The organism is Shinella zoogloeoides, assembly GCF_033705735.1.
Classification (GTDB): domain Bacteria; phylum Pseudomonadota; class Alphaproteobacteria; order Rhizobiales; family Rhizobiaceae; genus Shinella; species Shinella zoogloeoides_A.
On record NZ_CP131130.1, the window covers coordinates 2740001 to 2796646 of the forward strand.

The 56646-nt window shown below is 65.3% G+C and carries 47 protein-coding genes, 1 tRNA gene and 1 pseudogene (2 of these 49 only partly in view); 21 read left to right on the forward strand and 28 right to left on the reverse strand.

Going from position 1 to position 56646, the window contains the following annotated elements; genetic code table 11:
- On the forward strand, window positions 1-223 hold the final stretch of the coding sequence (locus ShzoTeo12_RS13570; protein WP_318910073.1) for a M23 family metallopeptidase. 1730 nt of this gene lie to the left of the window's left edge; only the last 223 of its 1953 coding nucleotides appear in the window; the start codon falls outside the window, past its left edge; it ends in the stop codon at window positions 221-223.
- Between the two features lie 99 nt (window positions 224-322).
- On the opposite strand, the gene clpB is transcribed toward ShzoTeo12_RS13570, so the two are convergent.
- The 14 genes from clpB to ShzoTeo12_RS13640 form a co-directional block, all read right to left on the reverse strand.
- On the reverse strand, window positions 323-2929 hold the full coding sequence (clpB, locus tag ShzoTeo12_RS13575; protein ID WP_318912457.1) for an ATP-dependent chaperone ClpB: 2607 nt from the start codon (window positions 2927-2929) through the stop codon (window positions 323-325).
- Window positions 2930-3183: 254 nt separating this feature from the next.
- Entirely contained in the window at window positions 3184-3834 is a 651-nt protein-coding gene (locus tag ShzoTeo12_RS13580) for a DUF4167 domain-containing protein (protein ID WP_318910074.1), read from the reverse strand.
- A gap of 329 nt (window positions 3835-4163) precedes the next feature.
- Window positions 4164-5033, reverse strand: a complete 870-nt coding sequence (gene prmC, locus ShzoTeo12_RS13585) for a peptide chain release factor N(5)-glutamine methyltransferase (protein ID WP_318910075.1) — start codon at window positions 5031-5033, stop codon at window positions 4164-4166.
- Window positions 5030-6112, reverse strand: a complete 1083-nt coding sequence (gene prfA, locus ShzoTeo12_RS13590; RefSeq protein ID WP_318910076.1) for a peptide chain release factor 1 — start codon at window positions 6110-6112, stop codon at window positions 5030-5032. Before prfA ends, prmC begins: the two co-directional genes overlap by 4 nt.
- Window positions 6113-6133: 21 nt before the next feature.
- The gene (ptsP, locus tag ShzoTeo12_RS13595; protein ID WP_119259109.1) at window positions 6134-8401 is read right to left on the reverse strand and encodes a phosphoenolpyruvate--protein phosphotransferase; all 2268 of its coding nucleotides are present in this window, start codon (window positions 8399-8401) and stop codon (window positions 6134-6136) included.
- A gap of 83 nt (window positions 8402-8484) precedes the next feature.
- The gene (locus ShzoTeo12_RS13600; protein ID WP_119259108.1) at window positions 8485-9759 is read right to left on the reverse strand and encodes an aspartate kinase; all 1275 of its coding nucleotides are present in this window, start codon (window positions 9757-9759) and stop codon (window positions 8485-8487) included.
- A 212-nt stretch (window positions 9760-9971) separates the two neighbouring features.
- Window positions 9972-11693, reverse strand: a complete 1722-nt coding sequence (locus tag ShzoTeo12_RS13605; protein WP_318910077.1) for an ABC transporter substrate-binding protein — start codon at window positions 11691-11693, stop codon at window positions 9972-9974.
- 76 nt (window positions 11694-11769) lie between these two features.
- Entirely contained in the window at window positions 11770-12189 is a 420-nt protein-coding gene (locus tag ShzoTeo12_RS13610; protein ID WP_318910078.1) for a DUF2160 domain-containing protein, read from the reverse strand.
- Between the two features lie 13 nt (window positions 12190-12202).
- Window positions 12203-13084, reverse strand: coding sequence for a carbohydrate ABC transporter permease (locus ShzoTeo12_RS13615; RefSeq protein WP_318910079.1), 882 nt, complete (start codon window positions 13082-13084; stop codon window positions 12203-12205).
- 11 nt (window positions 13085-13095) lie between these two features.
- On the reverse strand, window positions 13096-13962 hold the full coding sequence (locus ShzoTeo12_RS13620) for a sugar ABC transporter permease (RefSeq protein WP_318910080.1): 867 nt from the start codon (window positions 13960-13962) through the stop codon (window positions 13096-13098).
- Window positions 13963-13964: 2 nt separating this feature from the next.
- Entirely contained in the window at window positions 13965-15035 is a 1071-nt protein-coding gene (locus tag ShzoTeo12_RS13625; protein WP_318910081.1) for an ABC transporter ATP-binding protein, read from the reverse strand.
- A gap of 10 nt (window positions 15036-15045) precedes the next feature.
- Window positions 15046-16128: an ABC transporter ATP-binding protein gene (locus ShzoTeo12_RS13630; protein WP_318910082.1), complete on the reverse strand. Its 1083-nt coding sequence runs from the start codon at window positions 16126-16128 to the stop codon at window positions 15046-15048.
- A gap of 41 nt (window positions 16129-16169) precedes the next feature.
- Window positions 16170-17687 (reverse strand): glycerol-3-phosphate dehydrogenase, encoded by a 1518-nt coding sequence (glpD, locus tag ShzoTeo12_RS13635; protein ID WP_318910083.1) that lies wholly within the window; start codon window positions 17685-17687, stop codon window positions 16170-16172.
- Between the two features lie 114 nt (window positions 17688-17801).
- Window positions 17802-18572: a DeoR/GlpR family DNA-binding transcription regulator gene (locus tag ShzoTeo12_RS13640; RefSeq protein WP_119259125.1), complete on the reverse strand. Its 771-nt coding sequence runs from the start codon at window positions 18570-18572 to the stop codon at window positions 17802-17804.
- A gap of 137 nt (window positions 18573-18709) precedes the next feature.
- Here ShzoTeo12_RS13640 and ShzoTeo12_RS13645 point away from each other — a divergent pair, with 137 nt between their 5' ends.
- A complete protein-coding gene (locus ShzoTeo12_RS13645; RefSeq protein ID WP_318910084.1) occupies window positions 18710-19480 on the forward strand; it encodes an SDR family oxidoreductase in 771 nt (256 codons plus the stop codon).
- Between the two features lie 12 nt (window positions 19481-19492).
- On the opposite strand, the gene ShzoTeo12_RS13650 is transcribed toward ShzoTeo12_RS13645, so the two are convergent.
- A complete protein-coding gene (locus ShzoTeo12_RS13650; RefSeq protein WP_318910085.1) occupies window positions 19493-20488 on the reverse strand; it encodes an MDR family oxidoreductase in 996 nt (331 codons plus the stop codon).
- A gap of 102 nt (window positions 20489-20590) precedes the next feature.
- Here ShzoTeo12_RS13650 and ShzoTeo12_RS13655 point away from each other — a divergent pair, with 102 nt between their 5' ends.
- From ShzoTeo12_RS13655 to ShzoTeo12_RS13685, 7 genes are all read left to right on the forward strand, one after another.
- On the forward strand, window positions 20591-21484 hold the full coding sequence (locus ShzoTeo12_RS13655) for a LysR family transcriptional regulator (RefSeq protein ID WP_318910086.1): 894 nt from the start codon (window positions 20591-20593) through the stop codon (window positions 21482-21484).
- Between the two features lie 182 nt (window positions 21485-21666).
- Window positions 21667-22146 (forward strand): formate dehydrogenase subunit gamma, encoded by a 480-nt coding sequence (locus ShzoTeo12_RS13660; RefSeq protein WP_318910087.1) that lies wholly within the window; start codon window positions 21667-21669, stop codon window positions 22144-22146.
- Entirely contained in the window at window positions 22143-23699 is a 1557-nt protein-coding gene (locus ShzoTeo12_RS13665) for an NADH-quinone oxidoreductase subunit NuoF (protein ID WP_318910088.1), read from the forward strand. The genes ShzoTeo12_RS13660 and ShzoTeo12_RS13665 overlap by 4 nt, the downstream gene beginning before the upstream one ends.
- Window positions 23696-23911, forward strand: a complete 216-nt coding sequence (locus ShzoTeo12_RS13670; RefSeq protein WP_119259097.1) for a DUF4287 domain-containing protein — start codon at window positions 23696-23698, stop codon at window positions 23909-23911. The genes ShzoTeo12_RS13665 and ShzoTeo12_RS13670 overlap by 4 nt, the downstream gene beginning before the upstream one ends.
- Before the next feature lie 53 nt (window positions 23912-23964).
- Window positions 23965-26844: a formate dehydrogenase subunit alpha gene (gene fdhF / locus ShzoTeo12_RS13675; RefSeq protein WP_119259096.1), complete on the forward strand. Its 2880-nt coding sequence runs from the start codon at window positions 23965-23967 to the stop codon at window positions 26842-26844.
- 8 nt (window positions 26845-26852) lie between these two features.
- Window positions 26853-27686, forward strand: a complete 834-nt coding sequence (gene fdhD / locus ShzoTeo12_RS13680) for a formate dehydrogenase accessory sulfurtransferase FdhD (protein ID WP_318910089.1) — start codon at window positions 26853-26855, stop codon at window positions 27684-27686.
- Window positions 27687-27758: 72 nt separating this feature from the next.
- The gene (locus ShzoTeo12_RS13685) at window positions 27759-28010 is read left to right on the forward strand and encodes a formate dehydrogenase subunit delta (protein WP_318910090.1); all 252 of its coding nucleotides are present in this window, start codon (window positions 27759-27761) and stop codon (window positions 28008-28010) included.
- 42 nt (window positions 28011-28052) lie between these two features.
- On the opposite strand, the gene ShzoTeo12_RS13690 is transcribed toward ShzoTeo12_RS13685, so the two are convergent.
- The 5 genes from ShzoTeo12_RS13690 to ShzoTeo12_RS13710 form a co-directional block, all read right to left on the reverse strand.
- Window positions 28053-29816, reverse strand: a complete 1764-nt coding sequence (locus ShzoTeo12_RS13690; RefSeq protein WP_318910091.1) for a PAS domain-containing methyl-accepting chemotaxis protein — start codon at window positions 29814-29816, stop codon at window positions 28053-28055.
- Between the two features lie 392 nt (window positions 29817-30208).
- Window positions 30209-30685 carry a chemotaxis protein CheW gene (locus tag ShzoTeo12_RS13695; RefSeq protein WP_119259092.1) on the reverse strand — a complete coding sequence of 159 codons (477 nt, stop codon included), beginning with the start codon at window positions 30683-30685 and terminating at the stop codon, window positions 30209-30211.
- 95 nt (window positions 30686-30780) lie between these two features.
- Window positions 30781-34953, reverse strand: a complete 4173-nt coding sequence (locus ShzoTeo12_RS13700) for a translocation/assembly module TamB domain-containing protein (protein WP_318910092.1) — start codon at window positions 34951-34953, stop codon at window positions 30781-30783.
- A gap of 102 nt (window positions 34954-35055) precedes the next feature.
- Window positions 35056-36978 (reverse strand): autotransporter assembly complex family protein, encoded by a 1923-nt coding sequence (locus tag ShzoTeo12_RS13705; protein WP_318910093.1) that lies wholly within the window; start codon window positions 36976-36978, stop codon window positions 35056-35058.
- Window positions 36979-37235: 257 nt separating this feature from the next.
- Window positions 37236-37502, reverse strand: coding sequence for a YMGG-like glycine zipper-containing protein (locus ShzoTeo12_RS13710; RefSeq protein WP_119259089.1), 267 nt, complete (start codon window positions 37500-37502; stop codon window positions 37236-37238).
- A 456-nt stretch (window positions 37503-37958) separates the two neighbouring features.
- Here ShzoTeo12_RS13710 and ShzoTeo12_RS13715 point away from each other — a divergent pair, with 456 nt between their 5' ends.
- The 4 genes from ShzoTeo12_RS13715 (at window position 37959) to hemA (ending at window position 43170) form a co-directional block, all read left to right on the forward strand.
- Window positions 37959-38450 (forward strand): (2Fe-2S)-binding protein, encoded by a 492-nt coding sequence (locus ShzoTeo12_RS13715; protein WP_119259088.1) that lies wholly within the window; start codon window positions 37959-37961, stop codon window positions 38448-38450.
- A 107-nt stretch (window positions 38451-38557) separates the two neighbouring features.
- Window positions 38558-40906, forward strand: coding sequence for a xanthine dehydrogenase family protein molybdopterin-binding subunit (locus ShzoTeo12_RS13720; RefSeq protein WP_318910094.1), 2349 nt, complete (start codon window positions 38558-38560; stop codon window positions 40904-40906).
- A gap of 12 nt (window positions 40907-40918) precedes the next feature.
- Complete coding sequence (locus ShzoTeo12_RS13725; RefSeq protein ID WP_318910095.1) at window positions 40919-41716, forward strand: xanthine dehydrogenase family protein subunit M; 798 nt, start codon at window positions 40919-40921, stop codon at window positions 41714-41716.
- A gap of 239 nt (window positions 41717-41955) precedes the next feature.
- Complete coding sequence (gene hemA / locus ShzoTeo12_RS13730; protein WP_318910096.1) at window positions 41956-43170, forward strand: 5-aminolevulinate synthase; 1215 nt, start codon at window positions 41956-41958, stop codon at window positions 43168-43170.
- A gap of 18 nt (window positions 43171-43188) precedes the next feature.
- On the opposite strand, the gene dxr is transcribed toward hemA, so the two are convergent.
- Window positions 43189-44364 carry a 1-deoxy-D-xylulose-5-phosphate reductoisomerase gene (gene dxr, locus ShzoTeo12_RS13735; RefSeq protein ID WP_318910097.1) on the reverse strand — a complete coding sequence of 392 codons (1176 nt, stop codon included), beginning with the start codon at window positions 44362-44364 and terminating at the stop codon, window positions 43189-43191.
- Between the two features lie 191 nt (window positions 44365-44555).
- Between dxr and ShzoTeo12_RS13740 the strand changes: the two genes are divergently transcribed.
- Together ShzoTeo12_RS13740 and ShzoTeo12_RS13745 are read left to right on the forward strand one after the other, a co-directional pair.
- The gene (locus ShzoTeo12_RS13740) at window positions 44556-45272 is read left to right on the forward strand and encodes an META domain-containing protein (RefSeq protein ID WP_318910098.1); all 717 of its coding nucleotides are present in this window, start codon (window positions 44556-44558) and stop codon (window positions 45270-45272) included.
- 24 nt (window positions 45273-45296) lie between these two features.
- Window positions 45297-45677 (forward strand): CAP-Gly domain protein, encoded by a 381-nt coding sequence (locus tag ShzoTeo12_RS13745; protein ID WP_318910099.1) that lies wholly within the window; start codon window positions 45297-45299, stop codon window positions 45675-45677.
- Window positions 45678-45696: 19 nt separating this feature from the next.
- Here ShzoTeo12_RS13745 and ShzoTeo12_RS13750 read toward each other — a convergent pair.
- Window positions 45697-45773 (reverse strand) — tRNA-Arg (locus ShzoTeo12_RS13750).
- Window positions 45774-45931: 158 nt separating this feature from the next.
- Here ShzoTeo12_RS13750 and ShzoTeo12_RS13755 point away from each other — a divergent pair.
- Window positions 45932-46198 carry a hypothetical protein gene (locus tag ShzoTeo12_RS13755; protein ID WP_119259082.1) on the forward strand — a complete coding sequence of 89 codons (267 nt, stop codon included), beginning with the start codon at window positions 45932-45934 and terminating at the stop codon, window positions 46196-46198.
- Between the two features lie 59 nt (window positions 46199-46257).
- Here ShzoTeo12_RS13755 and ShzoTeo12_RS13760 read toward each other — a convergent pair whose 3' ends face one another.
- Window positions 46258-47418 (reverse strand): M20 aminoacylase family protein, encoded by a 1161-nt coding sequence (locus ShzoTeo12_RS13760; protein ID WP_318910100.1) that lies wholly within the window; start codon window positions 47416-47418, stop codon window positions 46258-46260.
- Window positions 47419-47549: 131 nt separating this feature from the next.
- On the opposite strand from ShzoTeo12_RS13760, the gene ShzoTeo12_RS13765 reads away from it, so the two are divergent.
- The gene (locus tag ShzoTeo12_RS13765) at window positions 47550-48662 is read left to right on the forward strand and encodes a D-alanyl-D-alanine carboxypeptidase family protein (RefSeq protein WP_318910101.1); all 1113 of its coding nucleotides are present in this window, start codon (window positions 47550-47552) and stop codon (window positions 48660-48662) included.
- A gap of 14 nt (window positions 48663-48676) precedes the next feature.
- The gene (locus ShzoTeo12_RS13770) at window positions 48677-49849 is read left to right on the forward strand and encodes a GTP-binding protein (protein WP_318912458.1); all 1173 of its coding nucleotides are present in this window, start codon (window positions 48677-48679) and stop codon (window positions 49847-49849) included.
- A gap of 103 nt (window positions 49850-49952) precedes the next feature.
- Here the strand turns inward: ShzoTeo12_RS13770 and ShzoTeo12_RS13775 are convergent, their stop codons facing one another.
- The 5 genes from ShzoTeo12_RS13775 to ShzoTeo12_RS13795 form a co-directional block, all read right to left on the reverse strand.
- Window positions 49953-50195 (reverse strand): sulfurtransferase TusA family protein, encoded by a 243-nt coding sequence (locus tag ShzoTeo12_RS13775; protein ID WP_119259079.1) that lies wholly within the window; start codon window positions 50193-50195, stop codon window positions 49953-49955.
- Window positions 50192-51706, reverse strand: a complete 1515-nt coding sequence (locus ShzoTeo12_RS13780; protein ID WP_318910102.1) for a L,D-transpeptidase family protein — start codon at window positions 51704-51706, stop codon at window positions 50192-50194. The genes ShzoTeo12_RS13775 and ShzoTeo12_RS13780 overlap by 4 nt, the downstream gene beginning before the upstream one ends.
- A 192-nt stretch (window positions 51707-51898) precedes the next feature.
- Window positions 51899-52852: an acetyl-CoA carboxylase carboxyltransferase subunit alpha gene (locus ShzoTeo12_RS13785; RefSeq protein WP_318910103.1), complete on the reverse strand. Its 954-nt coding sequence runs from the start codon at window positions 52850-52852 to the stop codon at window positions 51899-51901.
- A gap of 77 nt (window positions 52853-52929) precedes the next feature.
- Window positions 52930-53877: a site-specific tyrosine recombinase XerD gene (gene xerD, locus ShzoTeo12_RS13790; protein ID WP_318910104.1), complete on the reverse strand. Its 948-nt coding sequence runs from the start codon at window positions 53875-53877 to the stop codon at window positions 52930-52932.
- On the reverse strand, window positions 53874-54023 hold the full coding sequence (locus ShzoTeo12_RS13795; RefSeq protein ID WP_119259121.1) for a hypothetical protein: 150 nt from the start codon (window positions 54021-54023) through the stop codon (window positions 53874-53876). Before ShzoTeo12_RS13795 ends, xerD begins: the two co-directional genes overlap by 4 nt.
- A 173-nt stretch (window positions 54024-54196) precedes the next feature.
- Between ShzoTeo12_RS13795 and ShzoTeo12_RS13800 the strand changes: the two genes are divergently transcribed.
- The 3 genes and pseudogenes from ShzoTeo12_RS13800 to ShzoTeo12_RS13810 form a co-directional block, all read left to right on the forward strand.
- Window positions 54197-54778, forward strand: coding sequence for a shikimate kinase (locus tag ShzoTeo12_RS13800; protein WP_119259075.1), 582 nt, complete (start codon window positions 54197-54199; stop codon window positions 54776-54778).
- A 10-nt stretch (window positions 54779-54788) separates the two neighbouring features.
- Complete coding sequence (gene aroB, locus ShzoTeo12_RS13805; protein WP_318910105.1) at window positions 54789-55916, forward strand: 3-dehydroquinate synthase; 1128 nt, start codon at window positions 54789-54791, stop codon at window positions 55914-55916.
- A pseudogene (locus ShzoTeo12_RS13810) lies at window positions 55874-56646 on the forward strand (transporter associated domain-containing protein); its annotated part runs 169 nt beyond the window's last position; the annotation flags it as partial. The gene aroB and the pseudogene ShzoTeo12_RS13810, both read left to right, overlap by 43 nt.

Sequence of the window (56646 nt, forward strand, 5' to 3'; positions counted from 1 at the left end):
GGGCCAGGTGATCGGCTTCGTCGGCACGACCGGCCTCTCCACCGGCCCGCACCTGCACTACGAATTGATCGTCAACGGCAACAAGGTCGACGCGCTGAAGATCCGCCTGCCCGGCGGCAAGTCGCTGGAGGGCAAGGCCCTCGCCCAGTTCAAGACCGAGCGCAAGCGCATCGACGATCTCCTTGGCCACGGAAACGCGACGGAAGTGGCCGAAACGCACTGATATCCGCACCTCCCTGGCGTTGGCCTGCAAAGAGCGCGGCGGAAATGCAAAAAGCGCGGGCCGGGACCCGCGCTTCTTTATTCTATCGATGCCCTTCCGTCAGGCGGCCTTGCTCGCCGCGGTGTGACGCGGCGAGAAGAGCAACCGGTCGGAGCCGGCCGTCACCTTGACGATCGAGCCGTCCGGAATCTCGCCGGCAAGGATCTTCTCCGCCAGCGGGTCCTGAAGGTGCTTCTGGATCGCCCGCTTCAGGGGACGCGCGCCGTAGACCGGATCGTAGCCCTTCTCGGCCAGCCAGTGCACGGCCTCCTCGTCGAGGTCGAGAACAATCTTGCGATCCACCAGCAGCTTGCGCAGGCGCTCCAGCTGGATGTCGACGATCGCGCCCATTTCCGACCGCCGCAGGCGATGGAACAGGATGATCTCGTCGACGCGGTTCAGGAATTCCGGCCGGAATGCCATCTTGACGACATCCATCACCTGGTCGCGGACCGTATCGCTGTCCTCGTTTTCGCCGAGCGCCGTCAGATATTCGGCGCCCAGGTTCGAGGTCATGATGATCATCGTGTTGCGGAAGTCCACGGTGCGGCCCTGGCCATCGGTCAGGCGGCCGTCGTCGAGGACCTGCAGCAGCACGTTGAAGACATCGGGATGCGCCTTCTCGATCTCGTCGAACAGCACGACCTGATAAGGCCGGCGGCGGACGGATTCGGTGAGCGCACCGCCTTCCTCATAGCCGACATAGCCGGGAGGCGCGCCGATCAGCCGGGCAACGGAGTGCTTCTCCATATATTCCGACATGTCCATGCGCTGGATCGCCGTCTCGTCGTCGAAGAGGAAGCGGGCAAGCGCCTTGGTCAGCTCCGTCTTGCCGACGCCGGTGGGCCCGAGGAAGATGAACGAGCCGATCGGCCGGTTCGGATCCTGCAGGCCGGCGCGGGCGCGGCGGACGGCGCGGGAGACCGCCTGGACGGCATCGCCTTGCCCGACGACCCACTTGCCGAGTTCGTCTTCCATGCGCAGCAGCTTGTCGCGCTCGCCTTCCAGCATCTTGTCCACGGGAATGCCCGTCCAGCGGGAGACCACATGGGCAATGTTGTCGGGGGTCACGACCTCCTGCACCATTGGATCGATATCGCTCGCATCACGGCCTTCGGCCTCCTCCAGCTCCTTTTCGAGCTTCGGGATGATGCCGTAGGCAAGCTCACCGGCGCGCTGGAACTCACCCTTGCGCTGGGCAATGGCCAGTTCGTTGCGCAGCTCGTCGAGCTGGCGCTTCAGGTCGGCGGCGCGGCCGAGCTTGGACTTTTCCGCCTGCCAGCGCGCGGTGAGCGCATCGGCTTCCTCTTCCAGCGCGGCAAGGTCGATCTCGAGCTTTTCGAGTCGGTCCTGCGACGAGCGGTCGGTCTCCTTCTTCAGGGCCTCGCGCTCGATCTTGAGCTGGATGATGCGGCGGTCGAGTTCATCGAGCTCTTCCGGCTTGGAATCGACCTGCATACGCAGCCGCGAGGCGGCTTCGTCCATCAGGTCGATCGCCTTGTCCGGCAGGAAGCGATCCGTGATGTAGCGGTTGGAAAGCGTCGCGGCGGCAACGAGGGCCGAATCGGAGATGCGGACCTTGTGGTGCTGCTCGTACTTTTCCTTCAGGCCGCGCAGGATCGAGATCGTGTCCTCGACAGTCGGCTCGTCCACCATGACGGGCTGGAACCGGCGAGCGAGCGCGGCGTCCTTCTCGACATGCTTGCGGTACTCGTCGAGCGTGGTCGCGCCGACGCAGTGCAGCTCGCCGCGGGCAAGCGCGGGCTTCAGCAGGTTGGAGGCGTCCATAGCCCCATCCGCCTTGCCGGCGCCGACCAGCGTGTGCATCTCGTCGATGAACAGGATGATCTCGCCGTCTTCCGCCTGCACTTCGGCAAGCACGGCCTTCAGGCGCTCCTCGAATTCGCCGCGATATTTCGCACCGGCGATCAGCGCGCCCATGTCGAGCGCCATCAGCTTCTTGTCCTTCAGGCTTTCCGGCACGTCACCATTGACGATGCGCAGCGCAAGGCCCTCGGCGATGGCGGTCTTGCCGACGCCGGGCTCGCCGATGAGGACAGGGTTGTTCTTCGTGCGGCGCGACAGGACCTGGATCGTGCGGCGGATTTCGTCGTCACGGCCGATCACGGGATCAAGCCGGCCTTCCCGCGCATCCGCTGTGAGGTCGCGGGCGAATTTCTTCAACGAATCGAAGCCCTGCTCGGCGCTCGCCGTATCAGCGGTGCGGCCCTTGCGAATGTCGTTGATCACCTGGTTGAGCGACGTCGGCGTCACGCCGGCCTTGGCAAGGATTTCCGAGGTCGCGGCGGACTTCTCGATAGCGAGCGCCAGCAGCAGGCGTTCGACGGTGACGAAGCTGTCACCGGCCTTCTTGGCGGCTTCCTCCGCGGTGGAGAAGACCTTCGCGAGCGGCTGGGCGAGGTAGACCTGCCCGTTGCCGCCGGAAACCTTCGGCAGCTTGGCAAGTGCGGCATCGTTGGCGATCCGCGCGTCGCGCGCATTGCCGCCGGCCCGCTCGATCAGCGAGGTCGCCATGCCCTGCTCGTCATCGAGCAGGACCTTCAGAACGTGTTCGGGCGTGAACTGCGGATTGCCGTCCGCAAGCGCCTTGGTCTGGGCAGATTGCAGGAACCCGCGAACGCGTTCGGAGTATTTTTCGATATTCATCATCTACCTCCATAACTCGGCCGGCCCATCAGGCACCGGTCGACGATTCAGGATAGGGCTCCCGTCAAGGCAAGCCCTTCATGGTGCGGTCGCCGGCTCGGGCCGGGCAACCGCCTGAAGCGAATATGGTGGAGGGATTTTCGGAATTAAAGGGAGCGGCCTGCCGGCGGAAACAGATTTTTCGGAACGCTGGTTGCGCAAACGCAAGAACCCGGCGCAAGGCCGGGTTCTTCATGGATCGATGGAACGGAAGCTTATTCCGAAGCCGCTTCCAGTGCCGGGGCATCGCCGTCGGATGGCTGATCACCTTCGGCCGCCTGGCCTTCGCCGCGGCGCGGGCGACGCGGGCGGGCCGCATTGCGGCGGCGCGGCGCGCGGCCGCCTGCCGGAGCGGCGGCATCCTCGTCGAGGGCGACCTCGGCGGGCGTGCCCTCGATCACCGGCTGCGGGCCGGAGCCGTCATCGACGACGACCGGCTGCTCCACCTGAGCGGCGGCAACGGGTGCCTGCTCCTCGACGGGCGTCGAATCGATTTCGTCGTGATCGCGGTCGAAGCCGTCACGATCGTTGAAATCGCCGCGGTCGGCATTGTCGGAGCGCTCGTCACGCGGGAAGCGTTCCTGCATCTGCGCCTGTGCGGCAGCAATGATGCGGTTGTAGTGCTCGGCGTGCTGGAGATAGTTCTCCGCCATGACACGGTCGCCGGCGCTCTGGGCGTCCCGGGCAAGCGCAGAGTATTTCTCGGCGATGTGCTGGGCTGTGCCCCTGATCTTCACGTCCGGACCCGAGCTGTCGTAGGTCCGCGTCAGGGGATTGCCGCCCTTGCGGTGGTTGTTGTTGTTATTATTGTTATTATTGTTGTTGTTACGCCCGCGGCCGCGCTTGTTTTGCTGTCCTGGCCTCATATGTCACTCACCTAACGTATCGTGTCTTGATGATTCATGTGTCTGCAGGCTTGATCGGGACACGCCAGATCAAGCATCCTTACCTGCGGGCAAACCACGCCGGTCGGTGGTCCTGTCGCCGTAAGACGTCAAATTAACAGGTACCCGCACAGGGCAGTCTCAACCCTAGCAACTCTTCGAGAGAGCAATCCTCGCGATCGGGTCATACAGGATCGAATCCCTTACGCATGACCTCTTGCCCAGTGCGTGGCCGCAAACTATCCCGCTTCCTTCACAATTCCAAGCCTTTTCTTTGCGGCTGCGAAATTTGCTGCACTTGCGCAGCGAAATCACACAGTTCCTGCTCTTGTGAAGACGAGAACGCGGTCGTTGCCGCCAAGATCCTGCACCGCCTCGATGCGCGCGAAACCCTGTTCGCGCATGATCGCGGTGACCTGGTCCTTCTGGTCGTAACCGATCTCGTAAGCCACCAGGCCGTTTTCCCGAAGATGAGCACCCGCACCCGCCGCAATGGCCCGATAGGCATCCAGCCCGTCGTCTCCGCCATCCAGCGCAAGGATCGGATCGTGGAGCCGGACTTCCTCGTCCAGCGTTCCGACTACGGAGCGGACGATATAGGGCGGATTTGACACGATGATGTCGAACGCCCCGGCCACGGCTGCAAACCAGTCGCTCTCGACCGTCTCGAAGCGGTCGGCGACGCCGTTGATATCGGCATTGCGCCGCGCCGTTTCAAGGGCTCCCGTCGAAAGATCGGCGCCGATCCCGGTCGCGCCGGGTACGAGGTCGAGAAGCGCAAGGCAGATCGCGCCGGTTCCCGTGCCGAGATCGAGGATCCGGCAGCCGTCACCCGCGACCATTCTCAACGCATGGGGCACGAGCGCGTCGACGAGGACTTCCGTATCCGGCCGCGGCTCCAGCGTTTCGGGGGAAAGCATGAGGTCGAGCCGCGAAAAGGCCCGGTGGCCGAGGATGCGGTGCACCGGCTCGCGCGCCACGCGCCGCGCCAATGCATCCTCGATCACCGCTCTTTCGGACGCATCCAGCAGGCGCGCGCCATCGGTGACGAAGGCGGTAGAAGAAAGCTTGAGAAGGCCGGCGATCAGCAGCCGCGCATCCTGCGCGCCGTCCGCAATGCCCGCCTCGCAAAGCCGGCGCCGTGCCGCCGCCAGCGTTTCGGCGAGCGTCGCGCCGCTCATCGGCCCTGTTCGCCGAGCTGCGCCAGCTGACCGGCCTGATAGTCCGCCAGCAGCGCATCGACCACTTCGTCGATTTCGCCGATCATCATCCGGTCGAGCTTGTAGAGCGTCAGGTTGATGCGGTGATCGGTGACGCGGCCCTGCGGAAAATTATACGTGCGAATGCGCTCGGAACGGTCGCCCGAGCCGACCTGGCTCTTGCGGTCGGCCGAACGCTCGCTGTCGGCGCGCTGGCGCTCCATGTCGTAGAGCCGCGAACGCAGGATCTGCATCGCCTTGGCGCGGTTCTGGTGCTGCGACTTTTCCGAGCTCGTCACGACGAGGCCCGTCGGCAGGTGGGTAATGCGCACGGCCGAGTCCGTCGTGTTGACGTGCTGGCCGCCGGCACCGGAAGAGCGCATCGTGTCGATGCGAATGTCTTCCGGCCGGATCTCGATGTCGATTTCCTCGGCTTCCGGCAGAACGGCGACCGTGGCGGCGGAGGTGTGGATACGCCCGCTCGCCTCCGTCTCCGGCACGCGCTGGACACGGTGCACGCCCGATTCGAACTTCAGCTTGGCGAAGACGCCGCGCCCAGTGATCGTCGCGATGATTTCCTTGAAGCCGCCGGCCTCGCCTTCGCTTGAGGAGATGACCTCCACCTTCCAGCCATGCGCGGCGGCGTAGCGCTCGTACATGCGGAAGAGATCGCCGGCGAACAGCGCCGCTTCGGAGCCGCCCGTGCCGGCGCGGATTTCGAGGATCGCGCTCTTCTCGTCGGCCGCGTCCTTGGGGAGAAGCAGGATCTGCATCTCCTTTTCCAGGCCTTCGAGCCGTTCCTTCAGGTCCGGCAGTTCCATTTCCGCAAGATCGCGCATCTCCCGATCCGTTGCCTTGTCGGCAAGCAATACTTCAAGGTCGACGATCTCGCCATTCACCTTCTCGTATTCGCGCACCTTCGCGACGACGGGCTGAAGCTCGGAATATTCCGAGGCGAGACGCACATAGGTCTCCGAATCCGGCCCCGCCGACATGCGCGCCTCGATCTCGCCGAAACGGCGTTCAAGTTCGCGCATCTTTTCAACGGGAAGCTTCGCCACCGTTCAACTCCAGTCAGATCTTTAAAGCGGAATGCCGTTCTCGGCCGCAAAGTCGGTGAGAATCTGGCGAATGGACGCCGTCGGCTTCAAATCGTCGATGGCCGGGGTCAGCACCGCCTCCAGCTTGCCCGCGTCGAGCGCCAGAAGCATGGATTTCACCGGCCCGATCGCCGCCGGCGACATGGAGACCGAACGGAAGCCGATGCCGAGCAGCGCCATGGCGGAAATCGGCTTGCTCGCCATCTCGCCGCAAAGCGTCACGGACGTGTCGTTGCGGATGCCGGCGCGCACGATGTCGCGCAGGATGCGCAGGAACGGCCGGCCGAGCGTATCGAAACGGTCGGAGACGCGGGCATTGCCCCGGTCCACCGCCATCGCGAACTGGAAGAGATCGTTCGAGCCGACCGAGACGAAATCGACCTCCGCCATCAGCTCGTCGAGCTGCCAGAGCAGCGACGGCACTTCCAGCATGGCGCCGAACTGCAGTTTTTTCGGCAGTTGCTCGCCGAGCTTGGACTGGCGTTGGATCTCCTTCTGCAGGAGATCGCGGACCTCGCGGAGCTCGGAAACCTCCGTCACCATCGGCAGCATCAGCCGGAGATCGGCCCCGGCCGTCGCCCGCAGCATGGCGCGAAGCTGGGTGCGCAGAAGGCCCGGCCGGTCGAGCGACAGGCGGATGGCGCGCCAGCCGAGCGCCGGGTTCTCTTCCTCCGCCGCGCGGAAATAGGGCACGACCTTGTCGCCGCCGATATCCAGCGTGCGGAAGGTGACGGGGCGCCCGCCCGCATGCTTCAGCACATTGCGGTAAAAGGCTTCCTGCTCTTCCGCCTTCGGCATGGTCGAGGCGATCATGAACTGGAGCTCGGTGCGGAAGAGGCCGATGCCGGATGCGCCCGATTCGTTGAGATGCGGCAGGTCGACCAGAAGGCCGGCATTCATCTGGAGATTGATCTCGCAGCCGTCCTTCGTGACCGGCTCGACGGCCCGCAGCGCCCTGTACTGTTCCTGCCGGCGGGCGCGGAACCGCACCTTCTCCTCGTAGGAACGCTGAAGATCGGGAAGCGGCCGCAGATGCACCCGGCCATCGTCCCCGTCGATGATGATGGGATCGCCGTTTTCCGCAAGCGCCACCGCACCGGCCGCCTGGCCGACGACCGGAATACCCATGGCCCGCGCGACGATCACCACATGGCTCGTCACCGCGCCTTCCTCCAGCACGAGGCCGCGCACGTTCTCGCGCGGATAGTCGAGCAGCTCGGCCGCGCCCATGGCGCGCGCGACGACAATCGCGTCGTTGGGGAAGCTGCTCGCCGAAAGCTTGGCGCCATAGCCGGTAAGCTGGCGCAGGAGGCGGTTCGCAAGATCGTCGAAATCGTGCATGCGCTCGCGCAGATAAGGATCCGTCAGGCGGATCATGCGCGCCTTGGTCTCGCTCTGTACACGCTCGACCGCCGCTTCCGCCGTCAGGCCGTTGCGGATCGCCTCTTCGAGCTTCCTCACCCAGCCGCGGTCATGGGCGAACATGCGGTAGGTCTCCAGCACCTCGCGGTGCTCGCCCTCCATGGAAATCTCGCGGCGCGACAGCATGTCGTCGATGGAGATGCGCAGCGAACCGAGCGCCTCGGCAAGCCGGCCGAGTTCATGCTCGGAATCTTCGTTGAGCAGGTTCGTGACGACGATGCGCGGCTCGTGCAGCACGACATAGCCGAGGCCGATACCTTCGCCGAAGCTCGACCCCTCGATGCCCACGGGGCGGGAAAGATCGAGCTCGAGGCCGGGCTTGGTGAGCTTCTTCAGCTCGCCCGTCGCCACCATCTCGGCGATCACCATCGCCGTCGTCTCGAGCGCCTCGACCTCGTCTTCGCGATAGGTCCGGCTTGCCTTGTTCTGCACGACGAGAACGCCGAGCGCCCGGCCGGTGCGCAGGATCGGAACGCCGAGGAAGGAGTGATAGATCTCCTCGCCCGTTTCCGGCAGATAGGTGAAGGCGGGGTGCGACTGGGCGTCGGAAAGGTTCAGCGGCCGCGCGGAGGCCGCGATGGTGCCGACGAGGCCCTGGCCCATCTTGAGCTGGGCAAGGTGCACGGCGCCGGGATTGAGGCCTTCGGTGGCATAGAGTTCGAGAACGCCGTCGGAGCGCAGCACATAGACGGAACACACCTCCGCGACCATGTTCTGCGCGATCTGGCGCACGATCTGGTCAAGGCGCTCCTGCGGCTCGAGCGGCTCCGCCATCAGTTCGCGCAGCCGCTTGAGAAGAACGCGCGGACCCGCGGAGAGGTCTCTCATCGCGTGGCGTCTCCCGAAAATGTCGTTACCCGCCGGCGCACCCGGGGCCGGCGATCAAAGATCGGCGCCGAGTCGGCCGGTTCTTACTTCTTATCGAGACCGTAGACGGAATGCAAAGTCCGAACGGCGAGTTCGGCATAGGGGCCGTCGATCAGGATGGAAATCTTGATCTCGGAGGTGGTGATCGCCTTGATGTTGATGCCCTTCTCGGCAAGCGCACGGAAGGCGGAGGCGGCAACGCCCGCATGGCTGCGCATGCCGATGCCGATGACCGAGACCTTCACGAGGCCCGTCTCGTGCTGGATCACGTCGAAGCCCACGGTCTCCTTGGCGCCTTCGAGAACCTTGATCGCCTTCTCCATGTCGCCGGAGGGAACGGTGAAGGTCATGTCGGTCTTCGAGCCGTCCTCGGAAATGTTCTGGACGATCATGTCGACATTGATATGGGACTCGGCCAGCGGGCCAAAGATCGCGGCCGAAACGCCCGGCCGGTCGGCGACGCGGCGGAGCGAGATCTGCGCTTCATCCTTGGCATAGGCAATGCCCGTTACGACTTCCTGTTCCACGATCTCATCCTCATCACAAATCAGCGTACCGGGCGGGTTCAGAAGATCGCCCATGCCCGGTGCATCGGGATCCTCGAAAGAGGAGCGAACGAAGGTGCGGACCTTGTGCACCATGGCAAGCTCGACCGAGCGCACCTGCAGCACCTTGGCGCCGAGCGAAGCCATCTCGAGCATTTCCTCGAAAGCGATCTTCTTCAGACGGCGGGCCTTCGGTTCGATGCGCGGGTCGGTCGTGTAGACGCCGTCGACATCGGTATAGATGTCGCAGCGGTCCGCCTTGACGGCGGCGGCGATGGCGACTGCCGACGTGTCCGAGCCGCCGCGGCCGAGCGTGGCGACGCGGTTGTCCGGGCCAAGGCCCTGGAAGCCGGCGACGACCGCGACCTGGCCCTCGCCCATGCGGCGAACCATTTCCGCACCGTCGATGTCGAGGATGCGGGCGGCGCCGTGGGCGTTGTCGGTGCGGATCGGGATCTGCCAGCCCTGCCAGGAGCGGGCATTGATGCCCATCGACTGGAGCGCGACGGCCAGAAGCCCGGCGGTGACGAGTTCACCCGAGGCGACGATGGCGTCGTATTCGCGCGCATCGTAGAAGGGCGAGGACGCACCCGTAACCTTCGGCATGTTCTGCACCCAGGCGACGAGCTCGTTGGTCTTGCCGGACATGGCCGAGACCACGACGGCGACCTCGTGGCCGGCATCGACCTCGCGTTTCACATGGCGGGCCACATTGTGGATACGGTCGAGGTCAGCGACGGACGTTCCGCCGAATTTCATCACGATGCGTGCCATGTGTGTGTACCGCTATTCCAGATATCGCGCGAGCGCGCGGGAGAAACCGCGGGGTCTCTTAGCGGAAGACCCCGCACAGCGCAATGCATGGTTTCCGCAAACTGTACCAATCGGTACGCTTCGCGGACGAAAAGGCCCGCGCGCCTTGCGGCACGCGGGCAAAGGGGATCGGATGACGATGGCCGCGGGCGGCGTGCCGCCCGCAAGCCTTGCTACTTCTGCCAGCTCTTGACGAGTTCGTCGTAGTTGACGGTCTGGGGCTTTTCCTTCTCGTTCTCGATCTTGAGCTGCGGAGCGAGGTTGCCCTTGGCGACGGCGTCCTTGTTCCAGTATTCGAGATCGTGCTCCTCGGCGAGCTTCGGGCCCATGTCGCCCTGAACGCCGGCGCGTTCGAGGCGGCTCAGAACCTTTTCCTGCTCAGCGCACAGCGAATCCATGGCTTCCTGCGCGGTCTTGGCGCCGGATGCCGCATCGCCGATCGCCTGCCACCAGAGCTGGGCGAGCTTCGGATAGTCCGGAATGTTCGTGCCGGTCGGCGACCACTGCAGACGGGCCGGCGAACGGTAGAACTCGACGAGGCCGCCGAGCTTCGGCGCGCGATCGGTGAAGGACTTGTGATCGAGCGTGGACTGGCGGATGAAGGTGAGGCCGACATGGCTCTTCTTCACGTCGACGGTCTTGGACGTCACGAACTGCGCATAGAGCCAGGCGGCCTTCGCGCGGTCGTCCGGGGTGGACTTCATCAGCGTCCAGGAACCGGCGTCCTGATAGCCGAGCTTCATGCCGTCCTTCCAGTAGACGCCATGCGGCGACGGAGCGAAGCGCCATTTCGGCGTGCCGTCCGCATTCACGACCGGCAGGCCTTCCTTCACGAAATCGGCGGTGAAGGCCGTATAGGTGAACATCTGCTGGGCGACTTCGCCCTGCGAGGGAACCGGACCGGATTCGGAGAAGTTCATGCCGCCTGCCGACGGCGGAGCATAGGCCTTGATCCAGTCGAGATATTTCTGGATGGCATAGACCGAGGCCGGGCCGTTGGTGTCGCCGCCGCGCGCGACGCACGAGCCGACCGGACGTGAGTTCTCGTCGACCTTGATGCCCCATTCGTCGACCGGCAGGCCATTCGGAATGCCCTTGTCGCCGTTGCCGGCCATCGAAAGCCAGGCGTCGGTGAAGCGCCAGCCAAGCGACGGGTCCTTCTTGCCGTAGTCCATATGGCCGAAGACCTTCTTGCCGTCGATCTCGCGGCCGGTGAAGAATTCGGCGATGTCCTCATAGGCCGACCAGTTGACCGGAACGCCGAGGTCGTAGCCGTACTTCGCCTTGAAGTCCGCCTTGTTCTTCTCGTCGTTGAACCAGTCGTAGCGGAACCAGTAGAGGTTCGCGAACTGCTGGTCGGGAAGCTGGTAGAGCTTGCCGTCCGGCGCGGTCGTGAAGGACTTGCCGATGAAGTCGTCGACGTCGAGGCCCGGATTGGTGACGTCCTTGCCTTCATTCGCCATGAAGTCGGTCAGCGCGCGGGCCTGCTTGTAGCGCCAGTGCGTGCCGATGAGGTCCGAGTCGTTGACATAGGCGTCGTAGATGTTCTCGCCCGACTGCATCTGCGTCTGCAGCTTCTCGATGACGTCGCCCTCGCCGATGAGGTCGTGCGTGATCTTGATGCCGGTGATGGCGGTGAAGGCCGGCGCAAGGACCTTCGATTCGTATTCATGCGTGGTCAGCGTTTCGGAAACGACCTTGATGTCCATGCCGGCGAAGGGCTTGGCGGCATCGACGAACCATTGCATTTCCTTTTCCTGGTCGGCGCGCGACAGCGCCGAGAGATCGCCGATCTCCGAATCCAGGAACTTCTTGGCAGCATCCATGTCCGCGAATGCGGAACCGGTGAACGCCAGCAGCAGGACTGCCGTCGTCGTCAGAAGTTGCTTTCGCATTTTAGTCCTCCCTTGGGGTTTGCGATTGCAGTGCGAAGGCCCCCTCGTGTCTCCCCGGGGCCTCCATTCCGGGTGCCTAGACGAAGCGGAACACGCCGATGGCGTAGACCACGGACAAGGCGAGAGCCCACCACAGGCTGGAGCCGACGAGGCCCAGCCATGCGAGTTGAATGAACGCCGAGCCGAGCAGCGACACGAACAATCGGTCGCCGCGCGTCGTCTCGAAGCGCAGGATGCCGACGCGCGGGGCACCGCCCGGCCGGTCATATTCCCAGACCGCCATCAGCGCGATCAGCAGAAAGATGGTCAGGAAGAACATGGCCGTCGGGAACGACCAGGCCATCCAGCCGCCCGGAACGAGCGGGGCGAACCAGTCGCGCGCGCCGTCCTTGACCGGCAGCACCGTGACGAGCAGGCCCGTGGCGGCGGCATAGATGGCGAGCACCACGGCGAGCGCCACGGGCCAGCGATTGTTGCGGTTGGCGACGGCAGCCATCGGCCCCTCCCCCTCAGACGCGGCCAAGGGCAAAGCCCTTGGCGATGTAGTTGCGGACGAAATAGATCACGAGCGCGCCGGGGATGATGGTCAGCACGCCGGCCGCGGCCAGCACGCCCCAGTCCATGCCGGAGGCCGAGACCGTGCGCGTCATCGTGGCGGCGATGGGCTTGGCGTCCGTCGTCGTCAGCGTGCGGGCGATCAGCAGCTCGACCCAGGAGAACATGAAGCAGAAGAAGGCGGCCACCCCGATACCCGAGGCGATCAGCGGCACGAAGATCTTCGTGAAGAAGCGCGGGAAGGAATAGCCGTCGATATAGGCCGTCTCGTCGATCTCCTTCGGCACGCCCGACATGAAGCCTTCCAGGATCCAGACGGCGAGCGGCACGTTGAACAGGCAATGCGCGATGGCGACGGCTATATGCGTGTCGATCAGGCCGAAGGCCGAATAGAGCTGGAAGAACGGCAGCGCGAAGACGGCCGGCGGCGCCATGCGGTTGGTCAGCAGCCAGAAGAACAGGTGCTTGTCGCCGAGGAAGCGGTAGCGCGAGAAGGCATAGGCCGCCGGCAGCGCCACCGCGATCGAGATGATCGTGTTCAGGACCACATAGATGATCGAGTTGATATAGCCGGAATACCAGGCCGGATCGGTGAAGATGACGGCATAGTTCCGCAGCGTCGGCGTCTGCGGCCACAGCGAGAAGACGCCGGTGATCTCGGTATTCGTCTTGAAGCTCATGTTGACGAGCCAGTAGATCGGCAGCATCAGGAAGACGATGTAGAGGGTCGGCACGATCCAGGAGAAGCTGCGCTTGCTGCCGGCGCCGGCTCTTGCGCCGGCGCTGCTCGCAACGCTCGTTCCGATGGTGCTTGCGGTGGTTGCCTGTGAGGTCATGGTTTCCTCCCTCACGCCTGCTCGTCGCTGCTGGTCATGACCGTGTAGAAGATCCACGACAGAAGCAGGATGATCAGGAAGTAGATGATGGACATGGCCGCGGCCGGGCCAAGGTCGAACTGGCCGATCGCCATCTTGACGAGGTCGATCGAAAGGAACGTGGTCGAGTTGCCGGGGCCGCCGCCGGTGACGACGAAGGGCTCGGTATAGATCATGAAGCTGTCCATGAAGCGCAGCAGGAAGGCGATGAGCAGCACGCGCTTCATCTTCGGAAGCTGGATGTAGCGGAACACCGCCCAGCGCGAGGCGCCGTCGATCTTGGCGGCCTGGTAATAGGCCTCCGGGATCGAGACGAGGCCGGCATAGCACAGCAGCACGACGAGGCTCGTCCAGTGCCAGACGTCCATGACGATCAGCGTGACCCAGGCGTCGAAGACGTTGTTCACGTAGTTGTAGCTGAAGCCGAGCCCGTCGAGCACGCGGCCGAGCAGGCCGATGTCGACGCGGCCGAAGACCTGCCAGATCGTGCCGACCACGTTCCACGGAATGAGCAGCGGCAGCGCCATCAGCACGAGGCAGACCGGCACGCCGAGGCCCTTCTTCGGCATGTTGAGCGCGATCAGGATGCCGAGCGGGATCTCGATGACGAGGATGATCGCGGAGAAGAGCAGGTTGCGGCCGAGCGCCTCCCAGAAGCGGTCGGATTCAAGGACGTCCGTGAACCAGCCGACGCCGTTCCAGAAGAACTCGTTGTTGCCGAACGTGTCCTGCACCGAATAGTTCACGACGGTCATCAGCGGCACGATGGCCGAGAAGGCCACCAGCAGCAGCATCGGCAGCACCATGAACCAGGCCTTGTTGTTCCAGGTCTTGTTCATCGTCAGCCCTCCCTGCCGACACGCCAGCTATCGGCGTAGATGTTGATGGCGGCGAGGTCGAAGGTGACGCGCGGATCGGCCGGGATCTCACCGTCCTCCGGCACGACGATGGCGATCGGCCTGCCGGCGAATTCCGCCCGCACGATCTTCTGCCGGCCGATATCCTCGACCTTGCTGATCGAGACGGGCATGCCGTCGCGCGAAAGCGAGATGAATTCCGGGCGGATGCCGAGCTCCGTCCTGGCGCCGGCGGCGATCACCGGCGAATAGCCGAGGGTGATCGTCTCCTCGCCGACCCGGACGCTGCCGCCGTCGATGGCGGCCGGCAGGACGTTCATGCCCGGCGAACCGATGAAATAGCCGACGAAGGTGTGGCTCGGCTTTTCGAAGAGCTCGGCCGGCGTGCCGATCTGCACGATCTGGCCGTCATACATCACGACGACCTTGTCGGCGAAGGTCAGCGCCTCGGTCTGGTCATGCGTGACATAGACCATGGTGAAGCCGAACTGGCGGTGCAGCTTCTTGAGCTGCGAGCGCAGCACCCATTTCATATGCGGGTCGATGACCGTCAGCGGCTCGTCGAACAGGATGGCATTGACGTCGTTGCGCACGAGGCCGCGGCCGAGCGATATCTTCTGCTTCTGGTCGGCGGTGAGGCCGCGCGCCGTCTTCTTCGCCCAGCCGGCAAGGTCGATCATTTCCAGGATCTCGCGCACGCGCCGGTCGACGTCCGGCTCGGCGACGCCGCGGTTGCGCAGCGGGAAGGCGAGATTGTCGTAGACCGTCATCGTGTCGTAGATGACCGGGAACTGGAAGACCTGCGCGATGTTGCGCTCCTGCGTCGACAGGTACGTCACGTCCTTTCCGTCGAAAAGGATGCGACCCTCCGACGGCTGCAGCAGGCCCGAGATGATGTTGAGCAGCGTGGTCTTGCCGCAGCCCGAGGGGCCGAGCAGCGCATAGGCGCCGCCGTCGTTCCACTCGTGATGCACTTCCTTCAGCGCATAGTCCGCTTCGGACTTCGGCTTCTCGCCGTAGGAATGGCGGATGTGGTCGAGGTTGATGCGTGCCATGGTCTTCTCCTCACGCCGCCGCGGCGGCCGGCTCGGCCATCGCCCTGCCATCCGCGCCGAACGCCATCAGGTGGCGCGTGTCGACATGGACGGTGACGACCGCGTCGGGCTCGATGTCGTGGATGCCGGGCGCAAGCATGACCCAGCGGGTGCCCTCGAATTCGATATGGATGAAGCTCTCCGAGCCCGCGATCTCCGAAATCGCCGTGCGCGCCTTAAGGCTCGCGGAGGCCGGGCTCTGGCTGGAAAGCGAAAGATGATGCGGCTGGAAGGCGATGGTGCAGGGACCGTCCGGCAGCGCAGAAAGATGCGCCGGCACCGGCAGCACCGGCTTGCCGCCGACCTCGAAATGGCCGCCGGTCTTCACGACCTGCATCGTGTTGAGCGGCGGATCGGCGAAGGTGCGGGCGGTCAGAAGGTCGTTCGGACGGCGATAGACGTCGATGGTGCGGCCGAACTGGGTGATGCGCCCTTCCGACAGCGTCGCCGTGTTGCCGCCGAGAAGCAGCGCTTCGGAAGGCTCCGTCGTCGCATAGACGAAGATCGCACCGGAGGCGGAAAAGATCTTCGGAAGCTCCAGCCGCAGCTCCTCGCGCAGCTTATAGTCGAGATTGGCGAGCGGCTCGTCGAGCAGCACCAGGCTGGCATTCTTGACGATGGCGCGGGCGAGCGCCGTTCGCTGCTGCTGGCCGCCGGAAAGGTTGAGCGGCGTGCGGTCGAGATAGGGCGTCAGCTTCAGGAGCTCCGCCGCCTTACGCACTTCGCGGTCGATGGTCGCCGCATCGGCGCCCTTGATGCGCATCGGCGAGGCGATGTTCTCGTAGACGGTCATCGCCGGGTAGTTGATGAACTGCTGGTAGACCATGGCGACGCCCCGGTCCTGCACGCGCACGCCCGTCACATCCTTGCCATCGAACCAGACGGAGCCGGAGGTCGGCTTGTCGAGCCCGGCCATCAGGCGCATCAGCGAGGTCTTGCCCGACAGCGTCGGGCCGAGCAGCACGTTGAGCGAGCCGCGCTCGAGCACGAGGTTGGTCGGGTGGATATGCGTGTCCGCCCCCGCCACCTTCGCGATGTTTCTCAGTTCCAGCATTCCTGTCTCCGTCGTTCCTCCCAGCCACCGGATCGGGTGTGCTAGTGGGGCGCCGCCCTTGCGGCCGCCATGTAGTCTTCCAGCGCGGCCGCTTCCGCGGCCGTCAGATGCAATCCTCGTTTGGTCCGCCGCCACAGCACGTCCTCGGCGTGCCGGGCCCATTCTTCCTTCATCAGCCAGCGTACCTCGCGCTCGTAGAGATCGCTGCCGAAGTGCCGGCCGAGATCGTCCACCGTCTTTGCGCCCTCCAGCATCGCCTTCGCCCGCGTGCCGTAGAGGCGCACGAGCCGGCGGGCATGGGCGGGCGCGAGAAAGGGAAATTGCGCGACAAGTCCCTTCACCTCGGCATCGAAACCGTCGACCGCAAAATCGCCGCCCGGCAGACGGGACCGGGCCGTCCAGCACTCCCCCTTCTCGCCGATCGCATCGCCGATCTTCTCCAGCGCCGATTCGGCAAGACGCCGGTAGGTGGTGAGCTTGCCGCCGAAGATGTTGAGCAGCGGGGCCTGCCCGTCGCCGCCCTCGACCTTCAGCACGTAGTCGCGCGTGGCTTCCTGCGCCTTGCTGGCGCCATCGTCGAAGAGCGGGCGCACGCCGGAATAGGTCCAGACGATGTCCTCGCGCTTCACCGGATCGGCGAAATACTCGCTCGCCGAGGCGCACAGATAGTCGATTTCCTCGTCGCTGATGCGCGCATCGCGCGGATCGCCCTGATAGTCGCGGTCAGTCGTGCCGATCAGCGTGAACTCTTCCTGGTAGGGAATGGCGAACATGATACGCCCGTCCGGGTTCTGGAAGAAGTAGGCGCGCGGATCGGAGAATTTCTTCTTCACGACGATATGGCTGCCCTGCACCAGGCGGACATTGTGTACATCGTTGCGGCCAAAGGCCGAGGAGAGGACCTTGTCCACCCAGGGTCCGGCGGCGTTCACCAGCATGCGGGCGCGGACCGTCTCGCGGTCGCCCGTCGCGACATTCTCCGTCTCGACGTTCCAGTGGCCGTTCTCGCGCCGGGCGGTGACGACCTTGGTGCCGGTGCGGATATCCGCGCCGCGGTCGGCCGCGTCGCGCGCATTCAGCACCACGAGGCGCGCATCGTCCACCCAGCCGTCGGAATATTCGAAGGCCTTGCGGAAGAGCTTCTTCAGCGGCCCGCCTGCCGGGTCCTTCGCAAGGTCGAGCGTCGCGGTCGCCGGCAGCAGCTTGCGCCCGCCGATATAGTCGTAGAGGAAAAGGCCGAGGCGGATGAGCCAGGCCGGGCGCAGGCCGCCCTTCTGGAACGGCAGCACGAAGCGCATCGGCCAGATGACATGCGGCGCCATGGCCCAGAGCACTTCGCGCTCCATCAGCGCCTCGCGCACGAGGCGGAATTCGTAATGCTCCAGATAGCGCAGCCCGCCATGGATGAGCTTGGTCGAGGCGGAAGAGGTGCCGGAGGCGAAGTCCTTCATCTCGGCAAGCACGACCGAATAGCCGCGTCCCGCCGCATCGCGCGCGATGCCGCAGCCGTTGATGCCGCCACCGATGACGAAAATATCGCGGATCACGTCGCCGTCCAAATTCCCCTCCCATTTCGCATTGCACAAATTTGCGCAGTTGCGAAAGCATGGAGAGTTAAAACGAAAACATTTCGAATGTCAAACGAATGCGATCGGAAATACGATCAGGCTGCGTCACGCCTGCGGTGCGGTCTCCACGAGACGCACGTCATGCTCCTGGCAAATGCTGCGAATCCCCTCGAAAGGACAGGTATCCGTGATGAATGTATGGACCTGCGAGAGGTGCCCGATGCGCACCGGCGCGGTCCTTTCGAATTTCGTGGAATCCGAAACCAGGATGACATGGCGCGCATTCGCGATGATCGCCTGCGCCACCTTCACCTCGCGGTAGTCGAAATCGAGCAGCGCGCCGTCCTCGTCGATGGCCGAAACGCCGATCACCGCATAGTCCACCTTGAACTGGCGGATGAAATCCACCGCCGCCTCGCCGACGATGCCGCCGTCCGAGCCGCGCACGACGCCGCCGGCAATGACCACCTCGATCGAGGGATAGACGCGCAACCGGTTGGCGACGTTGATGTTATTGGTGATGACCATCAGCTCTTTATGCTCGAGCAGCGCGTCGCCGACGGCCTCCGTCGTCGTGCCGATATTGATGAAGAGCGAGGAATTGTCGGGGATCATGCCCGCGGCGGCGCGGCCGATCGCCTGCTTTTCCGGCGCGGCGATGGAGCGGCGGGCCTCGTATTTCACATTCTCGTTACCGCTCGGGAACAGCGCGCCGCCATGGATGCGCGTCAGCACCTTGTTGTCGCAGAGATCGTTGAGGTCCTTGCGGATGGTCTGCGGCGTCACGGAGAAGCGCGCCGCGAGGTCCTCCACGAGCACGCGGCCCTCGACCTTGGCGAGATCGACGATCTCCGCCTGGCGACCTGTCAGAAACATGGGCTCCTCCATTGCTTTCGTTTGTTTTCATAATATGCAAAAACGAAACCACATCAATTCACCCGCTCTGCCTTCTTGGAGTGCGGGCGTCTTTTTGGGATACTGCGCAGACGGCAGGTGACCGGGGAGGAAGACACATGTTTCATCCAGCCTTGTTCAAGGGCGCGAATGTCGTGGTGACCGGCGCGGGACGCGGCATCGGGCTGGAGATCGCCCGGCAGTTCCTCGATTGCGGCGCCCATGTGCTGCTGCACGGCGGCCGCGCGGCCCATGGACCGCTTCCCGATTTCCTCGAAAACGCCGTCGCCGATGCGCGCGCCCACATCGTCTATTCGGACTTCCTCGTCGAAGGCGGCGTCGGCACGCTGCTGCAGCGCGTGGACAGCCTCTTCCCGCATGTCGACGTGCTGATCAACAATGCCGGCACCATGGTCGGCCGCTTTCCCGCCGCCGACCTCACCGACGAGGAATACGAGACCGTCGTGCGCCTCAACCAGACCTCCGTCGTCGAGGTGACGCGCGGCCTGCTGCGCTCGCTCCGCCGCGCGCCGCGCGCGGCCATCGTCAATACGGTGTCGATTTCGGCGCTGACCGGCGGCAGCCCCGGCTCGGCGATCTATTCCGCCACCAAGGCCTTCGTCGCCACCTATTCCAAGGGCCTTGCCCGTGAGCTCGCCCCGGACGGCATCCGCGTCAACTGCGTCTCGCCCGGCACGATCACCACGGATTTCCATTCGCGCTATTCCTCCGCCGAAAAGCTGGAGGCAACGCGCAGGACCATTCCCCTGCAGCGGCTCGGAACGGCGGAGGACTGCGCTCCCGCCTATCTCTTCCTCGCCTCCGATGCGCTCTCGGGCTACATCACCGGCCAGGTGCTGGAAGTGAACGGCGGCCAGCTCATCTGCTGACCGCCTCCGTCCTTACGCGTTGACGTCGATGACGACGCGCCCCTTCACCTTGCCTTCGAGAATGCGGTTCGCCAGTTCCGGCAGGTCGGAAAGCCGGTGCTCGACCACCATCGCCTCCAGCTTCTCCATCGGCAGGTCGGCGGCGATGCGGTTCCAGGCGTCGACCCGCTGGTCGTAAGGCCGCATCACCGAGTCGATGCCGAGCAGGCTGACGCCGCGCAGCAGGAACGGAATGACGGTGAAGGACGGAACGGCGGCCCCGGCGGCAAGGCCGACTGCGGCCACGGCTCCGCCATATTTCGTCTGCTTGAGCACCCGCGCCAGCATGTCGCCGCCGACGGCATCGATGGCGCCCGCCCAGCGCTCGGATTCGAGCGGCCGGCTGTTCGCCTCGGAAAGCTCGGAACGGTCGACGATCGTCTCCGCGCCGAGCTGCTTGAGATAGCCCGCCGCGTCCGGCCGCCCCGTGACCGCGGCGACGGAATAGCCGAGCCGGGCGAGTAGCGCGACGCCGACGGAACCGACGCCGCCCGCCGCACCGGTCACCAGGACCTCGCCCTTCAGCGGCGAAAGCCCGGCCTTCTCCAGCGCCATGACCGACAGCATGGAGGTGAGCCCCGCCGTGCCGATCGCCATGGCCTGGCGCGTCGAAAGCTCATCCGGCAGCGGCACCAGCCAGTCGGCCTTCACCTTGGCGCGCGTCGCAAAGCCGCCCCACCAGATCTCGCCGACCCGCCAGCCCGTCAGCACCACCCGGTCGCCCTGCCTATAGCGCGGGTCCTCGGACGCCTCGACCGTGCCGGCGAAATCGACGCCCGGCACATGCGGGAAGCTGCGCACCAGCCCGCCCTTGCCGTTGATGCAGAGCCCGTCCTTGTAGTTGAGCGTCGAATATTCCACCGCGACGGTCACGTCGCCGTCGGGCAGCCGCGCGTCGTCGATTTCCTGGACCGAGGCGGAGACCGCCCCGTCCCCGCCCTTTTCGACCAGCAATGCCTGAAACGTCATGGCGTCCTCCTCGTGATCCTCTTGCCGTAAGACGATATAGGGCGCGGGGCATTGGTGCCGCCACTGTTCTTTTGTATCAAGAGCATGGAGGCGCCGTTCCGGATGATAGACAAGCTCGAATATTTCATTGCCCTCGCCCGCGAGAAGCACTTTGCCCGCGCGGCGGAGGAGCTCGGCATTTCGCAGCCGACGCTCTCGGCGGCGATCCGCCAGCTGGAGGAGCAGCTCGGCGTGATGCTGGTGGTGCGCGGCTCGCGCTTCCAGGGGCTGACGCCGGAAGGCCAGCGCGTGCTGGAATGGGCCCGCCGCATCGTCGGCGACACCCGCACCATGCGCGAGGAGATGCGCGCCGCCCGCAAGGGCCTGTCCGGCCATATACGGCTCGCCGCCATCCCGACGACGCTCGCCATCGTGCCGCGCATCACCGCGCCCTTCCAGGAAAAGCACCCCGACGTCACCTTCTCCATCGTCTCCACCACCTCGATCAAGATTCTCGGCCTTCTCGAAAACCTCGAGATCGACGCAGGCATCACCTATCTGGAGAACGAACCGCTCGGCCGCGTGACGAGCGTGCCCCTGCTGCACGAGCACTATTGCCTCATCACCGCCAAGGGCGGACCGTTTTCGGATCGCGAAAGCGTGACCTGGCAGGAGGCCGGCAGCGTTAGGCTTTGCCTATTGACCGCGGACATGCAGAACCGCCGCATCATCAACCGCCATTTCGCCGAAGCGGGCATTTCCGCCGAGCCGTCCCTCGAATCGAATTCGATGATCGTGCTTCTTTCCCACGTGCGGACCGGGCGCTGGTGCAGCATCATGCCGCGAAATGTCGCGAAATCCTTCGGATTTCATGAGGAAATAAGTATAGTTTCCCTCGCCGAGCCCAATCCCTACCACACGGTCGGTCTCGTCGCGACACATCGTGAGCCATTCACGCCGCTCGTCTCCGCCCTCCTGCACGAGGCGCGGATTCTGGCCGAAACGGGCATGGATTGATAGAAATTTCCTATTGACCAACGGGACAGCTTTATTGACCCGTCGTGTCATGGCTGAGAAGCTGTTAGAATAGTCTGCGGAGATCGACAGGGTTCCGGTTTTCGCCGAACAGTTTCAACGGCATCGGCGCATCGAACCCGCGATTTCCAGCGGTTCGTTCGTGTCGGTTGGGAGGCCTGATCATGAATGTGCGCGTCGCCGGCAGTGACGTCGGAACCAGAACGCTGGCCATCGTCAGCGAACTGAAGGGGCTCGAAGGGCCGCTTCTGCCTATCCTGCACGAGATCCAGGCCGAGTTCGGTTACGTGCCGCAGGAGAGCCTGCCGGTCATCGCGCGCGAGTTGAACCTGTCGCGCGCCGAGGTGCACGGCGTCGTCACCTTCTATCACGACTATCGCGACCACCCGACCGGGCGGCACGTCCTCAAGCTCTGTCGCGCCGAAGCCTGCCAATCGATGGGCGGGGACGCTGTCGCCGAGCGCGTCAAGGCGCTGCTCGGCATCGATTTCCACCAGACCACCCTCGACGGCGCGGTGACGCTCGAACCCGTTTACTGTCTCGGCCTCTGTTCCTGCGCACCCGCCGCCATGCTCGACGGCGAGGTGCACGGCAGGGTCGACGCAACGCTCGCGCAGGAACTCGTCGCGGAGGCACGCCGATGACCTTACGCATCTACATCCCCCGCGATGCCGCCGCCCTTGCGCTCGGCGCCGACCGCGTCGCCAAGGCCTTCTCCGCCGAGATCGCGGCCCGCGGGCTCGACGTGACTATCGTGCGCAACGGCTCGCGCGGCATGCACTGGCTGGAGCCGCTGGTCGAGGTCGAGACCGCCGGGGGCCGCATCGCCTACGGCCCGGTGAAACCCTCCGACATTACCGGCCTCATCGATGCCGGCCTCCTGCAAGGTGCAAGCCACCCGCTCTGTCTCGGCAGGACGGAAGACATTCCTTTCCTGAAGAACCAGACCCGCCTCACCTTCGCCCGCTGCGGCATCATCGATCCCGTCTCGCTGGAGGACTACAGAGCGCATGGCGGCCTGAAGGGCCTCGAGACGGCCATCGCCATGCCCCCGGCGGATGTCGTCAAACAGGTCACCGACAGCGGCCTTCGCGGCCGCGGCGGTGCGGGCTTCCCGACCGGCATCAAGTGGAAGACCGTGCTCGACGCGCCCGGCCCGCAAAAATACATCGTCTGCAATGCCGACGAGGGCGATAGCGGCACCTTCGCCGACCGCATGATCATGGAAGGCGACCCCTTCGTGCTGATCGAGGGCATGGCGATCGCCGGCCTCGCGACCGGCGCGACGAAGGGCTACGTCTACACCCGCTCGGAATATCCGCACGCCATCGCCATCATGAGCGAGGCGGTCGAAGTCGCGCGCGCCGCCGGCGTGCTCGGCCCTTCCGTGCTCGGTTCCGGCAGGGCCTTCGACATGGAAATCCGCACCGGCGCGGGCGCCTATGTCTGCGGCGAGGAGACGGCCCTCCTCAACAGCCTGGAAGGCAAGCGCGGCGTCGTGCGCGCCAAGCCCCCGCTGCCGGCCCTGCAGGGCTTCCTCGGCCGCCCGACGGTCGTCAACAACGTCATCTCGCTCGCCTCCGTGCCGATCATCATGGACAAGGGTGCGGACTATTACCGCGACTTCGGCATGGGCCGCTCGCGCGGCACGATCCCGATCCAGATCGCCGGCAACGTCAAGCATGGCGGCCTTTACGAGACCGCCTTCGGCCTGACGCTCGGTGAGATCGTCGACGAAATTGGCGGCGGCACCGCCTCCGGCCGTCCGGTCCGCGCCGTGCAGGTCGGCGGCCCGCTCGGCGCCTACTTCCCGCGCGCGCTGTTCGACACGCCCTTCGACTACGAGGCCTTCGCGGCGAAGGACGGCCTTATCGGCCATGCCGGCATCACTGTCTTCGACGATACGGTCGACATGCTGAAACAGGCCCGCTTCGCCATGGAGTTCTGCGCCGTCGAAAGCTGCGGCAAGTGCACGCCCTGCCGCATCGGCTCGACGCGCGGCGTCGAGACAGCCGACAACATCGCGCGCGGCATCGAGCCGGAGAAGAACCGCGAGTTGCTGGCCGATCTCTGCAACACGATGAAGTTCGGCTCACTCTGCGCGCTGGGCGGCTTCACGCCCTACCCGGTCATGAGCGCCATGACCCATTTCCCGGAAGATTTTTCGCCGGCGCCGATAGTGGAGGCTGCGGAATGAGCGAGACGGAAAAGGTCAAGGGCCCGGCCTCCTACTTCCCCTCCATCGAGAAGACGTACGGCCAGCCGATAGAGCACTGGAAAGACATCATCCGCGCGCAGGATGGCAAGGCGCATATGCAGATCGTCGCGTTCCTCAAGGAAACGCACGGTCTCGGCCATGGCCATGCCAACGCGCTCGTCGCGGCGACGCTCGCCGAGACGAAACCTTAAGAATTGAACCCAAGTCGCCGCCATGAGCGGTGCAGAATTGCCCGGAGGTTCCCATGCCCCTCGTTCCTGAAATCGACTTCGGCACCCCCGCCTCCCGTTCGGAGAAGATGGTGACGCTCACCATCGACGGAAACGAGATCTCCGTTCCCGAGGGCACCTCCATCATGCGCGCCTCCATGGAGGCAGGCATCCAGGTGCCGAAACTCTGCGCCACCGACATGGTCGACGCCTTCGGCTCCTGCCGTCTCTGTCTCGTCGAGATCGAGGGCCGCAACGGAACCCCCGCCTCCTGCACGACGCCCGTCGCGCCCGGCCTCGTCGTCCATACCCAGACGAGCCGCCTCAAGCAGATCCGCAAGGGCGTGATGGAGCTCTACATCTCCGACCATCCGCTCGACTGCCTGACCTGCGCGGCCAATGGCGACTGCGAATTGCAGGACATGGCCGGCGCCGTGGGCCTGCGCGACGTGCGCTACGGCTATGAGGGCGACAACCACGTCATGGCGCGCAACAACGGCGAGGCGAATGCCCGCTGGATGCCGAAAGACGAATCGAACCCCTATTTCACCTACGACCCCTCCAAGTGCATCGTCTGCTCGCGCTGCGTGCGCGCCTGCGAGGAAGTGCAGGGCACCTTCGCGCTGACGATCGAGGGCCGCGGCTTCGACAGCCGCGTCTCCCCCGGCATGCACGAGCATTTCCTCGATTCCGAATGCGTCTCCTGCGGCGCCTGCGTGCAGGCCTGCCCGACCGCGACGCTGACGGAAAAGTCGGTGATCGAGATCGGCCAGCCGGAACATTCCGTCGTCACCACCTGCGCCTATTGCGGCGTCGGCTGCTCCTTCAAGGCGGAGATGCGCGGCGAGGAGCTGGTGCGCATGGTGCCCTGGAAGGACGGGCAGGCCAACCGCGGCCATTCCTGCGTCAAGGGCCGCTTCGCCTATGGCTACTCGACACACCGCGAGCGCATCCTCAACCCGATGATCCGCGAGAAGATTTCCGATCCGTGGCGGGAAGTGACATGGGAGGAGGCCTATGCCCACGTGGCCGCCGAATTCCGCCGCATCCAGTATCAGTACGGCCGTGACTCCATCGGCGGCATTACCTCCTCGCGCTGCACCAACGAGGAGACCTATCTCGTCCAGAAGCTGATCCGCGCCGGCTTCGGCAACAACAATGTCGATACCTGCGCCCGCGTCTGCCATTCGCCGACCGGCTACGGCCTCGGCCAGGCCTTCGGCACCTCCGCCGGCACGCAGGATTTCGACAGCGTCGAGCACACGGATGTGGTGATAATCATCGGCGCCAACCCGACCGACGCCCACCCCGTCTTCGGCTCGCGCCTCAAGAAGCGCCTGCGCCAGGGGGCGAAGCTCATCGTCGTCGACCCGCGTCGCATCGACCTCGTCTCCTCGCCGCATGTCAAGGCGTCCTATCACCTGCCGCTGAGGCCCGGCACGAACGTCGCCGTCGTCACCGCGCTCGCCCATGTCATCGTGACGGAAGGCCTCTTCGACGAGAGATTCATCCGCGAGCGCTGCGACTGGTCGGAATTCGAGGACTGGGCCGCTTTCGTCGCCGAGCCGCGCCACAGCCCGGAAGAGACAGAGGCCCTGACGGGCGTTCCGGCCGAGACGCTACGCGGCGCCGCCCGCCTCTTCGCCACCGGTGGCAACGGCTCGATCTATTACGGCCTTGGCGTCACCGAGCACAGCCAGGGCTCGACCACCGTCATGGCCATCGCCAACCTCGCCATGGCGACCGGCAATATCGGCCGCGAGGGCGTCGGTGTGAACCCGCTGCGCGGCCAGAACAACGTGCAGGGCTCCTGCGACATGGGCTCCTTCCCGCACGAGCTGCCGGGCTACCGCCACATCTCGGACGACGCCACCCGCGACGTCTTCGAGAAGATGTGGGGCGTGAAGCTCAACAACGAGCCGGGCCTTCGCATCAACAACATGCTCGACGCCGCCGTCGAGGGCACCTTCATGGGCCTCTACATCCAGGGCGAGGACATCCTCCAGTCCGACCCGGACACGCGACACGTCTCCGCCGGCCTTGCCGCCATGGAATGCGTCGTCGTGCAGGATCTCTTCCTCAACGAGACGGCGAACTACGCCCATGTCTTCCTGCCCGGCTCGACCTTCCTCGAAAAGGATGGCACCTTCACCAATGCCGAGCGCCGCATCAACCGCGTGCGCCGCGTCATGACCCCGAAGAACGGCTATGCCGACTGGGAGGTCACGCAGAACCTCGCCAAGGCGATGGGCCTCGACTGGAACTACACGCATCCCTCCGAGATCATGGACGAGATCGCCGCGACGACGCCGAGTTTCGCCCTCGTCTCCTACGACTATCTCGACAAGATCGGCTCGGTGCAGTGGCCCTGCAACGAGCAGCATCCGCTCGGCTCGCCGATCATGCACACGGACGGCTTCGTGCGCGGCAAGGGTAAGTTCATACGAACGGAATATGTCGCAACCGACGAGAAGACCGGCCCGCGCTTCCCGCTGCTGCTCACCACCGGCCGCATCCTCAGCCAGTACAATGTCGGTGCCCAGACCCGGCGCACCGACAACGTCGTCTGGCACGAGGAGGACCGGCTGGAAATCCACCCGCACGACGCCGACAACCGCGGCATCCGCGACGGCGACTGGGTGCGCCTGACGAGCCGCGCCGGCGAGACGACGCTGCGCGCCCTCATCACCGACCGCGTCGCGACGGGCGTCGTCTATACGACCTTCCACCATCCCGGCACGCAGGCCAACGTCATCACCACGGACTTCTCCGACTGGGCGACCAACTGCCCGGAATACAAGGTGACGGCCGTGCAGATCTCGCCTTCCAACGGCCCGTCCGACTGGCAGGTCGAATATGACGAGCTGTCGAAGCGCTCGCGCCGCATCGCCGGCAAGCTGGAGGCGGCAGAATAGGAGCGCCCGTGCCCGGTTTCGCCACCACGAGCAAGGTTTCCGAAACCGCCCGCCGCAGCGGGCGGCTGACGGCGGGCGAGCGCATCGTTCCCGAGGAGACGCCCGTCGCCTTCTCCTATGCCGGCTCGACTCATGCCGTGATGATGGCGACGCCCGCCGACCTTGAGGATTTCGCCGTCGGCTTCAGCCTGACGGAAGGCATCATCGCCGATCCGGCCGAGATCGAAACCGTCGAGGCGGTAGCGGAAGACAAGGGCATCGACCTTCAGATCCGCCTTGCGGATGCGCAAAACGACGCCCTGACTGCCCGCCGCCGCCACATGGCCGGCCCGGTCGGCTGTGGCCTCTGCGGCATCGAATCCATCGAGCAGGCCGTGCGCGTGACGCCCTCCGTTAGTTCTTCTTCGCTTACCTTGAGCGAAGAGGACGTGGTCGAGGCGGTCCGCCTGCTGAACGGCCAGCAGCCGCTGCACATGGTGACGCGCGCCGTGCACGGCGCCGGCTTCTACGTGCCCGGCAAGGGCCTTGTCGCCGTGCGCGAGGATGTCGGCCGGCACAATGCGCTCGACAAGCTCGTCGGAGCCGCGAGGCGCGCGGGCCATGCGGGAGCCGCGGGCGCGGTGGTCGTGACGAGCCGCGTCTCGGTGGAAATGGTACAGAAGACGGCGGTCATCGGCAGTCCCTTCATCATCGCCATTTCCGCGCCGACCGCACTCGCCATCCGCACGGCGCAAGAGGCGGGCATGACGCTGATTGCGCTGGTGCGCGGCGACGAATTCGAGATTTTCACTGGTGCGGAGCGCGTCGTCGCCGATGCCGCGCGCCGGGTGGGCAACGGTTAGAGCATTGTTTTAACGCAATTCCGGACGCAAGGCCGCTTCGCGCTTTTACTGGAATTGTTCTTGGAGGCAGGCATGTCGGACGACAACAAGATCATCAGGATGGCAAACCAGATCGCCACCTTCTTCCATTCCCAGCCTGCGGATGAACGGCCGGGCGGTGTCGCCACCCACATCAACAAGTTCTGGGAGCCGCGCATGCGCCGCCAGCTTTTCGACCTCGTCGACAATCACGGCGGCGAGGGTCTCGACGGCCTCGTCCTCGAAGCCGTGCCGCTGATTCATCGGCCCGTGCCCCAAATGGATGCGCCGATCGGCCTTGCCTGACCGTCAACGGCCGGCATCGCTGCCGGCCGTTCTATCGTCTGCTCAGAACTCTTCCCAGCTCTCCGCCACCGCCGCCGAGCCACGCGGCGACCGCATGTTGCGCGCCGCGGCATGAAGCTGCGCGACATGGGCGGGCGCCGCCGCCTGCTGGACGGGCTGCGCGCTGCCGGCAAGGCGGAACCGCCGGATGAGAGCATGCAGCGCATCGGCCTCGCGGGCCATCGCGTGGCTCGCGGCCGTGCTTTCCTCCACCATCGCCGCATTCTGCTGCGTCGCCTGGTCCATCGCGTTGACCGACTGGTTGATCTCGCGAAGGCCGGTCGACTGCTCGCGCGAGGCTTCCACGATGGCCGCGACGTTGGTGTGGACCTCCTGCACCTGGGCGAGAATCTCCTGCAAGGCCCGCCCGGTCTCGTCGACGAGGGCGACGCCGCTCTTCACCTGCTCGCCGGAGGTGGTGATCAGCGCCTTGATGTCCTTGGCCGCGCTTGCCGAACGTTGCGCGAGTTCGCGCACCTCCTGCGCCACAACGGCGAAGCCCTTGCCGGCCTCGCCCGCCCGCGCCGCCTCGACCCCGGCATTGAGGGCAAGCAGATTGGTCTGGAAGGCGATATCGTCGATGACGCCGATGATATTGGAGATCTCGCGCGACGACTGCTCGATCTGACCCATCGCGTCGATCGCCTTCTTCACCACCGCGCCGGACTTTTCCGCCCCCACCTTCGTTTTGGAGACGAGCGTGCCGGCCTCGTCCGCCCGCCGGCTCGAATCGGCGACCGTCGTGGTGATCTCGTCGAGGGCGGCGGCCGTCTCCTCGACGGAGGCCGCCTGCTGCTCGGTGCGCTTGGCAAGATCGTCCGCCGCAGAGCGGATCTCCTGCGCGCCGGAGGCGATCGCATTGGCATTGGCCTCGACCGTCCGCATCGCTTCATGCAGACCGGTGACGGCCTCGTTGAAGTCCTTGCGGACCGTTTCCATCGAAGGCACGAAGGATGTCGCAAGGTTCTGCGTGAGGTCGCCCTCGGCCAGCGCCTTCAGCGCCGCGCCGAGCGTGTTGATCGCCGACATGCGCTCCGTCACGTCGGTCGCGAATTTCACGACCTTGTAGACGCGGCCGTTGAGGTCCCGGATCGGGTTATAGGCAGCCTGGATCCAGATTTCCTTGCCGCCCTTGCCGTAGCGGACGAATTCGTTGGAGATGAACCGGCCGTCCGCGAGGTTTTTCCAGAATTCCGCATAGGCCGGCGTCTGCACATAGGCAGGATCGCAGAACATGCGGTGATGCTTGCCGCGGATTTCGGAAAGGTCGTAGCCGAGCGCCGCGCAGAAATTCTCGTTGGCATGCAGGATCTCGCCGGTCGGCGTGAACTCGATCACCGCCTGGGAGCGCGAGATCGCATCGAGCTTGCTGGCATCCTCCGACGCCTGCTTCTTCGCCTCGGTGATGTCGCTGGCGAACTTCACCACCTTGTAGGGTTTGCCGCCGCGCAGGACCGGATTGTACGTCGCCTGGATCCAGATCTCGCCGCCATCCTTGCGCAGGCGCTTGTAGCTGTTGGAATCGTATTCCCCGCGGCCGAGCCGCGCCCAGAACTGCCGGTAGTCCTCGCTTGCCGTATAGGCGGCATCACAGAAGATGCGGTGATGCTTGCCGACGATTTCCTTCAGTTCGTAGCCGAGCGCGCGGCAGAAGTTTTCGTTGGCTTCGAGAATGGTGCCGTCGAGGTCGAAATGGATCACGGCCTGCGAACGCGACAGCGCGTCGATGATGCGGGCCGCATCCGAAGACTTTGCAAATGAAAGCATGGCCTGTCCCTTTGTGCGACGGCCACGGGCTCTCGGATGGCGACGTGGCGGTCGTCAATTGTTGTCATATGACATGGCCGCCACGGCGAACCATGATTAGAATTTATGAATTCAATCATCGCGGGAAGGGCCCTGCCCGCGCCAAAATGCGCACCTGCAATCAAAGATGGAATTATAGGCTTAAAAATTGATGAAACGCAGACGGTGAAATCTAGGTATGGTTGCATATGAGCCGATTTGCAGATCGCCGGATGGCGATAAACTCACGTAAGGGAAGGATATGCGCGGTCGACCCATCTCAATACAAACGCAAAAGTTGCACTCGATTGAAGGCAACAAAAAACCGCCCTGCGTGCACAGGACGGTTGCATGTTTGAACGGTATCGCTTCGCTCAGGCGGCCATGTCTTCCATGTCGCGCTCCTTGAACATGCGCGCAAGGTTCAGGAAGCAGATCATGCCGTTCTCATGGGCGATGATGCCTTCCGCATAGGCCTTGTCGAAGGACGTCGTCACTTCCGGTACCGGCTGGACCTGCTCGCTGCGGATCGTCAGGATGTCCGACACGCGGTCGACCACGAGGCCGACGACCATGTTGTGGACTTCGGCGACCACGATGGCGCTGCGTTCGTTGGCTTCCGTGCTCTTCATGCCGAGCTTGTGCGCCAGATCGATGATCGGGATCACCGTGCCGCGCAGGTTCATCACGCCGATGACGTCCGGCGGAGAATGCGGGATCGGCGTGGACGGCGCCCAGCCGCGGATTTCGCGGATCGTGGTCGTCTTCACGCAGAATTCCTGATCGTGCAGGCGGAATGCGATGATTTCGAGCGTGTCGCCGGCAAAGCCGGCCGTGTTGATGGAGGTCATCGAGCGGTCTTCCCAGTTGGTCTGCGTATCCCGGCGATCCTATGCACGCTCTGGTTAAAATCTTTCAAACGCTTTGCGGATTGCTGCGCGCGGCATCAATATTCCTTCTCGTAGAAGATGCCCGCACCCGCGCTGCCGGCGCTGCCGGCCTCGCCGCGCAGCTTCAGCCCGCGCCCGACATCGAGGTTGATCACGGCCTTCGCCCCGTTCGTCTCGGGATCCTGCTTCAGCTCGATATAGGTGCGCTCGTTGAGATACTTGCCGGCCGACACCGCCGCCCGGCCCTCGGCATCCGTCGTGATGTCGAGGTCGTCGACGCCGAGCTTGCTGCGCAGGCTGTCGAGCAGGCCGGTGGAGCTGCCGCCGGCAAGCTGGCTGGCCGCCGAGGCAAGCTGCGCGATCTGTACCGCCGAAAGGTTCGACATGGAACGGTTGAAGATGAGCTGCGCCAGGATTTCATCCTGCGGCAGCGAGGGCGAGGAGGCGAAGGTCACCGTCGGGTTGCTGGCAAGACCCGTCACGGTCACGGTGATTTCCGTCGTGCCGGCCGTGCTGGAGGCGACGAGATCGACCGTCGGCACCAGCCCGCCCGCAAAGCCGATACGGGCGCTGGTGAAATCGAGGCGGCGCGTCAGGATCTCCATGCGCCCGCGCTCCAGCTCGAAACCGCCCGAGACGACCGGCGACGCGGACGTGCCGGTGATCTTGAGATTGCCGCCCATCTCGGCATTGATGCCGCGGCCGCGCACGAAGAGCTGGCCCGGCGATTCGATGGTGAGGTCGAGCGCGATGCCGCGTGAGGCGCCGCTGGAGCCCTGCTGGCGCTGGACGTCCGCGGTCATGCGCTTGACGTCCGCCGGCGCGTTGCGGTGCTTGATGTCGATTTCCGAAAGCGATGCCGGCAGTTTCTGCGGAATGGTGATGTTCGCCTTGTTGATGCGCACCTTGCCGGCGAGCGCCAGGTCCGCGACGGGCCCCTTCAGCGTCAGGTCGCCGGCGATGTTCCCGGTCACCAGCGTGCCGTCGACATAGACGATGTCGCCGAGCTTGATCGCCACATCGACGGGAAAGCCGCTCGCAGGATCGATCCCGACCGTGCCGCTCGCCGAAAGCTGCCCGCCGCTCGCCAGCTTGCCGGAGACGGTCTCTATCACCGCCTGGCGCCCGTTCATGTTGACGCGGATCGTGAGGTTCTCGACGGCAAGGTTGCGGCGCACGTCGACGAGGCGCGCCCCGCTCGCCGTGATGCTGCCGGTGACGGAAGGCGCCGCCGCCGTGCCGCCGATGGTAAGGTCGACATTGGCATTGCCCGTCAGCACGAAGCCCTGCGCCGAAAGCTGGCCCTGCAGGGCGCTGAACGGCACCGTGCCATTGAACTTCAGCCCGAGTGGCGTCGCCCCGCCGATGCCGACCGTGCCGCCGCCGCGGAAGGAAAGCCCGCCGCTACCGGAAAGCACCGTATCGAGGCGCACCTGGTTGTTGGCGAATTCGCCCTTGGCATTGATGTCGAGCGCGCCGATGCCGGCACCGCGCGTCTGGCTCGTCACCGCGCCCTTCCAGTCGAGCGCATAGTTGACGACGGGAGCCGCCGCCTTGCCCTTCACCGTCACCGTGCCGCCGATCGCGCCGTCCGCATCGAGCCCGGCGGCGAAATTGTTGACGAGCGCGGCCGGCAGGGCATTGAGCCGCAGCGACAGGTCGAGCGTCTCGCCCGCCTTGCCGGAAACGGCAACAGAACCGCTGCCCGCCTGGATGGTGAGCCCGTCGAGCGTCGCAACGCCGTTGGTCACGCCGATCGTCGTCGGCTTGGCGAGCTTGACGGCAATGCGGCGCGGCGCGGCCTCGAAGGCCTGCAGGGCAACATCGAGCCCGCCCTCCCGCTGCAGCACCTTGCCCCTGGTGAGGAGCGGCGCACCGTCGAGGCGGCCGGTCAGATCGAAATTCGTCGCCTGTCCTTCCCGGGTGAAGGCAAGCTTCAGCGCCTCCAGCTTGTTCTCGCCCGAGGCGACCTGCTCGGCGCGCACCGTGCCGGTGATCGCCGCCGTCGCAAGGTCGGTGATGGAAAGGTCGACGGCGGGCTTTGTAATGCTCACGGCATCGCGGCGGATCGAGGCGCCGGACGCCTGCACGGTGGCAGAAGTCTTGCCGTTGCCCGTCGCGATCTCGACCTGCCCGGACAGATCGCCCGCCGCCTGCTGGCCGGCCATGGCGGCAAGCAGGCCGAGATCGGGGAAATCGAAGCGGATCGTGCCGTCGGGCATGAAGTTCGGCGCCAGCGCCAGCGAGCCCTTCAGCGTGTTCGGGCCGATCTCGGCCTCCAGAACCGGCACGGAGATGCGCCCGCCTTCCGAGGTGATGCTGGAGCGCACATTGATCGCCTGCCCGTCGAGCGCGCCGGTCGCCGTCAGTTCGCCGGAGGGGCTGTCGGCGACCGCCTTGCCCTTCAGAGTCACCACGAGGTCGCTGAGCGTGCGGCCGGAAAGCGTCGCCCCGCTGGAGATGATCTTCGCGGAAACGTCGGGCCCGGAAAGCGGTCCCTTCGCGGAAAGCTCGAACGCCGCCTCACCCGCCGCATCCGCAAGCAGCTTGCCGAGATTCAGCACCTTGCCGGTGAGCGCGGCCTCCACATTGCCTTTGACGAGCGAGACATCGCCCGCCGTCTCCAGCGTGCCGGACTTCACCGTGAGGCCGGAAACCTGAAGCCCGCCGTCGCCGGCGAGCTGAACCCGGCCCTCCATAGCGATCGTCGTGTCGAACTTGCCGGCAAGGGCCGGCGGCAGCACGGCCGGCAGGGCGAAGAGACGGAAATTGACGTCCGCCTCGCGGCTTTCCAGCCCGTAGCGGCCGGAAAGCGTGCCGCCGATGCTGGCGCTTTCAAGCGTCGCCGGATCGAAAGCGATCTCGCCGGGCGAGACATTCAGCGTCGCGGTGAGTTTCGCCGGGCCCTTCACCATTCGGTCGACATCGGCATTGGCGAAGACCATGGCGCCAGTTTCGAGCGTCACGTCGATGCGGCCGGACTGGTTGGCCACATCGAAGGCATCGCTCCGGGCGGCAAGGCGGATATCCTGGATGCGCCCGGCCGGCAGCTCGGCGGCGGCGACGGTCGCATTGGCTTCGAGCCTTGCCGCGCTCGCCTCGCCGGTCAGCGAAAGGTCGGCGTCGTGGATCACCACCTGGGCGTCGCCATCGGCGAGCGGCCAGCGGAAATCGATAGGACCGTCCTTGCCGGAAAGCTTGACGTCGAGGTCGTTGCTGCCCTTGGCGCTCAGCGTGCCAGAGGCGGCAAGTGTCATCGCGCCCGTCGAGATCGCGCCCTTCTCGATGCGCAACATGTCCGAACCGTCGAAGGCGGCGACCACGTCGATGCCGGTCTCGCCGGCAAAGAGCGGACGAAGCTGCGGCGGCATCAGCGCGTCGAACGTACCGCCGCCATTGAGCGCGATGGTATGCAGGCCGCCCTGCGCCAGGTCATGGCGGCCGTCGACCCGCAGCATTTCCGTGCCGTCGAGCGCGGCGGAAAGCCGTCCCTTCCATTGCGAGAGCGGGCCGTCGCCCGTCAGGCGGATCGCCACGGCCGGCTCGTCCGGCAGCTTGAGCAGCCCCGCCAGAATGCCGCCCTTCGGCTCGGCGACATCGGCTTCGAGCCGCAGTTCGTTGGCGGCCGGATTAAAGACGATATCGGCCGCGATGCGCGCATCGGGCCGCGCCTTTTCGGAGGCCGAAAGCTTGATCGCCACGCTGTCCGCCGTCGCATCCCCCCGTCCCGACACGACGATGCGCTGGTCACGGCCGGCAACGCTTCCCGAAACGAAGAGTTCGGGAATGGCGAGCGAACCCACATGCACCTCGACCGGCAGGCTGAACGGCTTGCTTTCCGTCGGTTCCGCATCGGCCTTGGCCTCCGGCAGGCGGAGCAGCGAGATCGACGAAGCGGACACCCGCGACGCGTCGAAGCTGAAGAACAGGAGCCGCAGCGGCGACCAGTCGACGGCAAGGTCCCGGATTTCCGCATAGGTCCCTTTCTCGTCGCCGAGCGTGATCGCGCCGGCGCGCAGCTTGCCCGTCAGAAGGCCCGAGGGCTCGCTGATCGAGATGACCTGCCCGTTCGCGGCCGCGATCTTCTCCGCATAGGAAACCGCCAGGCGGGCGCCGCTGTCCGAAAACCCGACGAAGCCCAGCAGCGCGACGGCGAGCACGACGAGGACGGCAAGGCCGTAGCCGACATAGCGGAGCGTTGCGCGGAGAATTCGGGAAAGCCTGTTCATGCTTCATCCATTTCGCGTGCGGGGAGCGCGGAATCGCTCCTCAACGTCTAGAATCCCAATCGCGCATGCGATCAAGAGCCTAGATGAAAATTGGGGCGACAGTCAGAAGGACTGGCCGATGCCGGCATAGACCCCGAAGGAGGTTCCGCCGGGATATTTCTTCAGCGGCACCGCGACATCGAGGCGGAGCGGCCCGAACGGCGTCGCATAGCGCAGGCCGAGGCCGGCGCCGGCCCGGATATCCTTGAAATCCGGGATCTCGTCGATCGAGACCGTGCCCGCGTCGATGAAGGGCACAAGGCCGATCGTCTCGGTGATCCCGATGCGGACTTCCGCCGACGCCGCCATGTAGGAACGCCCGCCGAGGAGCTGGTTCGCCCCGTTGCGCGGCGAGATCTCCTGGTAGCCGTAGCCGCGCACCGTACCGCCGCCGCCGAGATAGAAGCGGCGCGTCGCCGGAATGTCGGAAAGCTGGTCGCCGCCGATGATCGTGCCGCCGGCAAGCTTGCCCGCGAGCACGAAGCGATCCTCCGCGCCGAGCGCCTTGTAGCCGGTGATCGCGCCTTCGAAGCTGGAGAAGAACGTGCCGCGTTGCGTTTCGTAGCTCGGCTTCGCGTTGATCAGGAAGCGGTAGCCTTCCGTCGGGTTCAGCTTGTCGTCGCGGGTGTCGCGCACATATTCGATCGGAATGCTCGCCGTCAGGTACTTGTTCTTGCCGAACGCGTCCTCGACATCGGCCCAGCTCAGCTCGGCGCCCGCGCTCACCGTGTCCTTGTCGGAAAGCTCGACGCTGACGCCCGCAGCCGCCGTGGTGGTGAAGGCCTTGTAGGCGTCGGGATCGACGATCGAGGCCTTGAGGCTGGCATTGAACGTCGAGGCCGGGCCGAAGGCGCCGGGCTTGGAGAAGAGGATGGCGGTCGAATAGTCGAGATCGCCGATATCCGATTCCCCGATCCGGTTGACCGACCCTTCGATGCGCAGCGATTCGGCCTGGCCGAAAAGGTTGCGATGCCCCCAATATCCCTGCAGGCCGATGCCGTCCGTGTTCGAATATTGCGCGCCGACGCCGAAATAGCGGTGCTTGCCCTCGGAGACCTCGATGGTCATCGGCAGTGAACCGTCGGGCGCGAGCTTGGAGGCCTCGCGGATCGTCACGCTTGAAAAGACGCCGAGCGCGCGCAGCCGCTCCGACGCCTTGGTCAGCGCTTCCGGCGAATAGGGTTGGCCGGCATTGATACGCGAATAGCGCTGCACGAAACCGGGATCGACCGTCTTGGTGCCGTTGACGCCGACCGCGCCGACGGGCGCGACCGGCCCGCCCTCGGCGGCGATCACCACGTCGACGGTCTGCGTCTTGTGGTCGGCGGTGGCGTTGCGCTCGGTCAGCTTGGCCAGCGGCCGGCCTTCCGCCTTGAGATCGACGACGACCTTCTCGCCGGCCTTGAGGATGATGGTAGAATCGGCCCGCGCACCCGGCACCAGCCCGTAATCGGCCGGATTGCGTCCCTCGGCATCGCCCGAAAAGGCCACCTCACCGAAGGTGAAGACCGGGCCGGGCTCGACGCTGATCGTCACCGGGATCGCGCCGCGGTGGTTGAATTCCGGGTTGGGCGGCAGAGAATCGAGGTCCTGCCCGTTGACCGTCACGTTCACCACGCCGCCATAGCGGCCGTTCTCGTAGAGCGCGGCAAGGATGCGGTCGCGGTCGTCGCGCGCCTTGATGACGAGGCCGAGGTCGCCGGAGACCGGCGTCCCCTCGTCCTGCTTCAGATAGGCGGCATTCTCGACGGCCTTCGTGAGGTCGCCGTCCTCGGTGCCCGGATCGAGTGTCAGCGAATAATCGACCGGATCGATGACCTCGGCGGTGTCCTTCTCCTTTTCGAAGAATTTCATGCCGAAGAGTTCGAAGGCAAGAGCCGGATTTGCGGCCAGCGGACCACAGACGAGCGCTGCGGCGACCGCGAGGGCGGTGCCAGCCTTCAGAAACGCAAAACTCTTTTCCGGCCGGTTCACTTTATCCCGCATCCGCAGCTATCCGTCGCCTTTCTCCTTCAAGGTGCGGTGCGCGAACGGCTTCCGACACGGACTTCAGGCGCTCCGATCCATCCGGAGCTCTCAGGCAGGAAAAGACCCTAACGTGTTAGGTTTTCCGTAATGTTAACGGCGGTTTTACACGCAGGCGCGCCAGATTTGAAGCGTCGCAGGCGATTTTATGCCGGCGGCAGGCAAGCAAAAGCCCCGGAGAACCTCCGGGGCTTCGCATAGGTTGCAGCCGTTGGCGATCAATAATAGTCGCGCGGGCAACGATCGATATAGCGACGACCGTGGCGGTCGCGGTAGTAGCACTGACCGGGCTGATCGGAAACGCTGCCGATCACGGCGCCGGAAACGCCACCGATGGCGGCACCGACAGCCGCACCACGGACGTTACCGGTGACGGCACCGCCGATGATCGCGCCGGAGACGGCGCCGATACCTGCACCCTTTTCCGTCTGCGTGCAGCTGGCAACGGCCATGCCGACCAGAACGAGCGCAATGATTTTCTTCATGAACCTTCTCCAAAGTTGAACGGCGGCCCGGTTTTCCGGGTCCACCCTGCCCCCTTCTACTCAGCAACATACCGGGGCCGTCGACGACGGTCAGGTCTGTCCGACACTGAAAATATCGCCGGAAACAGGGAAGTCCATGGTTGGAAAGTATTTTTTTACGGCGCGAATAAACAGCGTTTCCGTTTCGTTTTAACGCCCTCGACATGCAGGCGCTCACGAGAAATTTCACCCGCCGTTGAAAGTACCGGTTGATCGCCGGGTCAAAACGTCAAATGATGTGATTGCCGGGGCGCACAGGGGATGGAGGATTTCCCGTCGCGCCCGCAGTGCCGGAACAGATGCATGCGAAGACAATGCTGGCGTCATTAGATCCCGGGCCCGCGTCGTGAGGACGCCCGCTGCATGCCACGTCGGATCGAACGGCCCAGCGGTGCATGAACCGCCAGGGAGGAACGAATGGCGAAAGTGGCAATGACCGTCAATGGCAGGAAGGTGAGCAAGGAGTGCGAGGACCGCACCCTCCTTGTGCATTTCCTGCGCGACCAGCTCAGTCTTACCGGAACCCATGTCGGCTGCGATACGTCCCAGTGCGGCGCCTGCGTCGTACATATGGACGGCAAGGCCGTGAAGAGCTGTTCCATCCTCGCGGCCCAGGCCGCCGGCTCCGAAATCCTCACCATCGAGGGCCTTGCGGCCAATGGCGAACTGCATCCCGTGCAGGCCGCCTTCAAGGCCAATCACGGCCTGCAATGCGGCTTCTGCACGCCCGGCATGGTGATGACGGCGGTCGACATGATCAACCGCCATGGCGGAAAACTCGACGAGCAGACGGTTCGCGAGAACCTCGAAGGCAATATCTGTCGATGCACCGGCTACCACAACATCGTGAAAGCCATCCTCGCCGCCGCGGAGGAAATGAGCGCGGCAGGCCGGCAGGCTGCGGAATAGGCGTCAGGCAACAGGCAGCAGCCGATTGGCGGCCAGTTGCGCGACGGTGAAATCCCGAACGCCTGTTGGCCGGTGCCTGCTGCCTCACTTCTCTGGAGGAGATGAAGATGGGTGTCGAAGGCATCGGCGCGCGCGTCGCGCGAAAGGAAGACAAGCGGTTCCTCATGGGCCAGGGGCGCTACACGGATGACATGTCCGTGCCGGGCATGCGCTACGCCGCATTCGTGCGCTCGCCGCATGCGCATGCGAGAATCAAAGGCATCGACACGTCGGCGGCGGAGGACATGCCGGGCGTCATCGCCGTACTCAACGGCAGGCAGATGCTCGACGACGGCATCGGCAACCTGATCTGCGGCTGGATGATCCATTCCAAGGACGGCACCCCCATGAAGATGGGCGCCTGGCGGCCATTGGCGCACGAGACGGTGCGCTATGTCGGCGATGCCGTGGCGATTATCGTGGCCGACAGCATGGGCGAGGCGCGCGACGCGGCCGAAGCCGTCGTCGTCGACTACGAGGTCCTGCCCGCCGTCACCGATGCGGTGAAGGCGCTGGAGGCCGGCCAGCCGCAGCTCCACCCGGAAGCCCCCGGCAACCTCATCTACGACTGGGAGATCGGCGACAGCGCCGCGACGGATGCCGCCATCGCCGCGGCCGCCCATGTCACGGAGATGAAGATCGTCAACAACCGCCTCGCGCCGAACCCGATGGAGCCGCGCGCCGCGCTCGGCATCTACGATTCGGCCGAGGATCACTACACCTGCTACACGACGAGCCAGAACCCCCATGTCGCGCGCCTCGTGATGAGCGCCTTCTACAATGTCGCGCCGGAAAACAAGCTGCGCGTCATCGCCCCCGACGTCGGCGGCGGCTTCGGCTCGAAGATCTATATCTATCCGGAAGAGATTGTCTGTCTGTGGGCCTCGAAGCGATCCGGCGTTCCGGTGAAATGGACGAGCGACCGTACCGAAGCCTTCCTCACCGACGCCCATGGCCGCGACCATGTCTCGACGGTCAAGATGGCCTTCGACGCGAACAACCGCGTCACGGCGCTGAAGGTCGACACCATCGCCAATTTCGGCGCCTATATGTCGCTCTTCTCCTCCGCCGTGCCGACCTATCTCTATGCGACGCTGCTCTCCGGCCAGTACAATTTCCCGGCCATCCACGCCAATGTGCGGGCCGTCTACACCAACACCGTCGCCGTCGACGCCTATCGCGGCGCCGGTCGGCCGGAGGCAACCTATCTGCTGGAACGGACCATGGAGACGGCGGCGCGCGAACTCGGCGTTTCGCCGGCCGAACTTCGCCGCATCAACTTCATCCGCTCCTTCCCGCACCAGACGCCCGTCATCATGAACTACGACGCCGGCGACTACGAAGCGTCGCTGGAGGCCGCCATGGCGGCGGCCGACTGGAACGGCTTCCCGGCCCGCAAGGCGGAGGCCGCCAGCCGCGGCATGAAGCGCGGCATCGGCATGAGCTGCTATATCGAGGCCTGCGGCATCGCGCCGTCCGCCGCGGTCGGCTCGCTCGGCGCGGGCGTCGGCCTCTGGGAATCGGCGGAGGTGCGCGTCAATGCCGTCGGCACGATCGAGGTGTTGACCGGCTCCCACAGCCACGGCCAGGGCCATGAGACGACTTTCGCCCAGCTCGTCGCCGACCGCTTCGGCGTGCCGATCGACAGCGTCTCCATCGTGCATGGCGACACGGACAAGGTGCAGATGGGCATGGGCACCTACGGTTCCCGCTCCGGCGCGGTCGGCATGTCCGCCGTCGTCAAGGCGCTCGACAAGGTGGAGGCGAAAGCCAAGAAGATCGCCGCGCACCTGATGGAAGCCGACGAGAGCGACATCGTCGTCGAGAACGGCGCGCTGAAGGTCGCCGGCACCGACAAGTCGGTTCCCTGGTTCCAGATGGCGCTCGCCGCCTACACGGCGCACAACCTGCCCTCCGGCATGGAGCCGGGCCTCAAGGAAGGCGCCTTCTACGATCCGGCCAACTTCACCTTCCCGGCCGGCTGCTACATCTGCGAGGTCGAGATCGACCCGGAAACGGGCAAGACGAAGATCGTCCAGTTCGTCGCCGCCGACGACTTCGGCAACATCATCAACCCGATGATCGTCGAGGGACAGGTGCATGGCGGCATCGCGCAGGGCATCGGCCAGGCGCTGCTGGAGGGCGTCCACTACGACCCGGAAACCGGCCAGCTCCTGACGGCGAGCTACATGGACTACACCATGCCGCGCGCCGACGACCTGCCCTCCTTCCAGGTCTCGCACCAGGTCACGCCCTGCCCGAACAATCCGCTCGGCATCAAGGGCTGCGGCGAGGCGGGCGCCATCGGCTCGCCGCCCGCGCTGATGAACGCCATCACCGACGCCATCGGCAACAACGACCTCACCATGCCCGCGACGCCCCAGAAGGTCTGGGCGGCGCTGGCGGCAAGCAACTGACGGGAGGAAGCCATGTACGCAACCAACTACCATCGCGCTTCCTCCGTCGCCGACGCGGTCAAGCTGCAATCGTCCTCCGACGAGGCGAAATACGTCTCCGGCGGCATGACACTGATCCCGACCATGAAGCAGCGGCTCGCCGCGCCTTCGGACCTCGTGGACCTTCGCCATGTCGCCGAACTCAAGGGCATATCGGTCAGCGGCAACCGCGTGCGCATCGGCGCCGGCACGACGCATTACGAAGTCTCGACCTCGGCACAGCTGAAGGCCGCCTGCCCGGCGATCTCCCATCTCGCCTCCCATATTGGCGACCCGCATGTCCGCCATATGGGCACGATCGGCGGCTCCATCGCCAACAACGACCCGGCGGCGGATTACCCCTCCGCCATGCTGGCGCTGGGGGCGATCATCGTCACCGACAGGCGTGAGATTCCCGCCGACGCCTTCTTCACCGGCCTCTTCGAGACGGCGCTGGAAGAGGGCGAGATCATCGTGGCGGTGAGCTTCGATGCTCCGGCAAAGGCCGCCTATTCAAAATTCCCCAACCCTGCCTCGCGCTATGCCATGGCCGGCGTCTTCGTGGCGAAGGGGGATGGCGGCGTCCGGGTGGCCGTGACGGGGGCCGGCTCCAACGGCGTCTTCCGCCATGCCGGGCTGGAGGCGGCGCTTGCCGCCGACTGGTCAGCGAATGCGGCGGCCGGCGTTTCCGTGGATGCGGCCGACCTCCTGTCGGATATCCACGGCAATGCCGAATATCGCGCGAACCTCGTGAGGGTCATGGCCAAGCGCGCCGTCGCCGCCGCCGGATAGCGTTGCAAAAGCTGAAACTGTTCGATGAAAAGGACGGTTGAGGCCGTCCTTTTTTCATGCAGACTTGACATGCATCAACATGGAATGGCCTTTGGGGGCCTAGGATACATTGGAATGGTTCAAAGGTGGCGCCGATTTGCCGCAGCGCTTTGCATTGCGGCAAAGCCGGGCCGGGTGTAGCCGATGAACGACAGCCAATGACGATGATGCCCGGGATTTCGCCGGACTGGAGACTCTGGATGGACTTCGAGACTTTCTTCAAGAACGAGCTGGACGGCCTGCATCAGGAAGGCCGCTATCGCGTCTTTGCCGACCTCGCGCGCCACAAGGGCAGCTTCCCCAGGGCGACGCGCCACACGGCGGAAGGCCCGAAGGACGTCACGGTCTGGTGTTCCAACGACTATCTCGGCATGGGCCAGCACCCGAAGGTCGTCGAGGCGATGAAACTCGCCATCGACCAGTGTGGCGCCGGTGCCGGCGGCACCCGCAACATCTCCGGCACCAACCATTATCATGTGCTCCTCGAAGAAGAGCTCGCCGACCTGCACGGCAAGGAATCGGCCCTGCTCTTCACCTCGGGCTACGTCTCGAACTGGGCCGCGCTCGGCACGCTCTGTTCGAAGATCCCCGGCATCATCTGTTTCTCCGATGCCGGGAACCACGCTTCGATGATCGAGGGCATCCGCCACTCGAAATGCGAGCGCGTCATCTGGAAGCACAATGATCTCAAGGACCTCGAAGCCAAGCTTGCTGCCGCCGACCCGAAGGCGCCGAAGCTGATCGCCTTCGAATCGGTCTATTCGATGGACGGCGACATCGCCCCCATCAAGGAAATCTGCGACCTCGCCGACAAGTACGGCGCGATGACCTATCTCGATGAAGTGCACGCCGTCGGCATGTACGGCCCGCGCGGCGGCGGCATCGCCGAGCGCGAGGGCCTGATGCACCGGCTGACGCTCATCGAGGGCACGCTCGGCAAGGCCTTCGGCGTCATGGGCGGCTATATCACCGGCTCGGCCGCGCTCTGCGACTTCGTCCGCTCCTTCGCATCGGGCTTCATCTTCACGACCGCCCTGCCGCCGACGCTCGCCGCCGGCGCCCTCGCCTCGATCCGCCACCTGAAGGAAAGCCAGGTGGAACGCCTCGCCCACCAGGCGCGCGTGCGCAAGCTGCGCGCGGCGCTCGACCGCAACGGCATTCCGCACATGCCGAATCCGAGCCATATCGTGCCGGTGATGGTAGGCGACGCTTCCAAGTGCAAGTGGATCTCGGACCTGCTGCTCGACAATTTCGGCGTCTACGTCCAGCCGATCAACTACCCGACCGTGCCGAAGAAGACCGAGCGCCTGCGCATCACGCCGACGCCGCTGCACACCGATGCCGATATCGAGCACCTTGTCGGCGCGTTGCATGCGCTGTGGTCGCGCTGTGCGCTGGCCCGCGCCGTCGCCTGATACGCAGAGACGAAGCTGTTACCCAACGAGCCCGGCGGCCACCCGCCGGGCTTCTTCGTCTGCGGCGAAGACGTCGCCCATGGAGGAGGCCGGCGGCAGGTGGCTGAGCCTGTCCATGACGGTCTCCGCGACGTCGGCCATCGACAGGAAACCGATGCGCCCCGCGACGAAGGCATGGAACGCCACCTCCTCGGCGGCATTCATCACCGCGCCCTGCAGGCCGCCGCGCGTGAGCGCCGTGCGGGCAAGCCTCAGCGCCGGGAAGCGCGCCTCGTCCGGCGCCTCGAAATCGAGCCGCGCGAGTTTTGCGAAATCCAGCCGGTCGACATTGAGCGACGAACGTTCGGGATAGGTCAGCGCATAGCCGATGGCCGTGCGCATGTCCGGCGCGCCGAGCTGCGCCAGCACCGAGCCGTCGACATAGCCGACCATGGAATGGATGATCGACTGCGGATGCACCACCACCTCGATCTGGTCCGGCCTGACGTCGAAGAGATGCTTCGCCTCGATCATCTCCAGCGCCTTGTTGAACATGGAGGCGCTGCCGATGGAGATCTTGAGGCCCATCGACCAGTTGGGATGCGCCCGCGCGATATCGGCCGTCACGCCCGCCATCTGCTCGCGGCTCCAGGTGCGGAAGGGGCCGCCGGATGCCGTCAGCACGATGCGCTCGACGGCGTGGCGCTGGTCGTCCTCCAGTGCCTGGAAGATTGCGCTGTGCTCGCTGTCGACGGGAATGAGCCGCCCGCCGCCTTCCGCCACCGCCTTTACGAAGAGGTCACCGGCCGAGACGAGGCATTCCTTGTTGGCAAGCGCGATATCCGCGCCTTTCCTGGCCGCCGCCAGCGTCGGCGCAAGGCCGGCCGTGCCGACGATTGCCGCCATCACCCAGTCGGCATCCGCGGAAGCCGCCTCCAGCAGCGCCTCGCGCCCGGCCGCCGCCTCGATACCGCTGCCCGAAAGCGCATCCTTGAGCGCGCCGTAGCGGCTCTCGTCCGCCGTCACCGCCAGCCGCGCGCCGCAGTCCTTCGCCTGCGCGGCGAGAAGATCTACATTGCCGTTGCCGGTCAGCGCCAGCACCTCGTAGCGCTCGCGCCCGCCGAGCTGGCGCACCACGTCGAGCGTGCTGGTGCCGATGGAGCCTGTCGAGCCGAGAATGGTGATGCGGCGCTTCGGCCGCGCATCGGGAGCCATGGTGATTTCCGCGTTTTTCTTGTTATCGAGCAAAAGGCTCTACAGGCGAAAGACGCCTGCAACAAGTCATGGAAATGCTGTAAAGCGAAGGCACGGCCCCTGTTCTGGAACCCGCGGCTTGACCTTTTCACCCGGACGGCCATAACGTCCCGGCGAAGCGGCATTCCGCGCTGACGCGATTGGAGAAATTCGTGCACCGACGCCTGAGAGTATGGACCCTCGCCTGCCTTGCCTTTCTGGCGGCAGCTCCGGCCTATGCCGACGAGCCGGTCCCGGGCGGTCTCGGCGGCACCTGGCTGGCCGAGGATATCGGCGGCAACGGTGTCATCGACAACCTGCAGACGACGCTCGAGATCAAGCCGGACGGCTCCTATGGCGGCAATGGCGGCTGCAACACCTATCGCGGCAAGCTGAAGGTGCAGAACGGCAACATCGCCTTCGCCCCCGCTGCCGCCACGCGCAAGATGTGCGCCCCGGCCATCATGGACCAGGAGCAGAAGTTCTTCGACGCGCTCGGCACCGTCACCTCCTGGAAGCTCGAAAACGGCATCCTGCACCTGACGGGCAAGGAAGGCGCCCCGGCGATCCGTCTTGCCGGCCTCAAGAACAACACCGACATCGTCATCCGCCTGCCGGGACCGGAACAGAGCGTGGTGCGCGAAACGCTGAACTACCAGTGCGACGCCGATCAGCGCATCAGCGTTGAATACATCAATGTCGGCGCCAATTCGCTGGCCGTCGTGCGCATCGGCGAAGAGACGGTCATCGCCGCCAACGTCATGGCCGCCTCCGGCGCGAAATATGCCGGCGGCCATTACGAGTGGTGGACCAAGGGCGACGAGGCGACGCTCTACGACCTCACCCGCGGCGAGAACGCGCCTGGCGTCACCTGCCGCAAGTCCGGCTGAGGCAGCACCGGGGGAGAGAAGCGCATGCCCACATTCCGCGTCGGCCAGAAGGTGGTCTGCGTCAACGACCGCTTCAAGAACGTCTCGATCGACCAGGGCATCCGCAAGGGCCAGATCTATACGGTCCGCTGGGCGGGCCACTATCGCCACTATGTCGACGGCGACTTCTACGGCATCAAGCTGATGGAGCTCTATCGCGGCAACGACGACGGCCCGGAAGGCTACGGCGCCGTCGACATGCCCTTCCGCGCCAGCCGCTTCCGCCCGCTGGTCTCGGACCGTATCCGCAACATGCTCGGCATAAAGGCCCCGCAGCCGAAGGTCGTCGCAAAGCCCTCCATCGTCCCCGCCGTGCGCGCGAAGCCCCGCGTCGTCACGCCAGAGCGCGAGACGGAAGACGTCTGACAATCCTCTTCGGAAAAAATGGTGATCCCGCCGCGATTCGAACGCGGGACCCCCAGATTAGGAATCTGGTGCTCTATCCTGCTGAGCTACGGGACCACTGACTGCACCCATACAAAAGCCGAGGGCCTAAGCCAAGCGATTTTCAGTGCCCCGCGCCGAGTTCCCTGCGGAACAGCCCGCCGGGCGGGATCATGAGACACTCGGGTCATCGGATGGAGATGGCTCCATCCCCTGAACCCAGAGGAGAATGTCCCATGCGCAAGTTCATCCTGTCCGCTGCCGTAGCAACCCTCGCAGCGCTTTCCTTCGCCGCCCCCTCGCAGGCCGGCGGCCTTTCCGTCGGTTTCGGCTTCGGTCATGGCCATGGCCACGGCTGGGGACATGGCCACGGTCATGGCTGGGGCAATGGCGGCTATGTCACCGTCTATGACGACTATGGCTACGACTGCTACTGGAAGAAGGTGAAGCACTACAACAAGTGGGGCAACCTGGTCGTCAAGAAGGTCAAGATCTGCGGCTGATCGCCGGCAACGATCCCCACAAGGTACCCGGCTGCCGCTCCGGCAGCCGGGCTTTCGCGTCAGGCGGCAAGCCGGCTTTCGGCGAGCTTGACCCAGTAGGTCACGCCATGCGGGATGGCGTCGTCGTTGAAGTCATAGGCGGGGTGGTGCAGGCCGGCGGTATCGCCGTTGCCGACGAAGATGAAGGCGCCCGGCCGGGCGAGCAGCATGTAGGAAAAGTCCTCCCCGCCCATCATCGGGTCGAGCGAGGCATGGACCGCCGCCTCGCCGGCGATGCCGCGCGCCACGTCAACCGCGTGGCCGGTCTCTTCCGGATGGTTGACGGTGACGGGATAGTTGCGGTGATAGGCAACGGTGATCTCCGCGCCGTGGGCGGCGGCAAGGCCGGCGCAGATCTGCCGGATGCGGGCCTCCGCCTCCTCGCGCATCTCCGGGCTCAGCGTGCGCACCGTGCCGGCAAGCTGAGCCTCCTCGGGAATGACATTGTGGGCAAAGCCCGCATTGAACTTGGTGACGGACACGACGAGCGAGGCGATGGGATCGGCGACGCGCGAGACGATGGTCTGCAGCGCCGTCACCACCTGCGCGCCGATGACGATGGGATCGACCGTCTTGTGCGGCAGCGCCGCATGGCCGCCCCGACCTTTCACCTTGATGTTGAACTCGTCCGTCGCCGCCATGATCGCGCCGGGGCGCGTGCCGAAGGCGCCGACCGGCAGGCCGGGCAGGTTGTGCATGCCGTAGACCTCGGCAATGCCGAAGCGCTCCATCATGCCGTCCTTGACCATCTCGTTGCCGCCGCCGCCGCCCTCTTCGGCCGGCTGGAAGATGACCGCGACATTGCCGGTGAAGTTCCGCGTCTCGGCAAGGTACTTCGCCGCGCCGAGCAGCATGGCCGTATGGCCGTCATGGCCGCAGGCATGCATCTTGCCCTTGACGGTGGAGGACCAGGGCTTGCCGCTCGTCTCGTCGATCGGCAGCGCGTCCATGTCGGCGCGCAGGCCGATGGTGCGCCCCTCGCCCTTTCCGCGGATGATACCGACGACGCCGGTGCGGCCGATACCCGTCACCACCTCGTCGACGCCGAATTCGCGCAGCTTTTCCGCGACGAAGGCGGCGGTCTTCTCCACGGCGAAGAGCAATTCCGGCTCCCGGTGCAGGTGCCTGCGCCACCCGGCGATTTCATCCTGCAATTCTGCGGCGCGGTTCAGAACGGGCATGCAACACTTCCTGTGATTTCGGCCTGAAAGTCGGCCACCGGTGTTCGACGGCTTTGCCATCTCGATGCCATATAGGTTAAATAGGGCGACGGTTCGAGACAACTCCCGATTTCGAGGACAGGCCTTTGCAGATGAACGGACGAACGACGCGCCGGAGCGCATGGTTTCTGGGCTCCGCCCTGTTGCTCACCACGTCCCTTGCGGCAGGCAGCGCCGCGGCCAATCCCCGCATGCTGGTGGACGTCAACACGCTGAAGGTCATCGAGCACGAGGATGCGTTCCAGCGCTGGTATCCGGCCTCGCTGACCAAGCTGATGACGGCCTATACGGTCTTCCGCGCCATCAAGGCCGGCGAGAAGACGCTTGAAAGCCCCGTCGTCATGAGCAAGAACGCGGCTTCCGAACCGCCGAGCAAGATGTATTTCAAGCCCGGCCAGAAGATGACGCTCGACAGCGCGATGAAGATCATTCTCGTCAAGTCGGCCAACGATGTCGCCGTCGCCCTTGCCGAATCGGTCGGCGGCTCGGAACAGGGCTTCGTCGACCGCATGAACGCTGAAGCCGCCCGCATCGGCATGAGCTCGTCGCACTTCATCAATCCGCACGGCCTGCCCGGCAAGGGCCAGTACACGACCGCGCGCGACCTTGCCGTGCTCGCCGTGACGCTGAAGCGCGAGTTCCCGCAATATGCCCATTATTTCGCGCTCGAGGGCTTCACCACCGGCAAGAAGCAATATCCGAACTACAACATGCTGATCGGCCGCTTCGACGGCGCCGACGGCATGAAGACCGGCTTCATCTGCGCGGCGGGCTTCAACCAGGTCTCCTCGGCGACCCGCAACGGCCGCAGCGTCGTCTCCGTGGTGCTCGGCTCCGACAGCCTCGGCGCCCGCGCCGACATCTCCGCCGGCATGCTGCAGAAGGGCCTGACGACGCGCACCGGCAACGTGCCGACGCTCGGCCAGCTCCGCCCCTATGGCGAGACGCGCGACATCGTCGCCGACATCTCCGCCGATATCTGCTCCAAGCACGCTGCCAAGATACGCAGCGAGGGCCGCGACGAGGCCGGCCGCCAGAAGCTGACCTCCCCCTATATCCATGAGGTAAGCCGCCCCCTGAAGCTCGTCTATGCCGGGCTGATGGCCGGCGAGGAAGAAAAGCCGGTGGCCGGCGAACAGGTTGCCGCCGGCGACATCGGCGATATGGTCAACGTGCCGATCCCGATCCCGCGGCCGACTTTCTGACAGGACGGATGACCATGACCCTTGCCGAGCGGCGCGTGCCGGTTTCCGTGTTGACCGGCTTTCTCGGGGCCGGCAAGACGACCCTGCTCAATCGCCTCCTGAAGGACCCGACGCTCACCGACACGGCCGTCATCATCAACGAGTTCGGTGAGGTCGGCATCGACCACCTGCTCGTCGAGCAGTCGGGCGACGGCATCATCGAGCTTTCCGACGGGTGCCTCTGCTGCACGATCCGCGGCGAGCTCGTCGATACGCTCGCCGACCTGATGGACCGCATGCAGACCGGCAAAATCCAGCCGCTGAAGCGCATCGTGATAGAGACGACCGGCCTTGCCGATCCCGCCCCGGTGCTCCAGGCCGTCATGGGCAATCCCATCCTCTCCCAGTCCTTCAGCCTCGACGGCGTGATCACCGTGGTCGATGCCGTCAACGGCCTCCCGACGCTCGCCAACCATCCCGAGGCGGTCAAGCAGGTCGCCGTCGCCGACCGCGTGCTGATCAGCAAGACCTCGCTTGCTAACGCCGAAACGCTCGCCGCCATCAGGCAGGAGATCGCCGCGCTCAACCCGCGTGCCGCGGTCGCCGATGTCGACACGCCCGGCCTCGCGGGCCCCGATCTTCTCGCCAACGGCCTCTACGATCTCGGCAGCAAGATCCCGGACGTCCGCCGCTGGCTGCACGAGGAGGCGCACGGCCACCATCACCACCATGATCATGATCATGATCATGATCATCACCATCACGGACATCACCATCACGGCCACGACCATGATGACCACCACCAGCATGCCCATGACGTGACGCGGCACGATGCGACGATCCGCTCTTTCAGCATCGTTCACGACCGTCCCATCGACCCGATGGCGCTGGAAATGTTCATCGATCTCCTGCGCTCGGCCCATGGCGAAAAGCTGCTGCGCATGAAGGGCATCGTGCTGATGAGCAACAGCCCGGAGCGCCCGCTGGTGCTGCAGGGCGTCCAGAGCGTCTTCCATCCGCCGGAGCGGCTCGCCGCCTGGCCGGACCCGCACGACCGCCGCACGCGGCTGGTGCTGATCACCAGGGATTTGCCGGAAGCCTTCGTGCGCGACCTGTTCGACGCCTTCACCGGCACACCGAAGATCGACCGCCCGGACCGCGCGGCGCTTGCCGACAACCCGCTCGCCATACCCGGCCTGAAGTTCTAGAGCATTTCCAGCAAAAGTGCCTCGCGGTTTTGCGTTCGGAAATGCGCAAAACCAGAATGCCGGAGCGTTTTCGCGATCCGAAGAAGAGCAGAAACGCTCCCGCTCAGGCCTTCTTGCGGATCAGGAAACGGTGCCCCGCCTCGACGCGCTCGCTCGCCTCGAGCAGATGGCCGTCCTCCCGGCAGAAATGGGGAATGTCGATGACGGCGAGCGGATCGGTCGTCTCGACCCAGAGGCCGGCGCCCGCCGCCATGCTCGAAAGGCGCTTGCGCGTCTTCATCACCGGCAACGGGCATTTCAGGCCGCGCAGATCGTAGACCTCGACATCGCCCGCCGGGGAACTCATTTCTGCCAGAACTTCCAGAAGGGCTTCTTCGGCGCCTGCTCCACGACCTCGACGGCCGGGTTCTCTTCCGGCACCGGCTGCGTACCGGCCGCATCCACCGGCTTCTTCGCCTTTTCGGCGCTTGCGGCCGTGGCCGGGTTGCGCGCTTCCTTCTGGGCCTGCTGCCCGGCATCGGCCTTCGCCTCGCCGGCCTGCTGCGAGGCCTCCGCGACAGGCTCGGCCTTGGCCGGCAGCTCTTCCTTGGCGGCCCAGAGCTTCCAGAACGGCTTCTTCTCCGGCTTCTCGACGACCGTCACGCCGGGGTTTTCTTCCGGAACGGGGAGAGCGCCTGCGCCATGCGCCTGCTTCTGCGCCTTCTCGGCGGCAACGTCCGCCGCGAGGTCTTCCACTTCCTTGACCTTCTTCTGCTCGGCATCGAGCCTGGCCTGCTCGACCGCCTGCTTGGCGCGTTCTTCCGCTTCGAGCTTGCGCTTTTCGGCCTCCTCGGCCTTGCGCTTCTGCGCCTCGATCTCCTGCTGCGTCATCAGCTTGCCGGCATCGAGCGAATTGCCCGTCGGCGCATAGGCAAGCTCGCGGCCCTTGCGCTGGTCGGCGACGATCGCCTTGCGCTGGGCTTCCGACGGCTCGATCCAGACGGTGCCCTGGTACTTGCTCATCGCCTTGGCATAGGCCGTGGCATAGGTCTTGTTGTAGCTGGAAAGCGCGACGTCGAGCGACGACGGCGTCGTCATCGCCGGACAGGCGCCGGCCGGCGAGAAGGGCTTGTCGGCCTGCTGGTTGAAGACGTACTTGCCTTCGCAGACATTGACCTCCGGCGGCCGCTTGGTGATCTCGAAGTGATCCCAGCCGACTTTCAGCATCTTCCAGAATTCGATGTTCGGATTGTCGCGGTGCCGCGCCATGTTCTCCGCGGTCATGCGGAAGGGGAATGCCTGGAGCTGAACCGCCTTCTGCCCGCCGTCGAAGGCGTCGCGCGCGAAGGCGAAGATTTCGAGCATCTGCTCGTCGGTCATCGAATAGCAGCCCGACGAGGAGCAGGCGCCATGGATCATCAGATTGGTGCCGCTCGCCTTGTTGGCGCGGTCATAGGTGTTGGGGAAACCGGTGTTGATCGCGAGATAGTAGCTGGAATTCGGGTTCATCTGGCCGCGCGAGAGCGGATAGAAGCCTTCCGGCGCCTGGCGGTCGCCTTCCTTCGTCTTCGGGCCGAGCTTGCCGGACCAGGCGCAGATCTTGTAGTTGCGCACCATCTGGAACCGGTTGGAACGGTCGGCCTTCCACACTTCCAGCCGCCCCTCCTCCTTCAGGATGCGCAGCATGATCGGCGAGGACCGGTCGATGTTCATCTTGGAGAACTTGGTCAGCACCGCCGGCGAAAGCTGGTAGCCGGTCTTGCTGGACACCTTGGAGATGTCGACGTCGACCTTGTCGAACGAGTCGAGCGTCTCATTGGTGCATCCCGCGGTGACCACGGCGAGAAGCGAAACGGCGGCAAGAACGGTAAGGCGCATGCAAGGGTCCGTGAACTATCGTCAGATCGCGAGCCGTCGCGCCGGCAGGGCGGGACGCGCAGTCGTAACCGGCTTATACTTCATAAACTCTTAACCGGGAATTCTTTCGCGAGACTGCCGGACGACCGCAGCCCCTTCACACACAAGGATTGTGGCCGAGATGGGGCGAAGGGTGCGAGCGCTGCCGGCGGATCAGAGCTGGCGGCCGATATTCAGGTAGCGCTGGCGGCGATCCTTGCGAAGCTGGTCGCCGGGCTTGGCCGAAAGGTCCTTCAGCGCGGCGGCGATGACGTCGCCCGTGCGACCGATGACGGCCGCGGGATCGCGATGCGCGCCGCCGACCGGCTCGGGAATGATGCCGTCGATGACGCCGAGGGCCTTCAGGTCCTCCGACGTGATCTTCATGTTGCTCGCCGCTTCCTTGGCGCGGGTGGAATCGCGCCAGAGGATGGAGGCCGCGCCTTCCGGCGAGATCACCGAATAGATCGCATGTTCCAGCATGTAGACCCGGTCGCCGGTGGCGATGGCGATCGCGCCGCCCGAGCCGCCCTCGCCGAGAACGACGGAGACGATCGGCACGCGGATATTGAGACACATCTCGGTGGAGCGGGCGATGGCTTCCGCCTGGCCGCGCTCTTCCGCGCCGATGCCGGGATAGGCGCCGGCCGTGTCGATCAGCGTGATGACGGGCAGGCCGAAGCGGTCGGCCATTTCCATGACGCGGATCGCCTTGCGGTAGCCTTCCGGCCGGGCGCTGCCGAAATTGTGCTTGAGGCGCGACTTGGTGTCGTTGCCCTTTTCCTGGCCGATGATGGCGACGGCCTCGCCGCGGAACCGGCCGAGACCGGCCTGAATCGCCTCGTCCTCGGCGAACTTGCGGTCGCCGGCAAGCGGGGTGAACTCCTCGAAGAGCTGCGCGGCATAGTCGACGAAATGCGGACGCTGCGGATGGCGCGCGACCTGCGTCTTCTGCCAGGGTGTCAGCTTGGAATAGATATCCGCCGTCGCCTCGCGGGCGCGAACTTCGAGCCTGCCGACCTCGTCGCTCGTGTCGATGCTCTCGTCTTCTTCCGCCAGCTTTCTCAGCTCGTGGATCTTGCCTTCGAGATCCGAGATGGGCTTTTCGAAATCGAGGTAGTTGTGCATGAGATGCGTTTCCGATCGTTTGCTCAAACCGCGTCAGGCTGCGCTCGGCCAGGGGCCAGTCGCAAGCGGGAGGGGTCCTAATCCGGTTTTTTTGCCTGTTTGGCAAGAGGGTGATGGGTTTGAACGAGCTGGTGCAGCCGTTCTTCCAGCACATGCGTATAGATTTGTGTCGTGGAAATGTCCGAGTGACCCAGCAGTTCCTGCACGGCGCGAAGGTCCGCGCCGTTCTGCAGGAGGTGGCTGGCGAAGGCATGGCGAAGGACATGTGGCGAGAGCGTCGCGGCCCTGATGCCCGCCCTGCCGGCGAGCGCCTTGAGGTCGCGGCCAAAGACCTGCCGGGGCAGGTGCCCCTCCTTGCTCTGAGCCGGGAAGAGGAAGGTGCCTGCCGCCGGATCGTCGCCGATCGCGGCCGCCAGCGTCTCGCCATAGGCCTCCAGCGCCGAAACGGCGGCGCGCGACATCGGCACCAGCCGCTCCTTGCTGCCCTTGCCTTTCACGATGAGGAAGCGTCCCGTCTGCGCCAGCACGCTCGCCGGCAGCGAGACCAGCTCGCTGACCCGCAGGCCCGTCGCATAGAGAAGCTCGACCAGCAGATGCATGCGCCGCTTGAGGAGAAGGTTGCCGCCGGGCTCCGCCGCTTCCGCCTCCGCCCGGCCGATCAGGCGCGTGACGTCGTCGACGCTCAGCGTCTTGGGCAGCGAGCGCCCCTTCTTCGGCGCATCGAGGATGCCGGTCGGATCGTCGCCGCGCAGGCCCTCGCCATAGAGGAACTTGAAGAACTGCCGCAGCGCCGACAGCCGCCGCGCCTGCGAGGACGCGGCAAACCCCTGCTTTGCGAGATGGCCGAGATAGGCCCTGAGATCGTCCGGCGCCGCCTCGGCAAGGCGCACGCCGCGTTCGTTGAGGAAGGACCGCGCATCCTCGAGGTCGCGCTCGTAGGATTGCAGCGTGTTCGTCGCTGCGCCCCGTTCGGCGCTCATCATCTCGAGGAAGGACTCGACCTGGAGTGCGGATGGGTCCCTCATTGCGGCGGGTTCACCCGCTCGGAGGGGATGCGGATCGTCACCTCCCGCTCGGTCGGCTCGACGAAGGTCACCAGCGCCACCATCACGCCATAGACCGATCCGACGATCACGGCGCAGAAGAACAGGAAGCGGAAAAGGGTGGGCATGGCTGTCTCCGGGGCGATGCCCCCTATATCGCCTCGCCACCCGCCGAGCGCAAGGGCGGCAGGCCCGGGATCGGGCTCGAAGCACCGGCCATCCGCAGCCTCCGACACGGCGCAGGCTTGACGCTTCCGGCGCTTTTGTCGATACGGAAAGGAGCGAAACCCCGGAAAACGCCATGACCGAGCTGATCGACCAGGCCCCTCTCACGCTCGCCGCCGAGGCCCGCGCCGCACTCGGCAAGCGAAACCTCGTCCTGATCGGCCTGATGGGCGCCGGCAAATCGGCCATCGGCCGCATGACGGCGCAGGCGCTCGGCATTCCCTTCGTCGATTCCGACCACGAGATCGAGCGCGTCTCGCGCATGTCGATCACCGATCTCTTCGCCGCCTATGGCGAGGCCGAGTTCCGCGCGCTGGAAACCCGCGTCATCAAGCGCCTGCTGCGCTCCGGCCCGCGTGTCGTCTCCACCGGCGGCGGCGCCTATATCAACGAGAACACCCGCCGCAACATCAAGCGCGGCGGGCTCACCGTCTGGCTCAATGCCGATCTCGACGTGCTCTGGGAACGCGTCAACAAGCGCGACACCCGCCCGCTCCTGAAGACCGAGAACCCGCGCCAGACGCTCGAAAACCTCATGAATGCCCGTTACCCGATCTATGCGGAAGCCGATCTGACCGTGATGTCGCGCGACGTGAAGAAGGAAACCATGGTGGAGGAGGTGCTCACCGCGATCGCCGCCGCCGCCCGCAAACCCTGACGAGATGACCATGACTGCCACTGCCACCGCGCGCCGCACCGTGCGTGTCGACCTCGGCGACCGCTCCTACGATATCCTGATCGGCCCCGGCCTCATCGCTGCCGCCGGCCGCGAGATCGCAAGCCGCCTCAAGGGCCGCAAGATCGCCGTCATCACCGACGCGCATGTCGCGCCGATCTATCTCGACGGCTTCATGGCCGCGCTTGCGGCGGAAGGCATCGAGGCCGTCTCGCTCGTGCTGCCGGCCGGCGAGAAGACCAAGAGCTTCGAGCACCTGATCAGCGTCTGCGACAGTGTGCTTGCCGCCCGCATCGAGCGCAACGACGCCGTGGTGGCGCTCGGCGGCGGCGTCATCGGCGACCTCACCGGCTTTGCCGCCGGCATCGTGCGCCGCGGCTCGCGCTTCATCCAGGTGCCGACCTCGCTTCTGGCGCAGGTCGATTCCTCCGTCGGCGGCAAGACCGGCATCAACTCGCCGCACGGCAAGAACCTCATCGGCGTCTTCCACCAGCCCGATCTCGTGCTCGCCGATACCGACGTGCTCGACACGCTCTCGCCGCGCGAATTCCGCGCCGGCTATGCGGAAGTGGCCAAATACGGCCTGATCGACAAGCCCGACTTCTTCGCCTGGCTGGAGAAGAACTGGCGCGACGTCTTCGCCGGCGGCGAGGCACGCACTACGGCCATCGCCACGAGCTGCCAGGCAAAAGCCGATGTCGTCGCCGCAGACGAGCGCGAGAACGGCCAGCGCGCCCTCCTCAATCTCGGCCACACCTTCGGCCATGCGCTGGAGGCCGCGACGCAATATGACAGCGCCCGCCTCGTCCACGGCGAGGGCGTCTCCATCGGCATGGTGCTCGCCCACCAGTTCTCCGCCCGGATGAACCTTTGCAGCCCCGACGACGGCAAGCGCGTCGAGGCGCATCTGCGCGAGGTCGGCCTGCCGACCACGATGGGCGAGATTCCGGGCGGCCTGCCGCCGGCCGAGAAGCTGATGGACGCCATCGCGCAGGACAAGAAGGTCAAGGCCGGCAAGCTCACCTTCATCCTGACCCGCGGCATCGGCCAGTCCTTTGTCGCCGACGACGTGCCGCAATCCGAAGTCGTCACCTTCCTCAAGGAAAAGCTGCCGAAATGACCGGCGAAACGTCCGCCGCGCTCGCGTCTCCCGTCTGGCCGTGGGTCGTTCTTGTCCTCGGCCTGGTCGCCGCCGCCCTCATCTTCCGGCAGCGCTCGTCGATTGCCGCCCTCTGGCGCTCGCATCAGGAAACGCGCGAGGCGGACGGCGAGCGCTCCCGGGACGGGGGCGCTGCAAAATCCGACCGCGACAGGATTACGAGCGGGCTCGATCTCGACGCGCTGGAAGTCTCCGACATCATGGTCCACCGCACCGCCATGCGGGCGCTGAATGCCGGCGATCCGCCGGAGGAGATCGTCAAGGCAGTGCTGGAAAGCCCCTATACGCGCATGCCGCTCTGGGCCGGTTCGGTGGACAACATCGTCGGCGTCGTCCACGCCAAGGATCTTCTGCGCGCGCTCGCCGAGCCCGGCGTGGAACCGAGGAACCTCGACATCACCAGGGTCGCGCAGAAACCCTGGTTCGTGCCCGACACGACGACGCTGAAGGAACAGCTCGCCGCGTTCCTGCGCCGGCAGGAGCATTTCGCCACCGTGGTGGACGAATATGGCGAGGTGCAGGGCGTGGTGACGCTTCAGGACATCCTGAAGGAGATCGTCGGCGATATCTCCGACGAGACCGCCGTCGACATGCAGGGCGTGCGGCAGGAGGCGGATGGCTCGCTCGTCGTCGATGGCGGCGTCTCGATCCGCGACCTCAACCGCGCCTTTACCTGGAACCTGCCCGACGA

Excerpts from the sequence above, each read along its gene's own strand:
- aroB (WP_318910105.1), top strand. The coding sequence starts at position 54,789 with ATGACTGCCACTGCCACCGCGCGCCGCACCGTGCGTGTCGACCTCGGC.
- ShzoTeo12_RS13765 (WP_318910101.1), top strand. The coding sequence starts at position 47,550 with ATGAACGGACGAACGACGCGCCGGAGCGCATGGTTTCTGGGCTCCGCC.
- ShzoTeo12_RS13775 (WP_119259079.1), bottom strand. The coding sequence starts at position 50,195 with ATGAGTTCCCCGGCGGGCGATGTCGAGGTCTACGATCTGCGCGGCCTG.
- ShzoTeo12_RS13620 (WP_318910080.1), bottom strand. The coding sequence starts at position 13,962 with ATGAACAAGACCTGGAACAACAAGGCCTGGTTCATGGTGCTGCCGATG.
- ShzoTeo12_RS13745 (WP_318910099.1), top strand. The coding sequence starts at position 45,297 with ATGCCCACATTCCGCGTCGGCCAGAAGGTGGTCTGCGTCAACGACCGC.
- ShzoTeo12_RS13610 (WP_318910078.1), bottom strand. The coding sequence starts at position 12,189 with ATGGCTGCCGTCGCCAACCGCAACAATCGCTGGCCCGTGGCGCTCGCC.
- ShzoTeo12_RS13605 (WP_318910077.1), bottom strand. The coding sequence starts at position 11,693 with ATGCGAAAGCAACTTCTGACGACGACGGCAGTCCTGCTGCTGGCGTTC.
- ShzoTeo12_RS13720 (WP_318910094.1), top strand. The coding sequence starts at position 38,558 with ATGGGTGTCGAAGGCATCGGCGCGCGCGTCGCGCGAAAGGAAGACAAG.
- ShzoTeo12_RS13625 (WP_318910081.1), bottom strand. The coding sequence starts at position 15,035 with ATGGCACGCATCAACCTCGACCACATCCGCCATTCCTACGGCGAGAAG.
- ShzoTeo12_RS13715 (WP_119259088.1), top strand. The coding sequence starts at position 37,959 with ATGGCGAAAGTGGCAATGACCGTCAATGGCAGGAAGGTGAGCAAGGAG.
- ShzoTeo12_RS13580 (WP_318910074.1), bottom strand. The coding sequence starts at position 3,834 with ATGAGGCCAGGACAGCAAAACAAGCGCGGCCGCGGGCGTAACAACAAC.
- ShzoTeo12_RS13655 (WP_318910086.1), top strand. The coding sequence starts at position 20,591 with ATGATAGACAAGCTCGAATATTTCATTGCCCTCGCCCGCGAGAAGCAC.
- ShzoTeo12_RS13755 (WP_119259082.1), top strand. The coding sequence starts at position 45,932 with ATGCGCAAGTTCATCCTGTCCGCTGCCGTAGCAACCCTCGCAGCGCTT.
- ShzoTeo12_RS13645 (WP_318910084.1), top strand. The coding sequence starts at position 18,710 with ATGTTTCATCCAGCCTTGTTCAAGGGCGCGAATGTCGTGGTGACCGGC.
- ShzoTeo12_RS13640 (WP_119259125.1), bottom strand. The coding sequence starts at position 18,572 with ATGTTTCTGACAGGTCGCCAGGCGGAGATCGTCGATCTCGCCAAGGTC.
- ptsP (WP_119259109.1), bottom strand. The coding sequence starts at position 8,401 with ATGAGAGACCTCTCCGCGGGTCCGCGCGTTCTTCTCAAGCGGCTGCGC.
- ShzoTeo12_RS13785 (WP_318910103.1), bottom strand. The coding sequence starts at position 52,852 with ATGCACAACTACCTCGATTTCGAAAAGCCCATCTCGGATCTCGAAGGC.
- ShzoTeo12_RS13700 (WP_318910092.1), bottom strand. The coding sequence starts at position 34,953 with ATGAACAGGCTTTCCCGAATTCTCCGCGCAACGCTCCGCTATGTCGGC.
- ShzoTeo12_RS13780 (WP_318910102.1), bottom strand. The coding sequence starts at position 51,706 with ATGCGCCTTACCGTTCTTGCCGCCGTTTCGCTTCTCGCCGTGGTCACC.
- ShzoTeo12_RS13650 (WP_318910085.1), bottom strand. The coding sequence starts at position 20,488 with ATGACGTTTCAGGCATTGCTGGTCGAAAAGGGCGGGGACGGGGCGGTC.
- ShzoTeo12_RS13685 (WP_318910090.1), top strand. The coding sequence starts at position 27,759 with ATGTCGGACGACAACAAGATCATCAGGATGGCAAACCAGATCGCCACC.
- ShzoTeo12_RS13800 (WP_119259075.1), top strand. The coding sequence starts at position 54,197 with ATGACCGAGCTGATCGACCAGGCCCCTCTCACGCTCGCCGCCGAGGCC.
- ShzoTeo12_RS13665 (WP_318910088.1), top strand. The coding sequence starts at position 22,143 with ATGACCTTACGCATCTACATCCCCCGCGATGCCGCCGCCCTTGCGCTC.
- ShzoTeo12_RS13770 (WP_318912458.1), top strand. The coding sequence starts at position 48,677 with ATGACCCTTGCCGAGCGGCGCGTGCCGGTTTCCGTGTTGACCGGCTTT.
- fdhF (WP_119259096.1), top strand. The coding sequence starts at position 23,965 with ATGCCCCTCGTTCCTGAAATCGACTTCGGCACCCCCGCCTCCCGTTCG.
- ShzoTeo12_RS13600 (WP_119259108.1), bottom strand. The coding sequence starts at position 9,759 with ATGGCACGCATCGTGATGAAATTCGGCGGAACGTCCGTCGCTGACCTC.
- prmC (WP_318910075.1), bottom strand. The coding sequence starts at position 5,033 with ATGAGCGGCGCGACGCTCGCCGAAACGCTGGCGGCGGCACGGCGCCGG.
- ShzoTeo12_RS13660 (WP_318910087.1), top strand. The coding sequence starts at position 21,667 with ATGAATGTGCGCGTCGCCGGCAGTGACGTCGGAACCAGAACGCTGGCC.
- ShzoTeo12_RS13795 (WP_119259121.1), bottom strand. The coding sequence starts at position 54,023 with ATGCCCACCCTTTTCCGCTTCCTGTTCTTCTGCGCCGTGATCGTCGGA.
- ShzoTeo12_RS13615 (WP_318910079.1), bottom strand. The coding sequence starts at position 13,084 with ATGACCTCACAGGCAACCACCGCAAGCACCATCGGAACGAGCGTTGCG.
- xerD (WP_318910104.1), bottom strand. The coding sequence starts at position 53,877 with ATGAGGGACCCATCCGCACTCCAGGTCGAGTCCTTCCTCGAGATGATG.
- ShzoTeo12_RS13630 (WP_318910082.1), bottom strand. The coding sequence starts at position 16,128 with ATGCTGGAACTGAGAAACATCGCGAAGGTGGCGGGGGCGGACACGCAT.
- ShzoTeo12_RS13695 (WP_119259092.1), bottom strand. The coding sequence starts at position 30,685 with ATGACCTCCATCAACACGGCCGGCTTTGCCGGCGACACGCTCGAAATC.
- hemA (WP_318910096.1), top strand. The coding sequence starts at position 41,956 with ATGGACTTCGAGACTTTCTTCAAGAACGAGCTGGACGGCCTGCATCAG.
- ShzoTeo12_RS13760 (WP_318910100.1), bottom strand. The coding sequence starts at position 47,418 with ATGCCCGTTCTGAACCGCGCCGCAGAATTGCAGGATGAAATCGCCGGG.
- ShzoTeo12_RS13705 (WP_318910093.1), bottom strand. The coding sequence starts at position 36,978 with ATGCGGGATAAAGTGAACCGGCCGGAAAAGAGTTTTGCGTTTCTGAAG.
- clpB (WP_318912457.1), bottom strand. The coding sequence starts at position 2,929 with ATGAATATCGAAAAATACTCCGAACGCGTTCGCGGGTTCCTGCAATCT.
- dxr (WP_318910097.1), bottom strand. The coding sequence starts at position 44,364 with ATGGCTCCCGATGCGCGGCCGAAGCGCCGCATCACCATTCTCGGCTCG.
- ShzoTeo12_RS13670 (WP_119259097.1), top strand. The coding sequence starts at position 23,696 with ATGAGCGAGACGGAAAAGGTCAAGGGCCCGGCCTCCTACTTCCCCTCC.
- ShzoTeo12_RS13690 (WP_318910091.1), bottom strand. The coding sequence starts at position 29,816 with ATGCTTTCATTTGCAAAGTCTTCGGATGCGGCCCGCATCATCGACGCG.
- ShzoTeo12_RS13725 (WP_318910095.1), top strand. The coding sequence starts at position 40,919 with ATGTACGCAACCAACTACCATCGCGCTTCCTCCGTCGCCGACGCGGTC.
- ShzoTeo12_RS13710 (WP_119259089.1), bottom strand. The coding sequence starts at position 37,502 with ATGAAGAAAATCATTGCGCTCGTTCTGGTCGGCATGGCCGTTGCCAGC.